We start from the raw sequence: 57671 nt of genomic DNA on the forward strand, positions 1-57671 counted from the left end.
GGAGGGCTGGGCTGCGTGGGCTGGTGGAGGGCTGGGCTGCGTGGGCTGGTGGAGGGCTGGGCTGCGTGGGCTGGTGGAGGGCTGGGCTGCGTGGGCTGGTGGAGGGCTGGGCTGCGTGGGCTGGTGGAGGGCTGGGCTGCGTGGGCTGGTGGAGGGCTGGGCTGCGTGGGCTGGTGGAGGGCTGGGCTGCGTGGGCTGGTGGAGGGCTGGGCTGCGTGGGCTGGTGGAGGGCTGGGCTGCGTGGGCTGGTGGAGGGCTGGGCTGCGTGGGCTGGTGGAGGGCTGGGCTGCGTGGGCTGGTGGAGGGCTGGGCTGCGTGGGAGGGCTCGGGTGGTGGGAAACGTGGTCGAGGAGGTGGTGTTGCTTGGGCAGACTCGGGCCCATGGGCGCTTATCAGCAGGAGCCGGCGGCTGCCGGGGTAGTCGGTGCGGGACCGGGGCGGTGGGGTGTTGTCGCTGCGGTGAGCTGCAATGACGTCTACTCGTTCACCAAGCCGAACCGGGACGAGATCACCCTGATCGCCGGCCTGGGCGTTGAGGGTGACGTTCACGCGGGCGTGACGGTCAAGCACCGGAGCCGGGTGGCCGCGGACCCGACGCAGCCCAACCTGCGCCAGGTGCATCTCATCCACGCCGAACTGCACGACGAGGTGCGCCCGGAGGGCTACGAGGTGCCGGCGGGCGGCCTGGGCGAGAACCTCACCACCGTCGGCCTCGATCTGCTCGGACTGCCGGTCGGAACGATCCTGCGCTTCGGTCCGCCGCCGGCGGGCGAGGCCACTTCCGCAACCACGGGCGAGCCCTCGGACGGATCCGCAGGCCAGGTCGGGCCTTGGGAGGGTGCGACGGGTGGGGTTGGACTCTCAGTGGCCGCGATCGGTGGCGCTGGTTCCCCGGTGGGTGCGGGGGATGACGGCGGCGCCCCGGTGGGTGGGGGTGGGTCTCGCCGGGCGCCCGTCGGGGGTGGCGAGCCGGCCGCGGGCCCGGTGGGTGTGGATGGCGGTGGTTCCCCGGTGGGTGCGGCGGGTGACGGTGGCGCCCGGGTGGGTGGGGTTGGGTCGCCGGTGGGTGTGGAAGGGCGGGGTGGGTTCTCGGAGGGGGCGGCGGGTTGGGTCGGGCCACCCGAGGGGGCGGCGGCTGTCATTACTGCTGCTGCCGCTGCGCGTATCGAGGCGCACATCGCTCCTGTTGTGGCGGTGCTTGCCGCGCGGATTGAGGGCGAGGGGTCTGCCGTGGGTGGGGGCGTTCCGCGGCCGGCGGTGATCATCACGGGGCTGCGTAACCCCTGTCAGCAGATCAACGGCTACCGGAGTGGGCTGCTCAAACACGTGCTCGGCCGCGATGCCGGTGGCAGCCTGGTGCGTAAGGCGGGTGTCATGGCCGTTGTCCTGCACGGCGGTGCTGTGCGGCCGGGGGATCGGATCAGCGTCGAGCTTCCCGGTTCGCCTCATCGGGCGCTCGACCGGGTGTGATCCTGGCGCTCGGTGGCGGCGTGGGACGATAGACGTTGCCGGCGCCTTCGCCGGTAGCCAGCTCGCTTGAGAAGAACGGACGATCGTGCCTGGACCGCTCGACCCCGGCGTGAACATCATCGGAGCGACCGATCCGGGTCGCATCCGCAACTTCTGCATCATTGCGCACATCGACCACGGGAAGTCGACCCTGGCCGACCGCATGTTGCAGATCACCGGCGTGGTCGACCCACGGCAGATGCGCGCTCAGTATCTCGACCGGATGGACATCGAGCGCGAGCGTGGCATCACCATCAAGAGCCAGGCCGTGCGCATGCCGTGGATCGTCCGGGAGGGCGAGCGGGCGGGCGACACCGCGGTCCTCAACATGATCGACACGCCTGGGCACGTCGACTTCACCTATGAGGTCTCCCGCAGCCTCGCCGCCTGTGAGGGCGCGGTCCTGCTCGTCGACGCGGCGCAGGGTATCGAGGCGCAGACGCTCGCCAACCTGTACCTGGCGATGGAGAACGACCTGCACATCATCCCGGTGCTCAACAAGATCGACCTGCCGGCCGCCCAGCCGGAGAAGTACGCCGAGGAGCTCGCCAAGCTGATCGGCTGCGAGCCGTCGGACGTGCTCAGGGTCTCCGGCAAGACCGGCGTCGGGGTGGCGCACCTGCTCGACGAGGTCGTCCGCCAGTTCCAGCCGCCGGTCGGCGACGCCGACGCGCCGGCCCGCGCGATGATCTTCGACTCGGTGTACGACGTCTACCGTGGCGTGGTGACCTATGTCCGGGTCATCGACGGGCGGATCGAGGCTCGGGACCGGATCAAGATGATGTCCACCGGGGCGGTGCACGAGCTGCTGGAGATCGGCGTCGTCTCGCCCGAGATGGAGAAGGCCGGCGCCCTCGGTGTCGGCGAGGTCGGCTACCTCATCACCGGGGTGAAGGACGTTCGCCAGTCCCGGGTCGGCGACACCGTGACCGGCAACAACCGGCCGGCCCAGCAGGCGCTCGGCGGCTACTCCGACCCGAAGCCGATGGTCTACTCGGGGCTGTACCCGATCGACGGCTCCGACTACCCGGCGCTGCGGGACGCGCTCGACAAGCTGCAGCTCAACGACGCCTCGCTGACCTATGAGCCGGAGACCAGCACCGCGCTCGGGTTCGGCTTCCGGTGTGGCTTCCTGGGCCTGCTGCACCTCGAGATCATCGGGGAGCGGCTCGAGCGTGAGTTCAACCTGGACCTGATCTCGACCGCGCCGAACGTGGTCTACCGGGTGTTCACCGAGGACGCCGCAGAGTTCGTCGTCACCAACCCGAGCGAGTTCCCCGAGGGCAAGATCGCCGAGATCCATGAGCCGACGGTGCGGGCGACGGTCCTCGTCCCCAACGAGTTCGTCGGCGCGGTCATGGAGCTCTGCCAGGGCCGCCGGGGCCAGCTGCTGGGCATGGAATACCTGTCCACCGAGCGGGTGGAGCTGCGCTACACGCTGCCGCTGGGCGAGATCATCTTCGACTTCTTCGACCAGCTCAAGAGCAAGACCAAGGGCTACGCGTCGCTTGACTACGAGCCCTCGGGCGAGCAGGCGGCCGAGCTGGTCAAGGTGGACATTCTGCTGCACGGCGAGCCCGTGGACGCGTTCAGCGCGATCGTGCACAAGGACAAGGCCTACAACTACGGCGTCACCATCGCGTCGAAGCTGCAGAAGCTCATTCCGCGGCAGCAGTTCGAGGTGCCGATCCAGGCCGCCATCGGCAGCCGGATCATCGCCCGGGAGACCATCCGTGCCATTCGCAAGGACGTCCTTGCCAAGTGCTACGGCGGTGACATCAGCCGCAAGCGCAAGCTGCTCGAGAAGCAGAAGGAAGGCAAGAAGCGGATGAAGATGGTCGGGCGGGTCGAGGTGCCGCAGGAGGCCTTCATCGCCGCGCTCTCGACCTCCGATTCGGGTGAAAACAAGGGCGGCAAGAAGTAAGGCGGTTTGGTTTCCGGCACGCTCGGGAACTTCGGGGTCAGACGAACGCAACAACTTCTCTACCCCGAGGGGGACCCCCAATGACTGTCACCGGCATCATCACCGCACTCATCATCGGCCTGATCATCGGCGCGCTCGGCCGGCTGGTCGTGCCCGGCAAGCAGAACATCCCGATCTGGCTGACCATGGTCATCGGTGTCGTCGCCGCGCTGCTGGGCACCGTGCTCGCCAACGCCTTCGGCGTCGCCTCGACCGGTGGCATCGACTGGATCGAGCTGGCCTTCCAGGTCGTGCTGGCCGCCATCGGGGTGGCCCTGGTGGTTGGTGCCAGCGGCCGTCGCCGCATCACCCGCTGACCTAGCGACAGACGCCGAAGCCCCGGGCCTCAGGCCCGGGGCTTCGGCGTGTCGGGTGATCGGTCAGTAGCGGAACTTGTGCTGGGCGCTGCGGCGGTTGACCCAGGCCGGCAGCTCGTCCACGTGCTCCAGGTGCGGCACCCGGTCCATCGGGTCCTGCGCGCCCGTGATGTCGCGCATCGTCACCACGTACCCCTGCACCAGGCGGTCTTCGCGCAGGTCGCGGTAGGTCGCCTCGACCAGGATCTGGCGCTGGTCCGGGCGCTGCAGCGCGCAGTAGACCACGCCGTCGCCCTCGTCCCGCAGCGCCCGGCGTACCTGGCCGCGGTCGTCGGGGTGCACCAGGTCGTGCAGGGTCGTGAACGGCGGCAGGTCCGCCACCCCGATCAGCTCGCGCAGCGCCGGGCTCGCGTACCGGATCTGCTGGTCCTCGTCGATGACCAGCATGATGTCGGCGGTGTTGCGGATGACCGCGCGCAGGTACAGGTCGCTGTCGCGGCGGCCGACCGCCTCCACCAGCGAGATCCGGTCCAGGGCCAGCGCGGCCTGCCCGGCCAGCACCTCGCACGCGTCTCGGCTCGCCGTCAGCATGTCCAGGCGGCCGGAGAGCACCAGCGCGCCGCCGTTCGGGCGGGCCACCGCCAGCGGCTCCAGCCACAGCGGGCAGACCAGGGTGCCCTCGGCCGCGCCCTGGTCGTCGGTCCGCTTCTCGTCCAGCCACCAGCTGCGGGGGCGGGGGCCGGACTCGGCCGCCGGCAGGGCCGCGAGGGTGAGCTGGCGGTCGTCGGTCGCGAAGACGATGCGGCGCACGTCGTGCGGCGGCAGCAGCTGGGTGACCGCGGCCCGGACCGCCTCGTCCACCGCCGCCTCGTCGGCGGCCGCGACCAGGGCCGCGCTGGCCTCCCGCAGCACCCGCTCGCGGGTCAGCGCCAGGCCGTTCTGCGAGACCGAATCAGCCAGACGGGTGAAGGTCAACACCAGCGTGAGGCCGCCGACCACGGCGATCGCCACGCCGTCGCGGACCGTGCCGGAGAGGGCCTCGATCAGCAGGACCAGCGGCGGCGCCGCGACGGAGAGGCCGAGCAGCGCGGTCCAGTGGCTCTGCCAGGTGGACGGGCGGGCCGGCGCCGGGCTGGTCAGCCGGGCCATCGACGGGTGCAGCGCCGCGGCGCCCCAGGCCAGGTAGAGCACGACGTAGCCGGCCTCGGTGCCGGCGTTCGGCGCCATCGGGTACGCGATGTCGCTGATCAGCATGCCCAGCGCGCCGACGCCGAGCAGCACCGCCGACCAGTTGAACCAGGCCGCCACGATCAGCCTTACGGCGACGCCGACCAGCAGCAGGCCGCCGATCACGTCGGCCGCCGAGACGCTGCCGAACCGGCCGGTGTCGCCGATCACGAAGACCCACACCACCAGCAGCGACGAGCACGCGAACGCGAGCAGGTCGATCAGCCGTGCCCGGTTCATCAGGATCGCACCGGCCCGGGTCAGGCGCAGCATGGCCAGCGCGACCAGGGCGAACATCACCAGGTAGGAGACGTCCGCGGCCGGGTGGCGGCCGGTGGCGTAGAAGACGTCACCGATGGCCAGCGCGGCGACCGCGGCGGCGAGCAGAAGCCAGGGGCCGACCCGTGCCGGCTTGTGGCGGCGGACTCCGATGACAACGGCGATGACGCTCGTGGCTCCGAGGAGGACCCATTCGATGGCGTGGAGCACGAATAACTAGTACCAGGCCGGTCGCTGTCTGTCCACGTTCATATATACGCAGCGCAATGAAGGTGAGGAGCGAACGATTCCTGCTCACGTCCCTCGATGGCAGCTCAGCTGAAGACCTCGGCCACCACTGTGGCGTTGTCCGCGGTCCGCCCGCCGGTTACCGGCTGCCACGTGCCGTCGCCCGCGTTCCACTCGAGGCTGCCGAAGCGCACCCGCGAGAGGCCGGTGCCGCTGGCGTGCGAGACGAGCCAGTGCGCGTAGCGCCAGCCGATCTTGACGTCCTCGACGGCGACGGAAATGCCGCCGGGCCGCGGCGACTCGATGGAGTCGAGGCCGTTGCCCCAGTCGAGGCGCATGCCGTCCGCCAGCGCCGTGGCCGCGGCGGCGCCGCGCAGGGCGGGCTCGCCGGTGATCGTGCACTCGACCGCGCCGCCCTTGCGGCCGGTCAGCGCCTTGGCGAGCACCGCGGACTCGTCGGCCCACTTCTCGTACGCGTTCGGGTAGGCCGAGCGCTGCACCTTCTGCGCGGCGTCGGTGACCCGCATCTTCTCCCAGCCCTTGACCTTCTTGAGGGAGGCGTAGAACTTGGTCGCGGCGTACCGGGGATCCTGGATCTTCTCCACCGTGCCCCAGCCCTGGCTGGGCCGCTGCTGGAACAGCCCGACCGAGTCCCGGTCACCGCTGTCCAGGTTCTCCAGCTTGGATTCCTGGAAGGCGGTGGCCAGGGCGACCACCACGGCCCGCTCGGGCATCTTGCGCCGGACGCCGACCGCGGCGATCGTCGCGGCGTTCGCCATCTGGACCAGGTCGAGCGTGACCTCGCCGTCGGCGCGCACCGTGCACTCGGGCCCGAGGTGCGGCAGCTGCAGCGATCCGCCGATGGACCGGACGGCGACGACCACCCCGAGGGCGCCGACGAGCGCGAGCAAAGCCACCAGTACAACCGGCTTTCTCTGCACGCGCACTCCCTCCGTCAGGTGACAAGGGTAATCAACGGGCGCTCGTGTCGTGAGTCACCGGTACCCAGGAGGCGGGACGCTTCTCCCGGAAGGCCGCGACGCCTTCGCGCCCCTCGGCCGATCGGAAGTAACCCGCGGAGCGGGCCGACAGGTCGGCCAGGTCGGCGCGGATGGTGTCGGCCGGCGGGCGGCGCAGCAGCTGCTTGGTGCCGGCCAGGGCCAGCGGACCACCACGGACCAGGGCACCGGCGTACGCGGCGACGGCCTCGTCCAGCCGGTCGGCCTCGACCGCGGCGGTGACCAGCCCGATCTCTGCGGCCCGTACGCCGTCGAAGACCTCGCCGGTGAGGTAGAACTCGGCCGCCGCGCGGGGTGCCAGCCGCGGCAGCACGGTGGCGCTGATCACCGCGGGGATCACGCCGAGCCGCACCTCGGAGAAGGCGAACGTCGCGTCCCGGGTACAGACGGCGATGTCGGCGGCGGCGACCAGGCCGAGCCCGCCCGCCCGGGCCGGGCCGGCGATCCGGGCCAGCACCGGCTTGGGGAACTCCCAGATCGCCGCGAGCACGTCCGCGAGCAGCTCAGCCGGGATCTTGCCGGTCTCGCGGGCCTCGGCGGTCTCCTTCAGGTCGGCGCCCGAGCAGAAGACCGGCCCGGTGTGCGAGATCACCACCGCCCGGACCTCGGTGTCGGTGAGCGCGGCGCCGAGAGCGTCGAGCAGCTCGCGCATCAGCAGGGCGGAAAGGGCATTTCGGTTCGCCGGGCTGTCCAGGGTCAAGGTGGCGATCCCGGCATCGGTGGCGGTACGGACCAGCTCCATGCCGGAACCTTAACGGGGTGCGTGCACACTTGACGGATGCCTGGTCCTCCACCCGACGGTGAGCCCGTACCCAGCGACGGCTCCCTGCCCAACAGCGCCCTGCGCGAGGTCGGCCGGCGCGGGTTCGGGGTCTACGTACACGTCCCGTTCTGCGCGAGCCGCTGCGGGTACTGCGACTTCAACACGTACACGGCCAGTGAGCTCGGCGGCGGCGCGAGCCGGGAGGGCTACGCCGACGCGGTGCTGGCCGAGCTGAGGCTGGCCGCGACCGTGACCGGCGCCCGGGTCGACACCGTCTTCGTCGGCGGCGGCACGCCGACCCTGCTCGACGCGGGCGACCTCGGCCGGATCCTCGAGGGCATCGACAAGACCTGGGGGCTGGCCGGCGACGCCGAGATCACCACCGAGGCCAACCCCGAGTCGGTCGACCCGCGCTCGCTGCGGGCGCTGCGCGGCGCCGGCTACACCCGGATCTCGCTGGGCATGCAGTCCGCCGCGCCGGGCGTGCTGGCGATCCTCGACCGCAAGCACACGGCGGGCCGGGCGCCGCAGGCCGCGATCGAGGCCCGCGAGGCCGGCTTCGAGCACGTCAACCTGGACCTGATCTACGGAACGCCGGGTGAGCGGCCGGAGGACTTCGCCGCCTCGCTGGACGCGGCGATCGGGGCGGGGGTCGACCACGTCAGCGCGTACTCGCTGATCGTCGAGGACGGCACCCGGATGGCGGCGAAGATGCGGCGCGGCGAGCTGCCGTACCCGGAGGACGACGTCGCCGCGGACCGCTACCTGGCGGCGGAGGAGGCGCTCGGCGGCGCGGGCTTCTCCTGGTACGAGGTGTCCAACTGGGCGACCTCGCCGCAGGCGCGCTGCCGGCACAACCTGCTCTACTGGACCGGCGGCGACTGGTGGGGGCTCGGGCCGGGCGCGCACAGCCACGTCGGCGGCGTGCGGTGGTGGAACGTCAAGCACCCCACGGCGTACGCGAAAAGGGTCGAAGAGGGTGTCTCGCCCGGGTTGGGGCGCGAGATTCTGACGGACGCCGACCGGCACGTCGAGGACGTGATGCTGCGGGTGCGGCTGAGCGACGGGCTGCCGCTGGCCGGGCTCGACGCGGTCGGGCTGGCCGGCGCCGCGCGGGCCCTCGCGGACGGCCTGCTGGAGCCGGGCGCCTATGCCGGCGGCCAGATCGTGCTGACGCTGCGCGGCCGGCTGCTCGCCGACGCGGTCATCCGCGACCTGCTGCCGTGACGCCGGGCCGGGGCCCGGCGCCACGGGCGGCCACTACTTGATCATCGAGACCGTGAGCGGGTAGTTGTACGGCTCGTTGTTGTTCGCCTTGACGCCGGCGATGATGCCGAAGATCGTGCCGATGGCCCAGGCGGCCGGGCCGATGATGAACCCGACCAGCGCGCAGGTCAGAATCCAGCCGACGATCGCGACGATCGACCAGAGGATCTGGAAGTTCAGCGCCTTGATCGCCTCGGCCCGCACGACCGGGGACTGGTTGCCCCGGGCCAGCAGCGCCACCAGCGGCGCGATCCAGCCCGAGCAGCCGCCGCCGAGGAAGGCGCCGGCCGCGCCGCCGAAGTGGGCGACCAGGATCCAGGTCTTGTCGTCGCCGCCGGGCTGCCCGTAGCCCTGCGGCGGGTAGCCGCCGGGCTGCTGGCCGTAGCCGGGCTGCTGGCCGTAGCCGGGCTGCTGGCCGTAGCCGCCGGGTGCTCCCGAGCCGGGCGGAGGTCCGTAGCCGCCGGGTGCCCCCGAGCCGGGCGGGGGTCCGTAGCCGCCGCCGGAGGTCGGCGGCGGGGTGCCGTAGGTCGGCGGCTGGGGCGAGCCGTACGCCGGGGGCGGCGGCGGGGCCGATCCGGGTGTCGGATCGTTACCCGGATATGGGTTGAATGGCGCGGTGGGGTCCGAGGGGTTCCCCTCACCGGGCGGGCGCGGCGGTTCAGTCATGTCGCACACGGTAGGACCGCAGGTCGAACGTGGCGAGGGCAACATGCCGCGCGAGGGCGGAGAATAGACAGTCGGCTAACCGTCGCGAGCACCGAAGACTGATCATCGCGCGCGGCGTGGCGGCGACGTAGACTGGCACTCGACTTTGACGAGTGCCAAACGGGCGGGGAGGGTTCGGAGTGAGTCTCGACGACCGCAAGCTCGAAGTGCTCCGCGCCATCGTCGAGGACTACGTGTCGACCCAGGAGCCCGTCGGCAGCAAGGCCCTGGTCGAGCGCCACCAGCTCGGCGTCTCCCCGGCGACGGTCCGCAACGACATGGCCGTCCTCGAGGAGGAGGGCTACATCCGGCAGCCGCACACCAGCGCCGGCCGGGTGCCCACCGACGCCGGCTACCGCCTCTTCGTCGACCGGCTGTCCCGGGTCAAGCCGCTGAGCCCGGCCGAGCGGCGCGCGATCGAGCGCTTCCTGGTCGGCGCGGTCGACCTCGACGACGTGGTGCACCGCACGGTCCGCCTGCTCGCCCAGCTCACCCGCCAGGTCGCGGTCGTGCAGTATCCGAGCCTGGCCCGCTCGTCCGTGCGCCACCTCGAGCTGGTGCCGATCTCCACCACCCGGCTGATGCTGGTGATGATCGCCGATACCGGCCGGGTCGAGCAGCGCCTCGTCGAGCTGCCGGCGCCGACGGCGAACGACGACGTGCTGGACATGCGCCGCAAGATCAACGCCAAGCTGAGCGGCGTCAAGCTGTCCGACACCCCGCCGCTGGTCGCCGCCCTGGTCGAGGAGTCGGACCCGGCCATGCGCAACACCATGGCCTGCGTCGCGTCGGTGCTGCTGGAGACGCTGGTCGAGCGCAGTGAGGAACGCCTCGCCCTGGCGGGTACGGCGAACCTGACCCGCGGCGGCGTGCTGGACTTTCAGGGCTCGCTGCGGCCGGTCCTGGAGGCGCTCGAGGAGGAGGTCATCCTCCTCAAACTCATCGGCGAGGTCGAGCCCAGCACCACCCGGGTCCGCATCGGCGATGAGAACGAGATCGACAACCTGCGGGCGGCATCCGTGGTGAGCACGGGTTACGGACCGGGTACGACGATCGTTGGTGGGCTCGGCGTGCTGGGGCCCACCCGGATGGATTACCCCGGCACCATCGCGACCGTGCGTGCCGTGGCACGCTACGTTGGCGACCTGCTGGCACAAAACTGACGCAACCGCGACGAAGGTCTCCAGCGCGAAGCGCGGGGCAGACATGAGGACTCGAAACCCTGTGGCCAAGGACTACTACGGAATTCTCGGCATCGGCCGCGAAGCCACCGACGACGAGATCAAGCGCGCCTACCGCAAGCTGGCCCGTCAATTCCATCCGGACGTCAATCCGGACCCGGAAGCGCACGAGAAGTTCAAGGACATCAACGCGGCGTACGAGGTGCTCTCGGACGACCAGAAGCGTCAGATCGTCGACCTCGGCGGCGACCCGCTGGCACCCGGCGGCGGTTCGGCCGGCCCCGGCGGCCCCGGCGGAGCCGGACCGTTCGTGGGCTTCCAGGACATCATGGACGCCTTCTTCGGCACGGCGGCCGGCGGCGGCTCGCGCGGCCCGCGGCCGCGCACCCGCCCGGGCGCGGACGCCATCCTGCGCCTGGAGCTGGACCTGGTGGAGACGGCCTTCGGCGTCGAGGCGCCGATCACCGTCGACACGGCAGTGCTCTGCACCCAGTGCTCCGGCGCGGGCACGGCGCCCGGCACCCACCTCGCCACCTGCGAGACGTGCGGCGGCCGCGGCGAGGTCCAGTCGGTGCAGCGCACCTTCCTCGGCCAGGTCGTCTCGGCCCGGCCCTGCCAGGTCTGCCAGGGCCACGGCACGGTCATCCCGCAGCCCTGCCCCACCTGCGCCGGCGACGGCCGCATCCGCACCCGCCGCTCCCTGACGGTGAAGATCCCGGCGGGCGTCGAGGACGGCATGCGCATCCGCCTGGCGCAGCAGGGCGAGGTCGGCCCGGGCGGCGGCACGGCAGGCGACCTCTACGTGGAGATCCACGAGCGCCCGCACGACGTCTACTCCCGCAAGGGCGACGACCTGCACTGCCGGGTGACCCTGCCGATGACCGCGGCGGCGCTGGGCACGCGGCTGACCATCAAGACCCTGGACAGCGAGGAGAACATCGAGGTCAAGCCGGGCACCCAGCCGGCGTCGACCCTGCGCATCCGCGGCAAGGGCGTGCCGCACCTGCGCGGGCAGGGCCGCGGCGAGCTCTTCGTGCACCTCGACGTCAAGACGCCGACCAAGCTGACCGCCGACCAGGAGCGGATGCTGCGCGACTTCGCGAAGACCCGGGGCGAGGACATCGCCGAGCTGAGCAAGCAGGGCGGTTTCTTCTCCCGCATGCGGGACGCCTTCAACGGCCACTAGCTGACCGGTGATCTTTGCGCCGGATGTTGGGTAGCGTGTGCTCGTGTCTGCGCCTCTGTTCTTGGTTGACGACCTGCCCGGCGGGAAGCGGTACACCCTGGCCGGGGCCGAGGGGCATCACGCCGCCACCGTGCAGCGGCTGAAGGTCGGTGAGGCGCTGCTGCTCGGCGACGGGCGGGGCGGGACCGCGAACGCCGAGGTCACCGCCGTGGGGCGGGGCAGCATCGACGTAAACGTGCTCGGCCGGGCCTTCCGGGCCGGGGCCGACCCGCGGCTGGTCGTGGTGCAGGGGATCGCCAAGGGCGACCGGGGCGAGCTCGCCGTGCAGGCCATGACCGAGATCGGGGTCGACGAGATCGTGCCCTGGGCCGCCTCGCGGTCGGTCGCGCAATGGCGCGGCGAGCGCGGCGACCGGGCCCGGGAGAAGTGGGTCAACACCGCGCGCGAGGCCGCCAAGCAGGCGCGCCGGCCGTGGCTGCCGGTCGTCTCGGGTACCCCGGACGTCAGCACCAAGCGGGTCTGCGCGCGGCTGCCCGAGGCCGCCGCCGCGTTCGTGCTGCACGAGGAGGCGACGGACCGGCTCACCGCGGCCAAGCTGCCCGACGCCGGGGAGATCGTGCTGATCGTCGGGCCCGAGGGCGGCATCAGCGACCAGGAGCTCGGCGCCTTCGTCGGCGCCGGCGCGCATCCCGTGCGGCTCGGCGACGCGGTGCTGCGGACCTCGACGGCTGGGATGGCCGCACTCGCAGTGCTCTCCGCCCGCCTCGGCCGATGGTGACGCCCGGCTCCGACCGGTGGTGAAGCCGATGGTGACGCGCAAGGAAGGTTAGCCTAAGCTTCGCCGCATGGTCCTCACGCGTACGCCGGCGCCCGCGCGCTCCGAGCCGGCCGCCGCGGCGGGCGCCGGGACCGGGCGAATGCGGCGCAGTGCCGGGCTGCTGGCCTGCCTGGGGGTGCTCGCGCTGGTCTGCCTGGCCAGCATCGCGATCGGCACCCGCAACGTCTCCATCGGCACGGTCTGGGACGCGTTCTTCCACTACGCCGACACCGACGATCAGTCGATCGTGCGGGACCTGCGGGTGCCGCGCACGATCCTGGGCCTGCTCGCCGGTGTCGCCCTCGGACTGTCCGGTGCGGTCATCCAGGCGGTCACCCGAAATCCGCTCGCCGACAGCCAGATCCTCGGCATCAACGCCGGCGCCGGGCTGTTCGTGGTGTTCGCGGTCGGCGTGCTCGGCCTGACCAGCCTGTCGCAGTACATGTGGTTCGGCTTCGCCGGCGTCGCGTTCGCGCTGAGCCTGGTCTACCTGCTCGGGTCCGCCGGGCGGGCCGGTGCCACGCCCATCCGGCTCACGCTCGCCGGCGTCGCGCTCGGCGCGGTCATGGACGGTGCCTCCGAGGGCATCCGGCTGCTGCGCCCGCGCGCCTTCGACTACCTGCGCTTCTGGGACGTCGGCTCGCTCGCCGGGCGGCCGCTGGAGATCGCCACGACGATCCTGCCGTTCGTGCTCGCCGGTACCGTGCTCGCCCTGCTGGTCGCCCGCTCGCTGAACGCGGTCGCGCTCGGCGACGACCTGGCCCGCACGCTCGGCGCCGGAGTCGGGCGCACTCGGTTCCTGGCCACCGTCTCGGTCATGCTGCTGACCGGCGCCGCCGTCGCCGCGGTCGGGCCGATCGGCTTCGTCGGCCTGATGATCCCGCACGTGGTGCGCTGGTTCGTCGGCCCGGACCAGCGCTGGATCTTCATATACACGGTCGTGTGCGGGCCGATCCTGCTGCTGCTCGCCGACATCGTCGGGCGGCTGGTCCTGCGGCCCGGCGAGCTGCGGGTCGGCGTCGTCACCGCGTTCGTGGGCGCGCCCGTGCTCATCTGGCTGGTCCGCCGGTCCCGGGTGAGTGGACTGTGAGCGTCGACTTCGGCCGCCGGGTGCTGGTGCTCCGGCCGCACCGCGGTGTATCGGCCCGGGTGAGCGTGCGGCCCGCGCTCGTCTGCCTGCTGCTGGTGCTGGCCGCGCTCGCGGTGGCCGTGCTGGCGCTGGGTACCGGCGAGTTCACGCTGTCGCCGGGCGAGGTGGTGGGTGCCCTGTCCGGCGAGGGCACCCGGGCGGCGCGGCTCGTCGTCGTCGAGTGGCGGCTGCCGCGGGTGCTGCTCGCGCTGATCATCGGCGCCGCGCTCGGGCTCGCCGGCGCCGTCTTCCAGGCGCTCACCCGCAACCCGCTCGGCAGCCCGGACGTCATCGGGTTCAGCACGGGCGCGTTCACCGGGGTGCTCGTCGCCGCGGTGCTGGTCGGCAACTCCTACTACGTCACGGCGGCCGGTGCGCTGGTCGGCGGCCTGGCCACCGCGATCGTGGTCTACGTGCTCGCGTTCAAGCGCGGCGTGCAGGGCTTCCGGCTGATCATCGTGGGCATCGCGATCAGCGCCATGCTCGCCGCCGCCAACCAGTGGTTCATCATCAAGGCCGACCTGCAGGCGGCGTACGCGGCCACGATCTGGTCGCAGGGCAGCCTCAACGGACTCGGCTGGTCGCAGGTCGTGCCGGTGGTGGCCGGCGTCGGCGTGCTCTGCCTGGCGCTGATCGCGTTCGGGCCCCGGCTGTCGCTGCTGGAGATGGGCGAGGACGCGGCGGCCGCGCTCGGCGTACGGGTGGAGCCGACCCGGCTGGTGTACCTGGTCATCGGGGTCGGCCTGACCGCGGTCGCGACGGCGGCCGCCGGGCCGATCGCCTTCGTCGCGCTGGCCGCGCCGCAGCTGGCGCAGCGGCTCACCCGCACCGGCGGCATCGCGCTGCTGCCGTCGGCGGCGATGGGCGCGTTCCTGCTGATGCTCAGCGACTGGCTCGCCCAGCGCGCGTTCGCGCCGACCCAGCTGCCGGTCGGCGTCGTGACCGTCTCGGTGGGCGGCATCTACTTCGTCTGGCTCCTGGTCCGCCAGGCGCGGCGGTAGGGGGCACGGATGACTCTGGCTGCTGGTACGCCCGGCACGGCGGTAGGGGAGGAACACGGATGAGTCTGGTCGCCCGGGACGTCACCGTCGGGTACGACAAGAAGACGATCAGCGAGCACCTGGACTTCGAGGTGCCCGAGGGCCGGGTCACCGCGATCATCGGGCCCAACGCCTGCGGCAAGTCGACGCTGCTGCGCGCCCTGTCCCGGCTGCTCAAGCCCGGCCGTGGCGAGGTGCTGCTCGACGGCCGGGACATCCACTCCCGGCCGGCCCGGGAGGTAGCGAGGCGGCTGGGGCTGCTGCCGCAGTCGTCGATCGCGCCGGACGGGATCACGGTCGCCGAGCTGGTCGCCCGGGGCCGGTTCCCGCACCAGAAGCTGATCCGGCAGTGGTCGGCCGCCGACGAGGACGCGGTCGTCGCGGCGATGGCCGCCACGGGTGTGACGGAACTCTCCGGAGAGCTGGTCGACACCCTGTCCGGCGGGCAGCGGCAGCGGGTCTGGGTGGCGATGGTGCTCGCCCAGCAGACGCCGATCGTGCTGCTCGACGAGCCGACGACGTTCCTGGACATCGCGCACCAGATCGAGCTGCTCGAGCTCTGCGTCCGGCTCAACCGGGAGCAGGGCACCACGATGGTTGCCGTGCTGCATGACCTCAACCAGGCCGCCCGGTATGCCGATCATCTGGTCGTGATGAAGTCGGGCGCGATCGTGGCGCAGGGCGACCCGCGCGAGGTCATGACGGCCGAGCTGGTGGCGGACGTCTTCGGGCTGGGCTGCCGGATCATCGACGATCCGGAGACGCACACCCCGCTGGTCATCCCGCGATCGTCGGTGTTCCAGCGGGTAGGTTAGGCTGACCTTACTTTCAGGCAGATCGGTGGGGAGACGTCGTGTCCAGCAACCCGTTCGATGACGAGAACGGCACCTTCCACGTCCTCGTGAACGACGAGGAGCAGCACTCGCTGTGGCCGTCCTTCAAGGAGGTCCCGGCGGGCTGGCGCAGCGTCTTCGGACCGGCGCCGCGCCAGGAGGCCGTCGACTACGTCGACGCCAACTGGACCGACCTGCGCCCCAAGTCGCTGCGCGAAAGCATGGCACAGTGAGCTCGGCCACGTGAGCCGCTCCGGCGCGCGCATCCTGCTTCGCAGCACCACCCGCAACGCCCGACGGCTCTGGACCGGCACGGCGCTGATCGCCGTGCACCAGGCCTGCGAGACGTTCGTCCCGATCATGATCGGCGTCATCATCGACCGGGCCGTCACCCCCGGCGACCTCGGCCAGCTGCTGCTCTGGGTGGCCGTGCTCGCCGTGCAGTTCACGCTGCTGACCACGGCGTACCGGTTCGGGGCGCGGCAGCTGATGGCCGCCATCGCCGAGGAGGGGCACCAGCTGCGCCTCGAGGTGTCGGCGAAGATCCTGCATCCGCGCGGGGTGCGTACCGACATGCGGGCCGGTGACCTGCTGACGGTCTCGACCAGCGACGCGGACAACACGTCGTACGTGCTCGACTACATCCCCCGGATCGTCGGCGCGCTCGTGGCGACCGTGATCAGCGCCGTCGCGCTGCTGCTGATCTCGGTGCCGCTCGGCCTGGTGGTGCTGATCGCCACCCCGGTCGTGCTGGTGCTGCTGCAGATCAGCTCGCCGGTGATCACCAGGCGCGTCGCCGACCAGCAGGAGCAGGCCGGGCGGGCCACGTCGCTCGCCACCGACCTGGTCACCGGGCTGCGCCCGCTGCGCGGCCTCGGCGCGCAGGACGCGGCCGCCGATCGCTACCGCGAGGTGAGCCGCCGCTCGCTGCGGGCCACCCTGCGCGCCGCGCGCACCCAGGGCGGCTACCTGGCCGCCTCGACCACCCTGAGCACGCTGCTGGCCTGCGCCATCGCCATCATGGCCGGCTGGTTCGCGCTGACCGGCCGGATCACCGTCGGCCAGCTCATCGCGGTGATCGGCCTGGCCCAGTTCCTGATCGAGCCGTTCGGGACGCTCGCCGTGGTGCCGAGCTGGGTCGGCGAGGCCCGGGCGTCCGCCGACCGGGTCGCCCTGATCACCGACGCCGGCCTGGTGCTGCCCGAGGGCGCCGCGACGCCGGCCGAGCACCCGTGCGACCTGCGCCTGTCCGGGGTGCGGCACGGCCCGCTCGACGGCCTGGACCTGCACGTGCAACCCGGCGAGTTCGTCGGCGTCGTGGCCCGCCGCCCCGGCGACGCGGAGGCGCTGGTCCGGCTGCTCTCGGTGCCGGACGGCTACCAGGGCAGCCTGCTGCTCGGCGGCTCGCCGCTGGAGCAGGTCGAGCGCGCGCACGCCCGCCGGCTGCTGCTGGTCGAGCCGCACCACGCCGACCTGTTCACCGGCACCATCGCCGACAACGTCGACGTGCACGCCGGCGACGAGATCCTGACCGAGGCGCTGAGCGCCGCGGCCGCCGACGAGGTGCTCGCCACCCAGGCGGACGGGCTCGACGCCGTCGTCGCCGAGCGGGGCGCGAGCCTCTCCGGGGGGCAGCGGCAGCGCATCGCGCTCGCCCGCGCGCTGCTCGCCCGCCCGCCGGTGCTGGTGCTGCACGATCCGACCACCGCCGTCGACGCGGTGACCGAGCACGCCATCGCGCAGGGCATCCGCGCGCTGCGGCATGCGCCCGGCTCCGGCTTCTCCACCGTCGTCATCACCAGCAGCCCCGCGCTGCTCGCCGCCACCGACCGGGTCGTCGTGCTCGGCGAGGGCGCCGTCGCGGCCGAGGGCGGGCACGAGACGCTGGGCGCGAGCGACGAGACCTACCGTCAGTTGGTGCTGAGATGAGCCAGATCCTGCCCGTCGCGACCGCGCGGCAGACCCGCGCCTGGCTCTGGGCGGAGCTGCGCGGCCGCCCCGGCGAGGTGATCGGCACGCTGCTGGTCGGCCTCCTCGCGGCCGCGGCCGCGATCCTTCCCGTGTACGCGCTCGGCGTGCTGGTCGACCGGGTGCGCGCCGACGCCGGCTCGTCCGCGATCGTCGAGATCTCGATCGTCATCGGCGTCGCCGCGGTGGTCGGCGGCGGCGCGATCGGGCTGTCCACGTACCTGATCGGCCGGCTCGGGTCCCGGATGCTCGCGGATCTGCGCGAGAGCACCGTCGCGACCGCGCTGCGGCTGCCCGCGCTGGTGCTGGACCGGGCCGGGCGCGGCGACCTGCTGTCGCGGGTCGGCGCCGACATCGCGGCGATCGGCAAGGCCGTCGCCGACGTGCTGCCCAACGTGATCTCGGCCCTGCTGCTCGGCGTGCTGAGCCTGGCGGCGATGACCGGGATCGACTGGCGGCTCGGCCTGGCCGGCGCCGTCGCGGTGCCGTTCTACGTGATCGCGCTGCGCTGGTACCTGCCGCTCTCCGCGCCCAGGTACGCGCAGGAGCGCAAGGCCGTCGCGGAGCGGTCCCAGCTGCTGGTGGAGAGCATGCAGGGGCTGCGGACGGTGCACGCGTACCGGCTCGAGAAGCGGCACCTGGAGGACATCGAGCGGGCGTCGGCCAAGCACCGCGACATCGACGTCGGCGTCTTCACGCTGTTCACCCGCTTCGTGGGCCGGGTCAACCGGGCCGAGTTCTTCGGGCTCTCCGCGCTGCTGGTGGTCGGCTTCCTGCTGGTGCGCGACGGGTCCATCTCGGTCGGCCAGGCCTCGGCGGCCGCCCTGCTCTTCCACCGGCTCTTCAACCCGGTGTCGATGCTGCTCTTCACGTTCGACGAGATCCAGGCGGCCGGCGCGAGCCTGGCCCGCCTGGTCGGGGTCGAGACGATGCCGGTGGAGCGGCGCGAGGCCGGCCGCCGGCCCGCGGACGCCTCGCTGACCCTGGACGGGGTCGGCTTCAGCTACGACGGCCGGACGCCGGTGCTGCGGGGCGTGAGCCTGCGCCTCGAGCCGGGTGAGCGCGTCGCCCTGGTCGGTTCGACCGGGGCCGGCAAGACCACTGTGGCGTCGATCGCCGCGGGCATCCTGCGCCCCGACGAGGGCACGGCCCGGGTCGACGGCGTGCCGGTGCCGGACCTGCCGGCCGGGACCGTCGCCATCATCAGCCAGGAGACGCACGTCTTCGCCGGCCCGCTGGTGGAGGACCTGCGGCTGGCCCGGCCGGGCGCGAGCGTCGCGGAGGTCGCGACGGCGCTGGAGACGGTCGGCGCGCTTGCCTGGGCGCAGGAGCTGCCGGACGGGCTGGACACCCCGGTCGGCGACGGCGGGCACGACCTGACCCCCGCGCAGGCGCAGCAGCTGGCGCTGGCCCGGCTGGTGCTGCTCGACCCGGCGGTCGCCGTACTGGACGAGGCCACCGCGGAGGCCGGCAGCGCGGGCGCCCGGGCGCTGGAGCGGGCGGCGGCGGCCGCGACGCAGGGCCGGACGGTGCTGATCGTGGCGCACCGGCTCACCCAGGCCGCGTCGGCGGACCGGGTCGTCGTCATGGAGCACGGCGTCGTGGTGGAGTCGGGCCCGCACGCCGACCTCGTCGCCGCGGGCGGCCGCTACGCGGAACTCTGGTCGGCCTGGGAGTCGAGAAGCTCCACTCCCGCCTGAAAGACACGCGCGAGAGGCCGGATACCGCATGGGTATCCGGCCTCACGCGTATCCGCATGCCGCCCGGTGAAGAGGTTAGGCTAACCTAATCCCGCGTCGATGACGCGCGCCCTCGGGCGTTCCACATCGGAGGTGCGGGAAAAGATGACGGCAGGGCTGCAGGGTTTCGAGGGGCTTCTCGCGCGGTGGAACAATCACACCCGGCCGGAGACGACCTCGACCGTGGTCGCCGACTTCATCGCACAGGCCGGGCGCACGCCCGACGCGCTGGCGCTGGTCGCCGGCGAGACCCGGCTGACCTACCGCGAGCTCAGCGACCGGGTGCACGGCGTCGCCCGGCACCTGCGCGAGCGGGGCATCGGTGCCGAGGACACGGTCGGCATCGGCATGCCGCGGAGCGCCGAGATGGTCGTCGCGGTCCTCGCCGTCATGGTCGCCGGCGGCGCGTTCGTGCCCGTCGACCCGGCCTGGCCGGACCGGCGCCGCGAGCAGGTGCTGGCCGGTGCCCGCGTGCGCCTCACGCTGACCGAGCAGGACGTCCGGCGGTACGGCGCGCAGCCCGCCGAGGCCGCCGACGGGAACATCGACGGCGGGCGCCTCGCGTACGTCATCTTCACCTCGGGCTCCACCGGCGAGCCCAAGGGCGCGATGATCCGCCACGAGGCCATCGCCGAGCGGCTGCGCTGGCAGGTCGAGCAGATCCTGCACTTCGGACCCGGCGACGCGTCGCTGTTCAAGGCGCCGCTCTCCTTCGACATCAGCGTCAACGAGATCCTGCTGCCGCTGGTCTCCGGCGGGTACGTCGTGGTGGCCGAGCCCGGCGGCGAGCGCGACCCGCAGTACCTGCTGGGCCTCATCGCCACCGAGGGTGTGACCTTCGTCTACCTGGTCTCGTCCATGCTGGACGTGCTGCTGCAGCTTGCCCGCGGCACCCACCTGCTGGACGGCCTCAAGCACGTCTGGTGCGGCGGCGAGGTGCTCACCCCGGAGCTGTTCGACCGGTTCCGCGCCCAGCTCGCCACCACCCTGTACCACGGATACGGCCCCGCCGAGGCGACCATCGGCGTCTCGCACGTGATCTACCGCGACTCGGCCGAGCGGATCGCCACCTCGATCGGCCGGCCCAACCCGCACACCCAGCTCTACGTGCTCGACGACGACCTCAACCCGGTCGGCACCGGCGTCGCCGGCGAGCTGTACGCCGCCGGCTTCCTGCTCGGGCGCGGCTACGTCAACGCGCCGGCGTTGACCGGCGCCCGCTTCGTCGCGAACCCGTTCGGCGAGCCCGGCTCCCGGATGTACCGGACCGGCGACCTGGCCCGCTGGCACGGCGACGGCACCCTGGAGTTCGTCGGCCGCGCCGACAACCAGGTCAAGATCCGCGGCATGCGCCTCGAGCTGGAGGAGGTCGAGGCCGTCGTCGCGACCCACCCCGCGGTCCGCCAGGCCGTCGTGCTCGTGCACGACCGGCACCTGATCGGGTACGCGGTGACGGACCGCGCAACCGCACCGGACGAGCTGCGTGAGTGGTGCGCGGACCGGCTGCCGGAGTACATGGTGCCGTCGGCGGTCGTGCTGCTGGACGCGTTCCCGCTGACCGCCAACGGCAAGGTGGACCGCCGCGCGCTGCCCGCGCCGGTGCTCGCCGGCCAGACCTCCCGCGCGCCCCGGACGCCGGCCGAGGCCGCGCTCTGCGAGGTCTTCGCCGCCGTGCTCGGCCTCGCCGAGGTGGGCGCCGAGGACGACTTCTTCGCGCTGGGCGGCGACAGCATCGTCGCCATCGGCGCCGTGCGCGCCGCGCGCCGGGCCGGCTTCACGCTGCGCGCCCGGGACCTGTTCGCCAACCCGACGCCGGCCGCCCTCGCGCTGGTCGCCGGCGCCGCCGCCGAGCCGCAGGCCGAGGCGGTCGACGCGGTCGGCGCGGTGCCGCCGACGCCGATCGTCGCCTGGCTGGACGAGGTCGGCAACGCCATGGACGGCTTCTTCCAGGCGGTCACGCTGCGCACGCCGGCGGGCCTGACCGTCGAGCGGCTGCACGAGCTGGTCGACGGCCTGCTCGCCGCGCACGACGTGCTCCGGGCGAGCGCCGACGGCGCCGTGCTGAGCATCGCACCGGTCGGCGCGCTCACCGCCGCCGACGTCGTCACCCTGGACGAGGATCTGGACGCGACCGTCGCCCGGCTGAGCACCGAGCGGATGGTGGCGTTCTCGTTCCGGCCCGGTTCCCGGCGGCTGATCGTGGCCGTGCACCACGTCGTCGTCGACGGGGTCTCGCTGCGGGTGCTCGCCGAGGACCTGCGCAACGGCCTGCCGATCGCGCCCGCGCCGACCTCGTACCGCCGGTGGGCCACCGCGCTGTCCGGCGTGGACTTCGCCGCGGACGCGGCCTACTGGGCCGGCGCCGCCGCCGAGCCGGTACGGCCGCTCGGCGGCCGGGCGCTGGACCCCGTGCGGGACACCGTGGCCACCGAGGAGACGCTGACCGTCACGCTGCCGCCGGAGGTCACCGAGCGGCTGCTCGGCGTCGTGCCCGCGGCCGTGCACGGCGGGGTCAACGACGCGCTCGTCGCCGCCCTGGTGCTGGCGATCTCGCCGGACGCGCCGCTGCTGCTCGAGCTCGAGGGGCACGGCCGCGAGGAGGACGCCGTCGACCTCGACCTGTCCCGCACCTTCGGCTGGTTCACCACGCTGTTCCCGGTCCGCCTCGACGTCACCGGCCTGTCCCCGGCGCAGGCGGTGAAGGCGGTCAAGGACCAGCTGCGTGCCGTGCCGCACAACGGCCTGTCCTACGGCGCCCTGCGCTACCTCGCGCCGCGCCCGGACCTCGCCGTGCAGCCGCAGGTGCTCTTCAACTACCTCGGCCGGTTCGGCACCGACACCGGCGCCGACTGGGAGACCGTCGTCGACGACGGCGAGGTGGTCGTCGAGCGGCGCGACCCCCGGATGCCGCTGCCCCGGGCCCTGGAGGTCAACGCCGTCGCGGTCGACGCGGGCCTCTCGGCCACCTTCAGCTGGCCCGCCGGCGTGCTGACCCGCGAGCAGGTGGGCGAGTATGCGCGGCGCTGGGCCGAGCTGCTGACCGGCATCGTCGCCGACCCGGCCGTCGCCGGCCACACGCCGTCCGACTTCCCGCTGGTCGCCCTCGACCAGGCCGACGTCGACGCGCTCGGCGCCCGGGTCGCCGACGTGCTGCCGCTGACGCCGCTGCAGGCCGGCCTCTACTTCCACGCCACCTACGCGCCCGGCGCCGACCCGTACGTCGTGCAGCAGCTCATCGAGCTGGACGGGCCGCTGGACGCCGAGCGGCTGCGGTGGGCCGCGGGCGAGCTGTTCGACCGCCACCCGAACCTGGCCGCCGCGTTCCGGCCGGTCGGCGGTGGCGAGGTCGTCGCCGTCCTCGGCGCCCGCCCGTCGCTGCCCTGGCGCCTGGTGGTCAGCGACGACGTCGAGGCCGTCGCCGCGGCCGAGCGTGCCGAGCCGTTCGACCTGGCCCGTCCGCCGGCCATGCGCTACGCGCTGGTGCGGCTCGCCGCGGACCGGCACGTGCTCGTGCAGACCGTGCACCACATCGTCGCCGACGGCTGGTCGGTGCCGCTGGTCCTCAACGACCTGCTCGCCCTGTACGCGGGCCGCGAGCTGCCGCCGGCGCCGTCCTACCGCGACTTCCTCGCCCATCGCGGCACCGGCGACCCGGAGGCGTTCGCCCGCCTGCTCGACGGCGTCACCGAGCCGACGCTGCTCGCGCCCGGCGCCGCGGCGAGCGCCGCCCGGGTCCGGGCCACCGTCGACGGCGCGGGGGTGCGGGCCGTCGCCCGCGCGTACGGGATCACCGTGAGCAACGTCCTCGCCGCCGCCTGGGGCGTCCTAGTCGGGCGCGTGACCGGCAGCTCTGACGTCGTGTTCGGTCACACGGTCTCCGGCCGCGGCCTGGACTTGCCCGGCGTCGACGCCATCGCCGGTCTGCTCATCAACACGGTGCCGGCCCGGGTCCGCTGGTCCGGCGACGGCACCCTCGCCGACGTGCTGCGCGGCTTCGCCGCGGCGCAGCGCGAGGTGGTCGACCACGAGCAGACCGCGCTCGCCGATGTGCAGCGCCGGATCGGCCTGCCCGAGCTCTTCGACACTCTCGTCGTGATCGAGAACTACCCGGCGGCGTCCGCACCCGCGGACGGTGACCTACGGATCGCCGGGATGAACGTGATCGAGGCGCCGCACTACCCGGTGACGCTGATGGTCAAGCCCGGCGACACCATCGCCGTCGACCTGACCCACCGCCTCGACCCGGCCACCGCCGAGCTGCTGCTGCAGCAGTACCTGCGGGTGCTGGCCGCGTTCGCCGGCGACGCGTCGCGCCCGGTCGCCGCGCTCGACCTGCTCTCGCCGGCGCAGCGGGCCGAGGCGCTCGCGCTCGGCGCCGGCGGGCCCGCTGCGGCCGGCACCGACGTGCCCGCGATGATCGCCGCGGTCGACCCGGCCCGGATCGCGGTGCGCGGCGGCGCGACCGAGCTGACCTACGGCCGGCTGGGCGAGCGGGCCGACGCGGTCGCGGCCGCGCTGCACGCCGCCGGGGTGCGCCGCGGCGACGTCGTCGCGGTCGCCACCCGGCGCACGGCCGAGCTTCCCGTCGCGCTGCTCGGCGTGCTGCGCGCCGGCGCCGCGTACCTGCCGGTGGACCCGGGCTATCCGGCCGCGCGGATCGAGTTCATGCTGGACGACGCCGCGCCCGTCTGCCTGCTGGTCGACGACGCGAGCGCCCGCGCGCTGCCGCCGCACGACGTGCCGGTGGTCCGGATCCGGACCGTCGGCGCGGGCGCGGCGCCCGGCGTCACGGTCGGTCCGCTGGACGCCGCGTCCGTCGTGTACACCTCCGGCTCGACCGGGCGGCCCAAGGCCGTCGTCGGCACCCACGCCGCGCTGGCCAACCGGCTGGCCTGGGCGCGGGACGCCTGGACCGGTGACGTGCGGGTCGCGAAGAGCTCGATGAGCTTCATCGACGGCACCACCGAGCTGCTCGGCGGCCTGGTCGCGGGCGCGACGGTCGTCGTCGCCGACGAGAACGCCGCCGCCGACGGCGCGGCCCTGGCCCGGCTCGTCGCCGACTCCGGCGCCACCCAGCTGCTCGCGGTCCCCAGCCTCGCCGCGGCCCTCGCCGAGACCGCGCCGGACCGGGTACGCGCCCTGCGGCGCTGGATCACCAGCGGCGAGGCCCTGGACGCCGGCACGGTGGCGGCGCTGGCCGCGGCCTCGCCCGGCGCCACGATCGTCAACTCGTACGGCGCCAGCGAGAACACCGGCGACGTCCTCGCCGGCGAGGTGCGTCCCGGCGCGCGGGTAACGCTCGGCCGGGCCGTGCCCGGTGTCCGGGTCTACCTGCTCGACGCCGCCCTCGACCCGGTCGCGCCCGGCGCGGTCGGCGAGATCTACGTCGGCGGCGTGCAGCTCGCCCGCGGCTACCGCGGCCAGGGCGGCGCGACCGCCGCCCGCTTCGTCGCCGACCCGTTCACCCCCGGCGAGCGGCTCTACCGCACCGGCGACCTGGGCCGCTGGGTCGGCGACGCGGTCGAGTTCCTGGGCCGCAACGACGACCAGGTCAAGGTCAACGGTCACCGGGTCGAGCTGGCCGAGGTCGAGGCCGCGCTGCTGCGGCGCCTCGGCGTGCGCGAGGCCGTCGCGGTGGCGCGCAACCGTTCGAGCCTGCACGGGTACGTGGTCGCGGAGGCGGGGGAGGCGCTCGACCCGCAAGCTCTGCTCGCCGCGCTGCGCGAGGAGCTGCCCGCGTACCTGGTGCCGGCGACGGTGACCGTGCTGGACGCCGTACCGCTGCTGCCGAACGGCAAGCGGGACCGGCGCGCCCTGCCGGACCCGGCGGCTGCCGTCGCGGCGCCGCCGCGAACCCCGCGCGAGGCGCTGGTCTGCGCCCGGCTCGCGGCCGTGCTCGGCGCCGAGGCCGTCGGCGTGCACGACGACTTCTTCGCCGTCGGCGGCGACAGCATCTCGGCCATCCGCCTCGTCAACCTGCTCGCACAGGACGGGATCGTGCTCTCCACCCAGGACGTCTTCCGCGCCCGCACCGCCGCCGCCATCGCCGGGGCCTTCGAGCCGGCCGTCGCCGGGCGGCTGCGGCCGACGGTCGAGCTGACCGACGACGAGGTCGACGCCGTGGTCGCGGCCGCGGGGACGCCGGTCGCCGACATCTGGGCGCTGTCCCCGCTCCAGCAGGGCGTCTACTACCAGGCCACCTACTCCGACGGCGCGAACACCTACATCGCGCAGAACGTCTTCGACCTGGACCGCCGGGTCGACGTGCCCGCGATGGAGGCGGCGTTCGCCGCGCTGCTGGAGCGGCACCCGACGCTGCGGGCCGGCTTCACCGGCGACCCCCGGCCGCTGCAGTATATTCCCGCGAGCGTGCCGGCGGTCGTCACCGTCGCCGAGGGCGACGCCGAGCGGATCACCGTCGAGGACCGCGAGCGACCGTTCGACCTCGCGAACCCGCCGCTGATCCGGCTCACCGTCGTGCGCAACCCGGACGGCACCGACCGGCTGCTGCTCACCTGCCACTTCCTGCTCTGGGACGGCTGGTCGCGCGAGCTGGTGCTGCGCGAGCTGTTCGCGCTCTACGACTCGCGCGGCGCCCGCGGCGTGCTGCCCACCGACGGGCCGGGGTTCCCGGACTACCTGGCGTGGATCGCCGAGCAGGACGCCGCCGCGTCCGCCGCCGCCTGGAAGGCCGTCCTCGACGAGCCGACCATCGTGGTGCCCGCCGCCGCCGGGCTCGAGCCGATGCTCTCCGAGCGGATCCTCGCCGCGCTGCCGACCGCGGTCAGCGGCCGGCTGCAGGAGCAGGCGCGCCGGGCCGGTGTCACCCTGAACTCGGTGCTCACCGCCGCGCTCGGGCTGGTGCTCGGCCACCGCACCGGCCGCGGCGACGTCACGTTCGGCACCACCGTCGCGGGCCGGCCCACTGACCTGCCCGGCATCGAGAACGTCATCGGCCTGTTCCTCAACACCGTGCCCGCCCGGGTCGCCGCCGCGCCCGGCACGTCCGTCGCCGAGCTGGCCCGCCGGGCGCAGCAGGACCGGATCGACCTGGCGCCGCACGAGTACCTCGGCCTCGGCGACATCCAGCGCGCGGCCGGGCACGACCAGCTCTTCGACACCCTGTACGTGCTGCAGAACTTCCTCGCCGACAGCACCTTCGACGACCTCGAGGCCGCGCAGGGCATCGTCGACGTCGAGTACACCGACACCACGCACTACCCGCTGACCTGGGTGCTGACCCCGGGCGCGAACCTGCGGATCAAGCTGGAGTACCGGCCCGACGTGGTCACCGCCGCCGAGGCCCGGTCGATGGTGGACTCGCTGGTCGCGGTCCTGCGCTCGCTCGCCGACGGCCTCGACGTGCCCGCCGGCTCGCTGCCGCTCGGCGCCGACGACCGGGCGGACGGACGGGCCGCCGAGATCCCCGACGAGACCATCGCCGAGATGCTGGCGGCGCAGGCCGCGCGGACGCCGAACGCCGTCGCGCTGGTCTTCGGCGACGAGCGGCTGACCTACGCCGAGCTGGACGCGCGGATCGACAGCGTGGCCCGGGGGCTGGTCGCCCGCGGCGCCGGGCCCGAGCGGATCGTCGCGCTGGCGCTGCCGCGCGGCATCGACATGGTCGTCGCGCTCTTCGCCGTGCTGCGCGCCGGCGCCGCGTACCTGCCGCTCGACCTGGACCTGCCCGAGGACCGGCGGCAGACCATGATCGAGGACGCCCGGCCGCTGCTCGTGCTGACCTCGCTGGACGGGCTCGCGCGCGAGGACGGCCCGGTGGCGCACCCGGACTTCGCCGCGGACCGGATGGACCGGCCCGCGTACGTGATCTACACCTCCGGGTCGACCGGGCGGCCCAAGGGCGTCGTCACGCCGTACCGAGGGCTGACGAACATGCAGCTCAACCACCGGGCCGAGATCTTCGACCCGACGGTGGCGCGGGCCCGGGCCGCCGGCGTGGAGCGGCTGCGGATCGCGCACACGGTGAGCTTCTCCTTCGACATGTCCTGGGAGGAGCTGCTCTGGCTCGTCGAGGGCCACGAGGTGCACGTCTGCGACGAGGAGCTGCGGCGGGACGCGACCGCGCTGGTCGCGTACTGCCACTCGCGCGGCATCGACGTCATCAACGTCACCCCGACCTACGCGCACCACCTCTTCGACGAGGGCCTGCTGGACGGGCACCGGATGTGGCTGGTGCTGCTCGGCGGCGAGGCGGTCACCGAGGCGGTCTGGTCGCGGCTGAGCGACCCGGACGGCCCGACCGGCTACAACCTGTACGGCCCCACCGAGTACACGATCAACACCCTCGGCGCCGGCACCGGCGACAGCGGCACCCCGACGGTGGGCAAGCCCATCTTCAACACCCAGGGGTACGTGCTCGACGGCTGGCTGCGGCCCGTTCCGCGCGGCGTCGTCGGCGAGCTGTACATCGCGGGCGCCGGGCTGGCCCGCGGCTACCTGGACCGGCCCGGGCTGACCGCGTCCCGCTTCGTCGCGGGCCCCGGCGGCGGCCGGCTCTACCGCACCGGCGACCTGGTCCGCGAGCGCGCCGACGGCAACCTGGACTTCCTGGGCCGCAGCGACGACCAGGTCAAGATCCGCGGCTACCGGATCGAGCTCGGCGAGGTCGAGGCCGCGGTCGCCGCGGTGCCCGGCGTACGCCAGTCGGCCGTGCTCGCCCGCGACGGCAAGCTGCACGCCTACCTGGTCGGCGACGCCGCGCCGGGCGACGTGCGCGCGGCCCTGATCGAGCGGCTGCCGTCCTACATGGTCCCGTCGCTGTACGCCGTCGTCCCCGCGCTGCCGCTGACCGTGAACGGCAAGCTGGACGCCGCCGCGCTGCCGCCGGCCGAGCCGATCATGTCCGCCGCCCGGGGACCGCGCGACGAGCGGGAGGCGCTGCTCTGCGCCCTCTACGCCGACGTCCTCGGCCTGCCGGGTGTCGGCATCGACGACGACTTCTTCGCCATCGGCGGCGACAGCATCTCGTCCATCGCCGTCGCCGGCCGCGCCCGCAAGGCCGGCCTTCGCGTGACGCCGCGCGACGTGTTCCGCCGCCGCACGGTGCAGGCGCTCGCCGCGGCGCTGCCCGCCGCGACCGTCGAGGTCGGCACCGACACCGGCGTCGGCGACGTGGCGCTCACCCCGATGCTGGCCGAGACGGTGAAGTCCGCGACGCCGCTCGGCAACTTCTACCAGTCGATGGCCTGGCACACCCCGGCGGCGCTGACCCGGGCGCGGCTCGAGGCGATCCTGCAGGCGCTGCTGGACCGGCACGACCTGCTCCGCGCGAGCTTCGACGGCACCCTGCACGTGCCCGCGCCCGGCCTGGCAGCCGCCGGCCTGATCACCGAGGGGCCGATCGACGAGGCGGCCGAGGTGGCCCGGCTCGACCCGGCCCGCGGCATCATGCTGCGCGCCGCCTGGGACGGCCGGACGCTGCTGCTGGTCATCCACCACCTGGTGATCGACGGTGTCTCGTGGCGCATCATCACCGGCGACCTGGCCCGCGGCTGGGCCGACGTCAGCGCCGGCCGCCCGGTCGCGCTGGACGAGGTCGGCGCGTCGTTCCGCACGTTCGCGGCGACGCAGGCGTTCCACGACGAGCAGGCCGCCTTCTGGCGCGCGACGCTGGCCGACCCGGGCCCGGACCTGGGTGACCGGCCCGTCGACCCGGCCGTCGACACCGCCGCGACGGTCCGCTCGATCACCGTCGCCCTGCCCGCCGAGGTCACCGTCCCGCTGCTCTCCAGCGTCCCCGCCGCCATGTACGGCGGCGTCAACGACGTGCTGCTCACCGGCCTCGCGGTCGCCGTCAACCGCTGGCGCGGCGTTTCCGCTCCCGTGCTGGTCAGCCTCGAGGGGCACGGCCGCACCGGCGACCTCGACCTGTCCCGCACGATCGGCTGGTTCACCGCGATCCACCCGGTCCGGCTCGACCCCGGCACCGGCGACATCGCCGCGGCGGCCCGCGCGATCAAAGAACAGCTGCGCGCGGTGCCGGCCGACGGCATCGGGTACGGCCACCTGCGCTGGCTGCGCGATGAGGACCTCGGCCCGGCGCCGCAGATCCTGTTCAACTACCTCGGCCGCTTCGGCGCCGGCGAGCGCGGCGTCGACTGGAGCCCCGCGGCGCCGCTGCGCGAGGGCGTCGACCCGGCCAACCCGGCGATGCCGCTGGAGATCAACGCGCACGCCACCGCCGACGTCTTCACCGCGACGCTCGCCTGGCCGGCCGGCATCCTCGCCGAGGAGCGGGTCATCGCGCTCGGCGAGCACTGGATGGCCGCGCTGCGCGAGCTGGCCGGCGCCGACGTCGGCGGGCACACCCCGTCGGACTTCCCGCTGGTGTCGCTGACCCAGGACGACGTCGACGCGTTCGCCGACGACGCCGACGTGCTGCCCCTGCTGCCGTTGCAGGAGGGCATGTACTTCCACTCCGTCGTCTCCGAGGTGGACACGTACGCGGTGCAGCAGATCGCTGAGCTGACCGGCGAGGTCGACCCGGCCCGGCTGCGGCGCGCGGTCGAGGCGGCGGTGCGCCGCCACGACGCGCTGCGCGCCTCCTTCCGCGAGCTCGGCGACGGCCGGATCGTCCAGGTCATCGCCGCCGACGTGCAGGTGCCGTGGCGCGAGTACCAGGCCGAGACGCCGGAACGGCTGGCGGAGATCGCGGCCGCCGAGCTGGCGCAGCCCTTCGACCTGGCGCACCCGCCCGTGCTGCGCTACGCGCTGGTCTCGCTGAGCGACACCGAGCACCGGCTGATCGAGACGATGCACCACATCCTCGCCGACGGCTGGTCGTACCCGCTGGTCTTCTCCGACGTCGTGGCCGCGTACCACGGCAGGGAGCCGGCGGCACCCGCCGTGACGTTCCGCGACCACATCGAGTCCGTGGTCACCCGCGACCGGGATGCCGCGCGCGCGGCCTGGGCCACCGCCCTGTCCGGCGTCGAGCCGACCGCGCTCTACCCGGACGTCACCACGGTCTCGCACCACGACAGCGCGTTCGCCGTCTTCGAGCGCACCGGCGACCTGGCCGAGGTGGCCCGGACCGCCGGCGTCACGGTCAGCACCCTGGTGCACGGCGCGTGGGGCCTGCTGCTGGGCCGGCTGCTCGGCCGCGACCGGGTGGTGTTCGGCTCGACCGTCTCCGGCCGCGGCGGCGAGCTGCCCGGCGTGGAGTCGATCGTCGGCCTGCTGATCAACACCGTGCCGGTGCCGATGGCCTGGCGGCCCGACGAGCCGCTCGGCGACGTGCTGCGCCGCCTGCAGGAGCAGCAGACCGACGTGCTCGACGTGCAGCAGGTCGGCCTCGCAGAGCTCAACCGGCTGGCCGGGGTCCGGGAGCTGTTCGACTCGATGGTGGTGGTGGAGAACTTCCCGGCCGTCGACGGCGGCGACGCCGAGGGCCTCGGCGTGCGTGGCTTCACCGGTACGGACTCGCCGCACTATCCGGTGTCGCTGGTCGCGTTCCCGGGCGAGCACCTGACGCTGGAGATCAAGTACGACGCGGCGATCGGCGCCGCGGCCGCGCAGCGCCTGGCCGGCCTGGTGCACCGCGTCCTGGACCAGTTCGCCGACGGGCTGGACCGGCCGGTCGCCGCCCTCGACCTCGGCGCGGCCTCGTCCGGCGGCGAGGCCCTCGAGGTACGCGAGACCACGCTGGACCTTCCGTTCACGCACCCGGACGCCGTCGCGGTGACCGCGGGGGAGACCACCCTGACGTACGCGGAGCTGGAGTCGCGTGCCAACCGGCTCGCGCACGAGCTCATCGCCCGCGGCGTGCGTCGCGAGTCGCGCGTCGCCGTGGTCCTGCCGCGCGGCGCCGACCTGATCGTGGCGCTGCTGGCCGTGGTCAAGGCCGGCGGCTGCTACGTGCCGGTCGACACCGGCGCGCCGGCCTCGCGGCAGGAGTACATCCTCGCGGACGCCGACCCGGTCTGCGTCATCGGCGCGGGCGGCATCGCCGTCGACGCACCCGGGCGGCCGGACACCCGCCCGGCCGTCGACCTGAGCCCCGACAACGCCGCGTACGTGATCTACACGTCCGGCTCGACCGGCAAGCCCAAGGGCGTCGTCGTGACGCACCGCGACGTGCTGGCGCTCTTCGCCGCCGCGGAGCGGCTCTTCGACTTCGGCGCGGACGACGTCTGGACGATGTTCCACTCGTACGCGTTCGACTTCTCGGTCTGGGAGCTGTGGGGCCCGCTGCTGTACGGCGGCCGCCTCGTGGTCGTGCCGCACGACGTGGCCCGCGACCCGGTGCGCTTCCGGGCGCTGCTGCGCGCCGAGGGCGTCACCGTGCTCAACCAGACGCCGTCGGCGTTCTACCCGCTGATCGAGGCGGACGCCGAGGAGCCGGACCGGCTGCCGCTGCGCTACGTCGTCTTCGGCGGCGAGGCGCTCGACCTGTCCCGGCTCACCGCCTGGTACGCCCGCAACGAGGCACCCCAGCTGGTCAACATGTACGGCATCACCGAGACCACCGTGCACGTCTCGTTCCGGGCGCTGCGCCCGGACGACGTGACCCGGGCATCCGTCATCGGCGCCGCGCTGCCCGGGCTGACCGTGCACGTGCTCGACGCGTACCTGCGGCCGGTGCCGGAGGGCGTGACCGGCGAGATCTACGTGGCGGGCGACCAGCTCGCCCGCGGCTACCTGGACCGGCCCGCGCTGACCGCGTCCCGGTTCGTGGCCGACCCGTACGGCCCGGGCCGCCTCTACCGCTCCGGCGACCTGGCCCGGTGGGAGGACGGCGAGCTGGTCTACCTGGGCCGCTCCGACCACCAGGTGAAGATCCGCGGGTACCGCATCGAGCTGGGCGAGATCACCTCGGCGCTGCTGTCGCTGGGCGGGGTCTCGGACGCGGCGGTGATCCTGCGGGACCGCCGGCTGGTGGCCTACCTGGTCGCCCGCGCCGGCACCCGGCCGGACACCGACGCGATCCGGGCGCACCTGTCCACGGTGCTGCCGGACTACATGGTCCCGGCGGCGTTCGTGACGCTGCCCGCCCTGCCGCTGACCGTCAACGGCAAGCTCGACCGCGACGCGCTGCCCGAGCCGGTCCGCGAGGCGCCGGCCGCGGTCACCGCCGCCGGCGAACCCGCCGCGGTCACCGCGCTGCGTGAGCTGTTCGCCGAGGTCCTCGGCGTCGGCACGGTCCCGGCCGACGGGGACTTCTTCGCGCTCGGCGGCGACAGCATCGTCGCCATCCAGCTGGTCAACCGGGCCCGCCGGGCCGGCGTCAAGCTGTCGCCGCGCGACGTCTTCCTGCTGCGTACGCCGCAGGCGCTGGCCGGGCCGGACGCGCAGGCCGCGCCGGCCGCCGCGGTGGCCGCGCCCGGCGACGGCGTCGGCGAGGTGGCGCTGCTGCCGATCGTGCACCGGCTGGCCGAGCTGGGCGGCGGCATCAACCGCCTGCACCAGGCGGACCTGCTGCGCACGCCGGCCGGCGCCACCGAGGCCCGCCTGCGGCGGGCGCTGGACGCCGTGGTCGCGCACCACGACGCGCTGCGCCTGCGGCTGAGCCGCCCCGCGCCGATGCTCTGGTCGCAGGAGGTGGCCGCGACCGGCGGGTACACCCTGACCGTCGTCGCCGGCGCCGAACCGGAGGTCATCGCCCGCGCTGCCGAGGCGGCCGTGGCCCGGCTCGACCCCGACGCCGGCGACGTCCTGCAGGCCGTCTTCTTCGACGCCGGCCCCGAGCGGCAGGGCCGCCTGCTGCTGGTCGCGCACCACCTCGTCGTCGACGGGGTGAGCTGGCACATCCTCGCCGAGGACCTGCGCCAGGCATACGAGGGCCGGGCGCTGGAGCCGGTCGGCACGTCGCTGCGCACGTTCGCGCGGCAGCTCACCGAGGAGGCCGGCGCCGCGGCCCGGCTCGCCGAGTTCCCGGCCTGGCAGCGGATCCTCGCGCCCGGCGGCGAGCTCAAGGCTTCCGCGCAGACCTTCGGCCTGACCGTCGGGCAGACCCGGGACCACGAGATCCGGGTACCCGTCGACCCGTCGCTGCTCGGCGGCGACGTCACCGCGAAGCTGCTGGCCGCCCTGCACACCGCGGTCGGACAGTGGCGCGGCGACGACGCGGACCTGTTGGTCGACCTGGAACGGCACGGCCGCGAGCCGATCGGCGACGCCGACCTGTCCCGCACGGTCGGCTGGTTCACCTCCGTCTCGCCGGTACGCCTGCCCGCGCAGAGCACCGACGACGGCCTCGGCTTCGGCCTGCTGCGCTACGTCAACCCGCGCTCGGCCGCCGCCCTGTCCCGGCTCGGCACCCCGCAGGTCCTCTTCAACTACCTGGGCCGGTTCGCGAGCGACGACGCCGACTGGGCGTCGGCCGACGAGGACATCCGGGTCCGGCCCGACGACGACCTCGGCACGCCGTACCTGTTGGAGATCAACGCCTGGGTCCGCGGCGGTGAGCTGCACGCGGTCCTCACCTACGCCGACGAGGGCCTCGGCGCGGGCGCCACCCGGGCGATCGCGGACGGCTGGGCCGCGGCGCTGGCGCCTGGGATGCGGGAATGGCCGCTGTCGCCGCTGCAGGACGGCCTGTTCTTCCAGGCGAAGCTGGCCGGCGACGCCGACGTCTACATCGCGCAGAACGCGTTCGACGTCGACTACCGGCTCGACGTGCCCGCCCTCGAGCGGGCCTTCGCGGCCGTGCTGCGGGCCAACCCGGCGGCCCGGCTCGGCTTCACCGACGAGGGCCGCGACAAGCCGGTGGCGATCCTCGGCACCGAGGTGCCGGCCGTCGTCGAGGTCGTCGACCTCGACGACGAATCGCGGCTCGACGACATCATGACCGCCGACCGGGCCCGCCCGTTCGACCTCGCGCGCCCGCCGCTGGCCCGGCTCACCGTGGTCCGGCTGCCCGGCGGCCGCGACCGGCTGCTCTTCACCTACCACCTGCTGCTCTGGGACGGCTGGTCCCGCGAGCTGGTGCTACGCGACCTGTTCGGCGCGTACGCGGGACGGCCCATCGCGGAGAAGCGCGCGAGCTTCACCGACTACCTGGACTGGCTGGCGCGCCAGGACGGCGAGGCGTCGGCGCGCGCCTGGGCGGCGGCGCTCGGCGAGCCGACCATCCTGTACCCGGCCGCCGCCGGCACCCAGCCGGTCCTCGCCACCAGCCTTGCCCTGCAGCTGACCGAGGCGCAGACGGCCAGGCTCACCGAACAGGCCCGGTCCGCGGGCGTCACCCTCAACACCGTACTGAGCACCGCGCTGGGCATCGTGCTGAGCCACGCGTCCGGGCGCACCGAGGCCGTCTTCGGCACCACCGTCGCCGGGCGCCCCACCGAGCTCGACGGCATCGACGAGGTCGTCGGCGTCTTCCTCAACACCGTCCCGCAGCGGGTCACCCTCGCCGCCGGCGAGCCGGTCGGCGACGCGCTGCGGCGGGTGCAGGCCGAGCGGATCGACCTGATGGCGCACGAATACCTCGGCCTCGGCGACATCCAGCGCGCCGCCGGGCGCGGCCAGCTCTTCGACAACCTGTACGTGCTGCAGAACTTCCTCGACGACGACACGTTCACCGACCTGGAGACCGAGCACGGCATCGTCGGCGTCGAGGCGGTCGACGCGACCCACTACCCGCTGACCTGGGTCGCCACCCCCGGGCGCGAGCTGCGGATCCGGCTGGAGTACCGGTCCGACGTGGTCGACGAGGCGCAGGCGCGGTCCCTGCTCGCCCGGCTCGGCCGGGTGCTGCGGACCCTGGACGTCGCCGCGCCCGTCGCCGCCGTCGCCCTGCCCGTGCCGCCGCCGCAGCTCGGCCATGTGGCGGAGATCCCCGACCTGACCATCGCGGAGATGCTCGCCCGGCAGGCCGCGGACACCCCGGCGGCGGCCGCGCTGACCCACGACGGCGTCACCCTCAGCTACGCCGAGCTGGACGGCCGGGTCAGCGCCGTCGCCCGCGGCCTGCGGGCCCGCGGCGCCGGGCCGGAGAGCATCGTCGCCCTGGCGATGCCGCGCGGCATCGACATGGTCGTGGCGCTCTTCGCCGTGCTGCGCGCCGGCGCCGCCTACCTGCCGCTCGACCTGGACCTGCCGGCCGAGCGCCGGCAGGACATGATCGACGACGCGCGGCCGTTGCTCGTGCTCGAGTCGCTGGCCGGGCTCTACCTCGAGGTCGGCGAGCCGTGGCTGGCCGACTTCGCGCCGGGCACGCCCGGGCGGCTGGACCGGCCGGCGTACGTCATCTACACCTCCGGGTCGACCGGGCGGCCCAAGGGTGTCGTCACGCCGTACCGAGGGCTGACGAACATGCAGCTCAACCACCGCGACGCGATCTTCGGCCCGACCGTCGACGCGGCCGGCGGCCGGATCCTGACCATCGCGCACACGGTGAGCTTCTCCTTCGACATGTCCTGGGAAGAGCTGCTCTGGCTGGTCGAGGGCCACCACGTGCACGTCGCCGACGAGGAGCTGCGGCGCGACGGGCGGGCCCTGGTCGCCTACTGCGCCGCGCACCGGGTCGACGTCGTCAACCTCACCCCGACGTACGCGCAGGCGCTGCTCGACGAGGGCCTGCTCGACGGCGACCACCGACCGTGCCTGGTGCTGCTCGGCGGCGAGGCGGTCTCCGAGAAGCTCTGGGCGGTGCTGCGCGACACCGACGGCGTGGCCGGCTACAACCTGTACGGCCCGACCGAATACACGATCAACACCCTGGGCGGCGGCACGTCCGACAGCCACACCGCGACCGTCGGCCGGCCGATCTGGAACACCACCGGCTACATCCTGGACGGCTGGCTGCGCCCGGTGCCGCCCGGCGTCGCCGGCGAGCTGTACATCGCCGGCGCCGGTCTGGCCCGCGGCTACCTGAACCGGCCGGGCCTGACCGCCTCGCGCTTCGTCGCGGGACCCGGCGGGAGCCGGCTTTACCGCACCGGTGACCTGGTCCGCGAGAGCGCCGACGGCAACCTGGACTTCCTCGGCCGCACCGACGACCAGGTGAAGATCCGCGGCTACCGGATCGAGCTCGGCGAGGTGGAGACCGCCGTCTCCGCGGTGCCCGGCGTCCGGCAGTCCGCGGTGCTCGCCCGCGACGGGGCGTTGCACGCCTACCTGGTCGGTTCCGCGACGCCCGCCGCGGTGAAGGCCGCCGTCGCCGAGCGCCTGCCGTCCTACATGGTCCCCGCGCTGTACGCCGTCGTCGACGTGCTCCCGCTGACCGTCAACGGCAAGCTCGACGCCGCCGCGCTGCCCGCGACCGCGCCCGTCGCCACCGAGTCCCGGCCGCCCGCCGACGACCGGGAACGGCGGCTCTGCGAGCTCTTCGCGGAGGTGCTCGACCTGCCCTCGTTCGGCGTCGAGGACGACTTCTTCGACGCGGGCGGGCACTCGCTGACCGCGCTGCGGCTGCTCGGCCGGGTCCGGGCCGAGCTCGGCGGTGAGCTGTCGCTGCGGGCGCTGTTCGACGCCCGTACCCCCGAACGCCTGGCCCGGGCCGCCGGCGGCCCGGCGCGGGCCGCCCTCGCCGCCCGGCCGCGGCCCGAGGTCCTGCCGCTCTCCCCGGCGCAGGAGCGGCTCTGGCTGCTCGACCAGCTCGACCCCGGATCCAGCGCCTACAACTACCCGCTGCTGGTCCGCCTCGGCGGCCGGATCGACGTGCCGGCGCTCTCGCTGGCCCTCGCGGACGTGGTCGGCCGGCACGAGGTGCTGCGCACGCTGATCATCGCCGGTGCGCAGCACATCGCCGCCGCGCCGGCCTCGATCCCGGTGCTGCGCGACGTCACCGTCGACGACCTCGTCGGGCGCCCGTTCGACCTCTCCGCCGACCTGCCGATCCGGGCCGCGGTCATCGAGGAGGCCGAGGGCACGGTGCTCGCGCTGGTGCTGCACCACATCGCGATGGACGAGTGGTCCGACGGGCCGCTGCTGCGCGACCTGAGCACCGCCTACCTGGCCCGCGCGCAGGGCCGGGCGCCGGAGTACACCCCGCTGACCGTCCAGTACGCCGACTACGCGCTCTCCCTCGCCGACGACCCCGCCGACCTGGACCACTGGCGGTCGGCCCTGTCCGGGCTGCCCGACGAGATCACCCTGCCCGCCGACGGCCCGCGCGCCGCCGGGCGCAAACGGGCCGGGCTGGTCGGCGCCGCGCTGCCGGCCGGGCTGATCGACTCGCTGCGGGAGATCGCCCGGCGCGAGTCCGCCAGCCTCTTCATGGCCCTGCACGCCGCGCTCGCCGTGCTGCTCTGCCGGCACGGCGCCGGCACCGACGTGCCGATCGGCAGCCCGACCTCGGGGCGCGGCGACGCCGCGCTGGACGACCTGGTCGGCTTCTTCGTCAACACGGTCGTGCTGCGCACCGACCTCGCCGGCGACCCGACCTTCGCCGAGCTGCTGCGCCGGGTGCGCGCCGCGGACCTGGCCGCGTTCGAGCACGCCGGCGTGCCGTTCCAGCAGGTGGTCGAGCTGGTCAACCCACCGCGGGTGCCGGGCCGCAACCCGCTGTTCCAGGCGATGATCGGCTACTTCCACCGGCCCGCGGACGGCGGCCCGGTGCTCGGGCTGCCGGTCCTAGCCGCGCCGGAGTTCGCCGCCGACCCGAAGGTCGACCTGAACGTCACGTTCGTCGACGGCGGCGCCGACGGGGTCGAGGTGACCTGCGAGTACGACGCCGGCCGGTTCGAGCCGGAGACCGCGCGGCGGCTGCTGGACCGGCTCACCCTGCTGCTCGAGGCGTTCGCCGCGGACCCGGGCGTGCGCGTCAGCGAGGCGGACCTGCTCACCGACGCGGACCGGCGCGACCTGGCCGCGCTGTCGGCCGCTCCCGCGTCACCGGCCGCCGCTCCCTGGTTCGCGGCGCTCTCGCGGCACCAGGGCGAGGCGCTCGTCGCGGACGGCGTCGCGTGGAGCTACGCCGAGCTGGACCGCGCCTCCGATGCGGTCGCCGCCAAGCTCGCCGGGCTGGGTATCGGCGCCGAGAGCATCGTCGGCATCAGCCTGCCGCGCTCGGCCGAGCTGGTCGTCGCCGTGCTCGGCGTGGCCAAGGCGGGCGCCGCCTACCTGCCGCTCGACCCTGCGTTCCCGCCCGCCCGGCTCGCCTTCATGATCGAGGACGCGCGACCAGCGGCGATCATCGACTCGTCGTTCCTCAAGGGAATTCCGGCCGCCGCCGCGCCCGCCGTGGCGACCCGGCCCGGGCAGGCCGCGTACGTCATCTACACCTCCGGCTCGACCGGACGGCCCAAGGGCGTCGTCGTCACCGAACGGGACCTGCGGACGTTCCTGGCCGCCGTACCGTTGAAGCCGGACGACCGGCTGCTCGCGGTCACCACGCTGTCGTTCGACATCTCCGTGCTGGAGCTGATGGGCCCGCTGCTGGCCGGTGGCACGGTCGTGCTCGCCTCGCCCACGCAGGTCGGCGACCCGCTGTTGCTGGCCGCCCTGCTGCGCGAGCAGCGGATCACCGCGATGCAGGCGACCCCGGCGCTCTGGGCGGCCCTGCTGGAATCCTCCGACGTGGACCTCTCCGCCACCCGGGCGCTGGTCGGCGGCGAGGCGCTGCCGGCGTCGCTGGCGACCGCGCTCCGCGACCGCGCCGCGTCGGTGACGAACCTGTACGGCCCCACCGAGGTCACCGTCTGGGCCACGGCCGACGAGGTCGGCCCGGGCTGGGACGGCACCATCGGCCGGCCGCTGCCCGGCACCACCGCGCACGTGCTCGACGAGCGGCTCCGCCCGGTGCCACCCGGCGTGGTCGGCGAGCTGTACCTCGGCGGCGACCAGGTCACCCGCGGCTACCTGGGCCGCCCGGCGCTCACCGCGTCCCGCTTCGTCGCCGCGCCCGACGGCCGTCGGCTCTACCGCACCGGCGACCTGGTCACGTTCCGCGCGGGCCGGCTGCGCTACCTCGGCCGCACCGACCACCAGGTCAAGGTGCGTGGCTTCCGCATCGAACTCGGCGAGATCGAGGCCGTCGCCCTCGCACACCCGGACGTCACCCGCGCCGTCGTGGTGGCCCGCGGCGACCGCCTGGTCGCGTACCTGACCACGACCGACGGCGCCGTGCCGGCCGGCCTGTGGGAGGACGCGCTGCCGGGCTACATGGTCCCGGCCGTGTGCCACGTGCTCGACGCGCTGCCGCTCACCCCGAACGGCAAGGTCGACCGGGCCGCGCTGCCGGACATCGCCGTCACCGCCACCGGTACGCGCCCGCGCTCGCGCACCGAGGCGGCCGTCGCGGCACTGGTCAGCGAGGTCCTCGGCGTCGAATCGGTCGGCGTGCACGACGACTTCTTCGCGCTCGGCGGCCACTCGCTGCTGCTGGTCCGGCTGGCCACCGCGCTACGCCGCGAACTCGGCGCCGACGTGCCCGTCGCCCGCCTGTTCACCGCACCGACGGTCGCGGGCGTGGCCCGGCTGCTCGCCGACGACGCACCCGCCGGCGACGCGCTGGCGCCGGTCCTGGTGCTGCACCCCGGCGGCGCGGAGCCGCCGCTGTTCTGCCTGGCACCGGCGAGCGGGCTGAGCTGGCAGTTCGCCGGGCTCAAGCGGTACCTGCCCGAGTCGGTTCCGCTGATCGGACTCCAGTCACCGCTGCTGTCCGGCGCCGAGCTGCCCTCGACGATGTCAGCGCTGGCCGAGGCACACGCGGACCGGGTGGTCGCCGCCTGGCCGGCCGGGCCGGTGCGGCTGCTCGGGTGGTCGTTCGGCGGGGCACTGGCGCTGTGCGTGGCGGCGGTCCTGCGGGCGCGCGGGCGGTCGGTGAGCTTCGTCGGGATGCTGGACGCCCGGCGCGACGCGGTGCAGGTACCGTCCACGGTGGCGGCGCTGCTCACCGAGATGGGGTACGCGGTCACCGACCCCGGCCTGACCATCGCCGACGCGGTCGGGTTCCTGCGGGCGGCGGGCGGGAGCGTGGCCGCGCTGACCGACGAGCAGATCGCCCTGGTGCTGGAGAACTACCTGGCCGCCGACCGCCTGCTGGCGGGTGCCGAGTACCCGGCCTACGACGGCGAGATCTTCTTCGTCGAGGCGACCGTCGCGGAGCAGGGCTTCGAGGGACCGGCGGCGCCGGCCTGGCGACCGCTGGTCGGGGGTGTCGAGGTGCACGAGTTGCCGGTCGGCCACTCGGAGCTGCTCGACCCGGCCACCCTGGAACGGCTCGGCCCGCTGCTGGCGAGCACGCTGGCGTCCGGCTCGTAGCCCGGTCCAGTGTGGAGCGGGTCGCGTGCTTCTGCGGCCGCGACCCGCTTTCCGGCCGACCCCGCGATTGATAAGTGACGGCGAGGGACACCCAGCCTGTGGCCGCAAACCCGGCCGGACCTTGCCCCCGGCGGGGATCTTCGCCTCGTTCGCCGACCAGTTCGAGCGGGTCTGGCAAACCACCGTCTCGAACCCCGGCGGACAGCCGCGATGACCGGCCGCCGTGACTACTACCGCGATCCCGCCGTACCCACGGCCAAAACAGCCTCGTGCCCGGCGGCTCCGCAGTGGTCGTCGACGAACACGGCCGGGTGCTGCTGCAACGCCGCGCGGACTCCGGCAACTGGGCGCTGCCGGGCGGCACGATGGACCGCCCGTATCTCAGATAGCTGCCGGGCGGGTGGGGCGCTTGCGCGCCGGTCCCGGGTTCGGTGGTCTTCATCCGAATGGGTGGTTGCCGGATGGGTGAGTTGCGGGACTCTGGTAGACCGGCGGTGACGTTGGGCGAGGAGTTGATCACCTGTGGTTGATCTTGGGGTTATGGCGCAGGACGTTGTGCCGTATGTGACGGCGGCTGCGGCGGTGTACGGCGGTGCGGTCGTGCAGAAGGTCGCCGACGCGGCCGGTGATGCGGGCGCGGATGCCACGGTGAGTCTGGGGCGGCGGTTGCTGCGGCGGTTGTTCGCCTCACGCCGTGGGGATCAGGTGCGGGCTGCGGTGGTTGAGGTCGGTGAGCAGCCGGATGACGAGGCGTCGGTGGCGGTGTTGCGGGCGCAGGTGCTCAAGGCGTTGTCGCAGGAGCCGGCGCTGGTCGAGGAGTTGTCGCGGATGCTGGGGCAGGCCGGCGCCGGCGGGGATCGCTACACGGTGACGGTCTCGGGTGGACAGGGCGTTCAGGTCGGCTCGGGCAACACTCAGACGAACACGTTCACGTCGCCGCCCTCCGCGTGAGCGTCGACCAGCCCTGGCCGCACGCCGAGACCCGGGTCACCAACAGCCAGGGATTTCAGGTCGGATCGGGTAACACGCAGACCAACATCGGCGTGGACGCTGTTAGCCTTCCGCCGCCGCAGGCGGTCGGTGCCGGTGCGGTGGTGCACAACCTGCCGCAGGCGTCGGCGGTGTTCGTCGGCCGTGACCTGACGGTGCTCGCCGAGCGGCTCGGCGGTGGTGGCGCGGGGGTGGTGGTGGGTCAGGCGGCCGTGCACGGGCTCGGCGGGATCGGCAAGAGCGAGCTGGTCAACCACTATGCGCGGGAGCACCTGTCGCGGTATTCGCTGGTGTGGTGGATCACCGCCGACAGCGCCGAGGGCGTGGGTTTAGGTTTGGCGGCGCTGACCGGCCGGCTGCATCCGGCGGCGAAGCTGGCCGACGCGCAGACGTGGGCGGTGGGCTGGCTGCAGGCGAATGCCGGGTGGCTGCTGGTGTTGGACAACGTCGAGGACGTCAACGACATCACCGAGCTGCTGGGCGCGATCGGCGAGCGTGGTCAGGTGCTGGTGACCACTCGCCGCGATCTCGGGGCGGCTCGGTGGGCCAGGTCCGGGTTGACTCCGTTGCGATTGGAGGTGCTGACCCGGCCGGCCGGCGTGGATCTGCTGGTCCGGCTGACCGGCTGCGCCGATGACGCCGGTGGCGCGGAACGGCTCGCCGCTGAGCTGGGGGATCTGCCGCTGGCGTTGGAGCAGGCCGCGGCCTACATCAGCCAGCACGACGGGATGAGTTTCGACGGCTACCGGAAGCTGTTGTCCGACGAGTTCGGCCGGGTGGCCGCGGACGCCGGGCAAGGCGGGACGACCGACCGGAATGTCGCTGCGGTGTGGACGGTCACCGTGACCGCGATCGCACGGACGAGCCGGTTTGCCCTCGACGTGTTGGACGTGTTGGCGTGGCTGGCCCCAGAGGGGCTACCCGCCGAAGTGCTTTTGCCGCTCGCGGACAACCCGGCCGACGTCGACGACGCGCTGGCACTGCTGGCTTCCTACAACATGATTCGCCGTGCGGCAGGGACCGTTGGTGTCCATCGACTCGTGCAGGCCGTCACCCGCAACACCCAAGTGGTGGCCGACACCGCCGAGGCCGTGCAGGAACAGGCCGTGCAGTTGCTCGTCGCCGCGATCCCTGACGATCCGATCAACAATGTGCAGGGGTGGCCGCGGTGGAATGCCCTGCTACCCCACATCGGCGCCCTGGCCGGCAACCTTTCCACCAATCACCAATTCGTCGCCATGCTGGATATCCAGGACCGGGCGGCGACCTACCTGCAGTTTCAAGGTCAGACCAACGCGGCGATCGCCGAATTCGAGAAGGTGCTGGCCGATACGCGGCGGGTGCTGAGTGAGGATCATCCGGACACACTGGCGTCGCGGCACAATCTCGCCTTTGCCTACAAGGCGGCTGGCCGGCTGCGCGAGGCGATCGACGAGTACGAGAAGATGCTGGCCGATCGCCGGCGGGTGCAGGGTGCGGATCATCCGGACACGCTGTTGGCGCGGAACAATCTCGCCGCCGCCTACCGGGCGGTGGGCCGGGTGGGGGAGGCGATCGACGAGTACGAGACGGTGCTGGTCGATTTGCGGCGGGTGCAGGGTGCGGATCATCCGGACACGCTGATGGCGCGGAACAATCTCGCCGCCGCCTACCAGGACGCCGGCCGGGTGGGAGAGGCGATCGGCGACTACGAGAGCGTGTTGGCCGACTTGCGGCGGGTGTTGGGTGAGGATCACCCGTACACGCTGATGGGGCGGAACAATCTCGCCGGCGCCTACCGGGACGCCGGCCGGGTGGGGGAGGCGATCGGCGACTACGAGAGCGTGTTGGCCGATTCGCGGCGGGTGTTGGGTGAGGATCATCCGTCCACGCTGATGGGGCGGAACAATCTCGTCGGCGCCTACCATGGCGCCGGCCGGATAGGGGAGGCGATCGACGAGTGTCAGAAACTGCTGGCCGACGCGCGGCGAGTGTTAGGGCCAGAACATCAGCTCACCCGGGTCGTCGCTGCCAATCTTGAAATCTGTAGGCGCTCGGAGTGACGATCGCGGCGAACGAGTAACGACGGCGACCGGTCTCGGTCAGAGCAGGGCGAGGTCGAACATGTTCCGGGCTACCGGTGTCGGTGTGCCTAGCCCGGCGGGCAGGATCGGGTAGCGGGACAGGTTTCCCGTGATCGTGTCGATGGCCAGTAGGTCCCGGGTGCCGTCGCGGTCGAAGTCGCCCGCGCCGGTCAGCTGGGTGAGCGTGCCGGCGTTCGGATGGATCTCCCGGTAGGTCTCCAGGGTCCGGTCGTGTCCGGAGTAGAGGCGGAGCGCCCCGGTCTCCCGCACGCGCGCCACCAGGTCGCCGATGCGGTCGCCATCCGTGTCGCCGACGCCGGTGATCTCGTCCATGGCGCGCCAGTCGGTGGTGCCCATGGCGGTCGGCGTGCCGAGGCCGGTTCCGGTGCCGGGGTGCAGGAGCAGCTGGCCGGTGTCCGGCTGCACGGCGACCAGGTCGGCGCGGCCGTCGCCGGTCAGGTCTCCGGCCATGGTGATCTCCTGCGGGGCGGCCCAGTCCGTGTCGATCTGCGTCCGGGTGCCGTACCCCGTGCCGGTGCCGGGGTAGAGCCACAGCGAGCCGGTGTCTCGTTCGCGGGCGATCAGGTCCTCGCGGCCGTCGCCGGTGAAGTCGCCGAGGCGGGTCGCCGCGTCCATCGCCTGCCAGCCGGTGTCGATCCGCCGGGCGGTCACGGACGTGCCGTTGCCCTGCCACACGGTGAGGTTGCCGGTGGCGTCCACGGACAGTACGTCGGACCAGCCGTTGCCGGTGACGTCGCCGGACGGGGTTTTCGGCAGCGGCGCGAAGTCGAGGTAGTTGCTGTCGATGTTGATGGTGGCCCCGCCGTGCGTCTCCTTGTGCGGGCCGCGGTACTGCTTCATCCGGCGGCTTCCGGGCCAGTGGTCGGCCGGGACGGCGGGGTCGGTCAGCGTGGCCACCTTGTCCCAGCGGGCCAGGTCGACGTAGTCGGGCGAGACGAAGCCGGCGGTGCCGCGGGCCTTGACCAGGGCGGAGATGGTCGTCGCGGCGTCGCCGTACACGCCGGAGAGGTAGGCCAGGTCGTGCAGGCGTGCGGTCCAGGCGCTGAGGAAGGTCAGCACCGCCTGCCGGCACGTCGCGTTCCCGGAGTATTTCTCCATGTCGTAGATGAGCACGCTGTCGCGGCCCAGGCCGAGCGCCTTGGCCTTGGCGACGGCGTCCGACGCGGCGGCGGTGCCCTCGGCGGCGGCCTTGGCCGGCGTGATCTTGTGTTTGGCCTTGGTGGTCGTGCACGGGGCCTGTGGGCCGACGTAGATCGGGATCATCGTCCAGCCCGCGGCCTTGCGGGCCACGACCCAGGACGCGGTGAGGTTGGGCTGCTTGCAGCCGCGGCCGATGCCGCCGAAATAGATCACCAGGGCCCGGTAGGGCGACTTCGCCCAGGCCTTCATCTGTGCCGCCGACGGCGCTGTGCAGGCGTCGAACGCCTTGCCGCGGAAGGTGCCCGGTGACGCGCCCCGCGCCGCGGCGGCCCGCGTCGCCGCCGCCGAGACCACCGCCGCCACGTGCCCGCCGGACGGGCGGGTCTCGGCGGCGGCGATCCCGGCGACCGAGCCGGCCACGAGGGTGGTCACGACGGCGGCCGCAGCAGTCAGAGCCCGCCGCGCCGTCGCGGATCGTCGTCGGGGGAGGTCTGGTGTCGGCACCCGGGGAGGGTACCAACGCCGGTCGATGGAGGTGGGCCCGGCGCGACCGGATCAGGCGGGGTCCGGGATCAGGGCGTCGCCGAACAGGCTGTGCAGGCCCCAGGTGGCGAGGCTGATCAGCAGCCCACTCAGGAACGCGAGGCCGATGCCGACGTACCACCGGTACGGCTTCTCGCGGGGTTCGGCCCCCGGCGACCACGGTCGTTCCCGGGCCAGCCACACGAGCAGGCCCAGGCCGAGCGGCACACCCGTGAGCACCCAGAACCAGAACCACCGGGTGCCGATGACCGGTCCCGGCGCCGAGACGAGCGCCCAGAGGACGAGCAGGCCCCCGCCGATCGCGAGCCCGGCCATGATCGTCTTGGTCGGTGGCTCGGCGGGCGCTTCCCGGTCCTGGTAGGCCTGCACCGCGAGGCCGAGGGCCTGTGCCTGCGGTCCGGAGTACTCCGGACCGTTCTCCGCGGCGGCCGGCGGGTAGCTGGTCGCGCCGTCGTCCAGGACGGTGTAGTGGGTCCGGCCGTCGCCGGTGTGCCACAGGAAGATCGGGCCGGCGCTGCCGGATGACCGGAGACGCACGTCGACGGGGAGGACAGATCCGCCGACGTGCTCCCAGTCGTCGCCCCACTCGTACGACGTGACGTGCCCGGCCGCCAGATCGGCGCGGGCCTGCGCGGCGCTCGCCTCCCGGGGCGCCGCCCACCAGGCCAGTCCGGCCCACACGGCCCACACGGCGACCAGCAGGATCCGCAGCACCCGCCACCACGAGACCCTGGGCCGCTCGCCCACCTGCCGCACCACCGCGTCACCCGTCATGGCGACCATGATCACAGGTGGGCGCACGCGGAGGAGGGGCGGCCGGGGCCGCCCCTCCTCGTTCTCGCGGATTACCTCAGGCGGCGTTCGACAGGTCGGTGACCGCGGTCGCCTTGTCGCCGTCGGTGGCGTTCTTCAGCTGCGGCACCAGGATCTCCAGCGCGTAGAGCAGCGCGTTCGGGCCGCTGTAGGCCAGCGCGCCGCCCAGCGGGGTGGAGAACGACGTGTAGAGGGTGCGGTCCTCGGTGGTCACCTTGAGGCGGCTGAACGCGGGGGAGGCCAGCATGTCCTTCTTCGTCGCGCCGTTGACGAACAGCACGTCGCGGTCGAGCAGGTCGAGGCGCTCCTCGCTGACGTCCTCGGACTCGGTCTGCGCGGCGAAGCCGAGCGCGTCGAACAGCGCGCGGCGCGGGTCCTTGGCCGGGATCAGCCAGTGCTGGCCCTTCTCCGGGCCGAAGTCGACGACGAGGGTCTTGCCGGCGAACTGCGGGTTCGCGCTCTTCGCCTCGGTGATCTTCGCGTTGACCTTGTCGACCAGCGCCTGCGCCTCGGCGGACTTGCCGAGCGCCTTGCCGGTGGTCAGGGTCTGCACGTCCCACGGGGTCTGCTCGTCGGCGTACGCCGAGGACTGGATGACCGTCGGGGCGATCTGCGACAGCTTCTCGTACGTCTCCTTGTTGATCGTCTCGTAGATCGCCAGGATCAGGTCCGGCTGCTGCTTGATGATCGCCTCGAAGTTGAGCTCCGCGGAGAACGTGGTCAGCTGCTTGCCGCCGAGCGCGTCCTTGACCCACGGGTAGGTCGGGTACTCGGTGAACCACTCGCGGGTGCTCACCGGCACGACGCCGAGCGCCAGCACCGGGTCCTGGTCGTTCCAGCCGACGGTGACGACGCGCTGCGGCTGCTTCTCGATCGTGGTGGAGCCGAACTTGTGCTCGATGCTGACCGGGAACGCGGCCGTGGCGGAACCGGCCGTCGTGGGGGTGGTGGGCTCGTCCTTGTCGGACGAGCAGGCGGTGATGGTGGTGGCGGCAAGAAGGCCGGCGGCGACGACGGTCAGCGCGCGGCGCCACCCGCCAAGGCGTCGGTTCATTTATGTGGCTCCTCGATCGGGGGTCCGTTGGCTCGGTCTGAAGGTTAGGTTAGGCTACCTTTGCTTCCGCGACGGCTCCAGGGCCCTATTCTTTTCGCGGTAACCCATCTACGGAGGACGACACATGCAGCGGACCCTGCTCGGCGGCAAGATCCATCGGGCCACCGTGACCCAGGCTGACCTGCACTACGTTGGCTCGATCACCATCGACAAGAACCTGATGGACGCGGCCGACCTCGTCGAGGGCGAGCAGGTACAGGTCGTCGACATCGACAACGGCGCCCGGCTGGTGACGTACGTCATCGAGGGTGAGGCGGGCTCCGGCGTGATCGGCATCAACGGCGCGGCGGCCCGGCTGGTCTCGGTCGGCGACCTGATCATCATCATGTCGTTCAAGCAGGTCGACGAGCGCGAGCGGGCCGACTATGTGCCCCGCGTCGCACACGTGAACGAGCGGAACGAACTGATCGAGATCGGCTCGGACCCCTCGGCGCCGGTGCCGGGCGCGGACGACCAGATCTCGGGCAAGGTCCTGGTGCACTGAAGTCCGCAGGTAAAAGGCCGCGACCCGGAGGTCGCGGCCTTTCGCGTCAGAGGTCCGGGTGGCTGGTGAGGTAGCCGCCCATGGTCCGGAAGTACTCCTGCGCCGGCAGCTCGACGCCCTCGTCGGTGCGCACCGAGCGGATCAGCAGCGCCTTGCTGCGCCCGCGCCGGGCCTCGGCGCCCGCCACGATCGCCACGCCGTCGCCCTCGCGGAAGAAGATGCGCCCGGGGGTGCCGCCGTACACCGCCTGCGAGACGGCCGCGGTGATGATCTCCAGGCGCCGTCCCTTGTGGAAGCAGAAGGCCTGCGGGTACGGCGCCGACTGCGCCCGGACCAGCCGCTCGAGCTCCTCGGCGGTCCAGGTCCAGTCGATCCGGATGTCCTCCTCCGAGCGCTTGTGGAAGAAGCTCGCCTTGCTGCGGTCCTGCGGGACGAACTCGCGCCCGCCGCGGGCGATCTCGGCGAGGCCGTCGACGGTGATCGGCCCGAACAGCTCGAGGGTCTTGTCGAACAGGTCGGTCGTGGTGTCGGACGGGCCGACCGGGACGGCGCGCTGGAGCACGATCGGCCCCGCGTCCAGCGTGTCGTCCATCATGTGCGCGGTGACGCCGACCTCGGGCTCGTCGTTGAGCAGGGCCCAGATCAAGGGCGAGAATCCCGCGTACGCGGGAAGCAGCGCGTCATGCACGTTGAGCGTGCCGAACGCGGGCAGGTTGAAGATGCGCGGCGGGATCCAGGTGCGCCAGTTGGTGGCGACGATGACGTCCGGCGCGACCTGCTTGAGGGTCTCGTAGAGCTCGTCGTCGTCCGGGCGCTCGCGCAGCAGGACGGGCACGCCGTTGGCCTGCGCCAGGTCGGCGACCGAGTCGGACCAGACCTTCTCGTAGGCGCCCTCGCCGGCCGGATGGGTCACCACCATGACCACATCGTGCTCCGAGTCCAGTAGGGCCTGCAGGGTGCGGTGCCCCCAGGTCTGGAAACCGAACATGACGACGCGCATGGATCACTCCCTAACTCGACACTGCAGACGCTTAGGTTAGGCTAACCGAAATCCGGGGCCAGATCGGCCCCGCCGCTGAGGGGACGGACATGTCTGAACCTGAACTCGATGTCGTGGGGATCGGCTTCGGCCCGTCCAATCTGGCCATGGCCATCGCCGTGTCCGAGCACAACGGCGCGGGGGGTCCGGATGGGCAGGTGACGGCGCGGTTCCTGGAGCGCCAGGCCGGCTTCGGCTGGCACCGGGGCATGCTGCTCGACGACGCCACCATGCAGGTCTCCTTCCTCAAGGACCTGGTGACGCTGCGGAACCCGACCAGCGAGTTCAGCTTCCTGCGCTACCTGCACAGCCAGGGCCGGCTGATCGATTTCATCAACCACAAGAACCTGTTCCCGCTGCGGGTGGAGTTCCACGACTACTTCGCCTGGGCGGCGGAGCAGGTCGCCGATCAGGTCACCTACGACGCCGAGGTGCTCTCGGTGACGCCCGTGACCGATGCGGCCGGTGACGTGGTGGCGGCCGACGTGCTGTCCCGCCAGGGCGGCGAGCTGAGCACGCACCGGGCCCGGAACCTGGTGGTCGGCACGGGCCTGCGCCCGCGGCTGCCGGAGGGCGTCACGGCGTCCGACCGCGTCTGGCACACCAGCGACCTGCTGCACAACCTGCCGAAGCTCAAGGGCACGGATCCGCGCCGCATCGTCGTGGTCGGCGCCGGACAGAGCGCGGCGGAGGCCGTGGCGACCATGCACCGGGAGTTCCCCACGGCGGAGGTCTGCGCGGTCTTCTCCCGGTACGGCTACTCGCCGGCGGACGACAGCTCGTTCGCCAACCGGATCTTCGACCCGGCCGCGGTCGACGACTTCTACCTCGCGCCCGAGGACGTCAAGCGGCAGCTGATGGGCTACCACGCCAACACGAACTACTCCGTGGTGGACATCGACCTGATCGACGACCTGTACCGGCGCGCGTACCAGGAGAAGGTCCTCGGCAAGCAGCGCCTGCGCATGCTGAACGTGTCCCGGATGACCCACGTGACCGACGGCCCGGACCGGGTGGTGGCGAGCATCCGGTCGCTGGTGACCGGCGAGACGACGAGCCTGGCGGCCGACGTCGTGGTCTGCGCGACCGGTTACCACCAGGCCGACCCGTACGCGATCCTGGGCGAGCTGGGCGACCTGTGCGGACGCGACGACCAGGGCCGGCCGCGGGTGGAGCGGGACTACCGCGCGGTGGCCGACCCCCGGCTGCGGGTCGGCGTCTACCTGCAGGGCGGCACGGAGCACACGCACGGCATCACGTCGGCGTTGCTGTCGAACACGGCGATCCGGGTCGGCGAGATCCTGGACTCCGTTGTGGCCCGGAAGGCGGCACCGGCGCTGATCGGGGTTTGATCTCGGCAGGGGTATTGACGGGGTTCGACGACATATAGATCATTGACGGCGAAGAGTGACGGACTATCATCAACGAGTGATATATATAACTGTCTGTGATTGTCTCTGAGGGGTCTGGTAAGACTTACTTCCACAGTCGACTCGTCCGATTAGTCAGTTCGCACCGTGATCGTTGTCTTGCTGCGCGTGGGGGCGCACACTTTCGACCGCGCGTCCGCCCCCTCCCCCCGACGCGAAGGACCCATATGACGCACCCTCGCCAGACCCCGCCGCAACCGCACGTCCGGAAGCGCAGCCCGCTTCCCTGGATCATCTTCGCCGTTCTGCTGGTGGCCGCCGGCATCGTCTTCGTGCCCAAGCTGCTCGACGACAGCGGCAACAAGCAGACGCCGGTCGCCGCCGGCGAGCAGGACCCCTTCCTCGTGGCCATCGCCAAATGCGACCCGGTCAAGAGGGCAACCAAGATCGTCGACCGCAACCGCAAACTGGAAGTGGACGGCGCCGGGACGGATCGCCCGGACGGCCTCAACAAGGCCGATTTGAACTGCATCCTGACGTCCCTGCAGGTACCTGGCGCGCTGATCTCGCGGATGAACGCGACGGTCGCCGCCGACGGGCAGCTGCAGGGCGAGTGGCCGGGCTTCACGGTCGCCTGGACCAACGACCCGGAGGGCCTCGACCTGGTCGTGACCCGGGACTGACGCCGGAACGCATCGGATGGGCCACGACCGGCGGACGGTCGTGGCCCATCGGCGTGTCTACAGCTCCAGCGTCGCGGTCAGTCTCGGGTCGTCGAGCGCGTGCGCCGCGGTCACCGCGTACGTGCCCGGCACCGTGTGCCAGCCGGAGTCCCAGACCTGCCAGGTCCGCGGCGGCAGCGGGATCCGCACGGTCACCGTCTCCTCGGGATGGGCCGACACCGCCTCGAAGCCGGCCAGCCACTTGGCCGGGCGCTCGGGCACCACCCCGGCCGGGCCGACGCCGACCGGCGGCGGGCCCTGCGGCTCCGCGTACACCTGGACGATCTCGGTGCCGAAGCGGGCGCCGGTGTTCGTCAGCGTCACCAGCGCCTCGGTCGCCGACACCGCGAGCATCTCGTACTCCCAGGTCGTGTAGCCGAGGCCGTGGCCGAACGCGTACAGGGGCGTGTTGCCCGAGCGCTGCCAGGCCCGGTAGCCGATGAACACGCCCTCGTCGTAGGAGACCGCGCCGTCCCGGGGCGCCACCGCGGGGACCGGGCAGTCGTGCTCGCGGCGCGGCCACGTCGTCGGCAGGCGCCCGCCCGGCTCGAGAACGCCGAGCAGCACGTCGGCGAGCGCCGCGCCCGCCTCCTGGCCCGGGAACCAGGTCAGCAGCACCGCGGCGACGTCGTCCTCCCACGGCAGCAGCACCGGCGAGCCGGCGTTCACCACCACGATCGTGCGGGGGTTCACCGCCGCCACCCGGGCCACCAGCTCGTCCTGGTTGCCCGGCAGCGCGAGCGAGACGCGGTCGAAGCCCTCGGACTCGACCTGCTCGGTGGTGCCCACCACGACGACCGCCACGTCGGCCTCGGCCGCCAGCTCCACCGCCTCGGCGATCATGCTCTCCGCGGAGACGCCCGGGCCGCGGTGGCCCAGCGTCGCGCTGACCGTGTGCGCCAGGCCCGGCTCGATCGTCTGCCGCAGCACGATCTCGACCGGCTCGTCCGCCTTCAGCGACACGACCTCCCGGTGCTCGCGCGGCGACAACAGCAGGTCGCCCCGGGTGGCGCCGGGCGGGTGCAGGGCGCCGATCTGGCGGTGCTCGCCGCCGACCCACAGGTCGAAGGCGCCGAAGCCGGACACCGCGAACGTGTGCTCGCCGCCGTCCTCCGGCGTGAACGTGGTGCGCAGCTCCACGCCGGTCACCCGGGCCGGGTCGGTACCGCCGGGCAGGTCGCCGATCCAGCGCACGGCGGTGGTCTCGACGCCGAACCGGTAGCCGGCGCCGGTCAGCTCGACCGAGGCGGCCAGCGGCAGCGCCGGCAGGAACGGTCGCGGGTCGGTGCCGATCGCGTACTCGACGTCCACTCCGGACAGTGCCCGGCCGAGGCCGTCCAGCGGCGAGATCACGTACGGCGGGGTCACCTGGGCGCTGCCGCCGCCGAGCACCCGCGCGTCCGTGGCCAGCGCGCCGATCACCGCCACCTTCGTCAGCGCCACCGCCTCCAGCGGCAGCGTGAAGTGCTCGTTGCGGGCCAGCACGAAGGAGCGGGCCGCGATCTCGTGCGCCACGGCGGCGCCGTCCAGGTCCGCCGGCGGCGTCGGCACGGCCGGGGGAGTGCCCTCGAGCAGGCCGACGCGGGCGGCCAGCCGCAGCACCCGGCGTACCTTGTCGTCCACGACCTCCTCGGGCACCTCGCCGGCGCGCACGGCCGCGACCAGCCGGTCACCCCACGGGTTCTCCAGGGCCGGCATGGCGACATCGAGGCCGCCGAGCGCCGCGCCGACGGTCGACCGGGCGGCCCGCCAGTCGGAGACCACGACGCCGTCAAAGCCCCACTCGCCCTTGAGCACCTCCGACTGCAGCCGCCCGTTCGAGGCCATCGACAGCCCGTTCACCCCGTTGTACGCGCTCATCACGCCCCAGCCGCCCGCCGCGACGATCCGCTCGAACGGCGCGAGGTAGACCTCCCGCAGCGCCCGCTCGTCGATGCGCACGTCGACGGTCATCCGGTCGGTCTCGAAGTCGTTGCCCACCAGGTGCTTGACCGTCGTGCCGACGCCGTGCTCCTGAACGCCCTCCACGAAGCCCGCCCCGATCTCGCCGGTGAGCAGCGGATCCTCCGAGTAGCACTCGAAGTGCCGCCCGCCGAACGGGGTGCGCTGGAGGTTGACCGTCGGGCCGAGCAGCACATGCACGCCCTTGCGCCGGGACTCCTGGCCGAGCAGCCGCCCGGCCCGCCGGGCCAGCTCGGTGTCCCAGGTGGCGGCGAGCGCGGTCGGGCTGGGCAGCGCGATCGACGGGTCCTGCGGCGCCCAGCCGGTGCCGCGCACGCCGATCGGGCCGTCGGACATCACCAGCGAGCGCAGCCCGATCCGCGGTATCGCGGGCAGGGACCAGAAGTCCTGTCCGCCCAGCAGCGACACCTTCTCCTCGAGGGTCAACCGGGCCAGCAGGTCGTCCATGGAAGCGCTCCCATCAATCGGCTCCGGTGATCTTACGTGCGCAGGTACGAGGCGCCGTTCAGGTCGATGATCGTTCCCGACGCCCACTCCGCCTCGCTCGACGCCAGCCAGTGCACCGCGCTCGCGATCTCCGCCGGCCGGGCCACCCGGTTGAACGGGCTCTGCGCCCGGACCGCCTCGCCCCGCTCCGACTTGAGGTGCTCGTTCGTCATGTCCGTCTCGACGAAACCGGGCGCGACACAGGCCACCCCGATCCCGTACGGCGCCAGCGCCACCGCCAGCGACTGCGCCATCGAGTTCAGCGCCGCCTTGCTGGCGCCGTACGCGGGCTGGCCCGGCTCGCCCCGGAACGCGCCCCGCGACGAGACGTTGACGATCCGGCCGCCGCGCTCGCGCATGTGCTGCGCCGCCGCCCACGCCGCGTTCGCCGCGCCGAACAGGTTGACGTCGAACGTGTCGCGCCAGGTCGCCTGCCACTCGTCGTAGCCGCCGCCGAAGACCGGGTGCGGTCGCTCCATCGGCCCGAAGACGCCCGCGTTGTTGACCAGCACGTCCAGCCCGCCGAGCCGCGCGGCCGCGTCGTCGACCATGGCGCGTACCGCGGCGGGGTCCGCCAGGTCGGCCTGGACCACGACGTGGCCCGCGCCGGGCAGCTCGGCCGCCAGCTGCTCGGCCAGCCCGGCGGAGTCGCGGTGGTGCACTGCCACGCGGTCGCCGTCCGCGGCGAAGCGGGCGGCGATCGCCCGCCCGATGCCGCGGGAGGAACCGGTCACGAGGATCGCCCGTCCTGTCATCAGCTCACTCTAGGATCTTCCGGGTGGACAACGACTGCCTGTTCTGCCGCATCGTCGCCGGAGAAATCCCGGCGACCGTCGTGCACGAGACCGACACCACGCTCGCCTTCCGCGACATCGACCCGAAGGCGCCGGTGCACGTCCTGGTGATCCCCAAGGCGCATCACGGTGACGTCGCCGCCGTCGCCAACGCCGATCCGCGGGCCGCCGCCGACGTGCTGGCCGCGGCCGCCGCGGTGGCCGAGGCCGAGGGCCTGCTCGCCGACGGCTTCCGGCTGATCTTCAACAGCGGCGCCAACGGCGGCCAGGAGGTCTTCCACGTGCACGCACACGTGCTCGGCGGCCGGCCGCTGGGCCCGATGGTGTCCCGGTGACGCCACAGCAGCGCCTGGAGCGCGCGGTGCGCCGGGTACAGGCCGAGGCCCGGGTGCCGGCGCTCTCGGTCGCGCTGCACCGGCCCGACCGCGGCGTCTGGACCTGCACCGTCGGCAACTCGGGCAACCCCGGACACCCGCTGGACGCGGAGAGCCGGTTCCGGATCGGCTCGGTCACCAAGACGTTCACCGCCGTACTGGTCATGCAGGCCCGCGACGACGGCCTGCTGGACCTGGACGACCCGGTCTCCGCGCACCTGGACGTGCCCGCGCACGGCGGCGCGACCATCCGCCGGCTGCTGTCGCACACCGCGGGCCTGCAGCGCGAGCCGCACGGCGACGTCTGGGACCTGCTGGTCGCGCCGGACGACGCCGGACTGCTCGCCGACCTGGCGCTGGCCGAGCGGGTGCTGCCCAACAACCGCCGCTACCACTACTCCAACCTGGCCCTGGCCGTGCTGGGGCAGCTGGTGGCCCGGCTGCGCGGCGGCACCTGGGCCGGCGTGCTGCGCGAGCGCGTCCTCGAACCGCTCGGCCTGTCCGCCACCACGGTCGAGCCGACCGGCGCCGCCGTCGTCGGCTACCTGGTCGACCGGTACTCCGACGCGGCCCGGCCCGAGCCGCAGCTGGACCTCGGCGGCGCCGGGCCCGCGGCGCAGCTCTGGAGCACCGCCGGCGACATGGCCCGCTGGGCCGCGTTCCTGACCGGCCCGGAGACCGTCGACCCGGGCGCGCGGGTGCTCGCGCCCGAGACGGTCGCCGAGATGTACTGGCCGCAGACCACCACCGACGAGACGCTCTGGGCCGCCGGCTTCGGCCTCGGGCTGATCCTGATGCCGCAGGGCAACCGGGTGATGCACATCGGGCACGACGGCGCCATGCCCGGCTTCCTGGCCGGCGTGTACGGCCGCCGGGGCGGCGAGGGCAACCCGGGCGCGCTCGGCGCGGCGGTGCTCGCCTCGTCCGGAACGGCCGTGGAGATCAACGAGCTGGTGCACGAGCTGCTCGGGCTCGCGGTCGAGGCCGACCCCGCCGAGATCCGGCCCTGGTCGCCCGGCCGGGCCGCGCCCGAGGCGTACCGGTCGGTGCTCGGGCCGTGGTGGGGCGAGGGCTTCCAGCACTTCTTCAGCTGGCATGACGGCGCCCTGCAGTCCCGCGCCGCCGACGCCCCGGCGGACCGGCCGCCGTCGATCTTCCGGCCGCTGCCCGACCAGCCGGACCTGCTCCGCACGGTCTCCGGGCGCGAGGCCGGCGAGCTGCTGCGGCTGACCCGCGACGCCGACGGAACGGTGGTCCGGATGCACTGGGCGACCTACCGGTTCACCCGGGCGCAGGAGGGGTTCGACGGCGTTGTCGTCTCCACGGGCTGACCCGGGCGTCTACCGGCGGCGGACCCGCCGATAATGGCCTCGGCGTCGAAGGCGCCGACCGGATACGATGGCACGATCCTCAGGCGGGCCGCCGATCATCGGCGGGGACGAGAAAGAGAGCAGGTGGCGTAGGCCTCACGGCCGCCCTATGACCGGCACCGATTCCAGCAACGCCGCCGCTCGGGTGCAGACCAGGATCTCGGTCTCCGACCCCAAGATCATGGTGAATCTGCTCGGCGCCAAGGACGAGATTCTGCGGCTGATCGAGCGCATCCTCGCCAGCGACGTGCACGTCCGCGGCAACGAGATCACCATCACCGGCGCGCCCGCCGACAACGCTACCGCGGAGCGCCTCTTCTCCGAGCTGATCGAGCTGACCGAGAAGGGCGAGACGCTGAGCGTCGACGCCGTCCGCCGCACCGTCGCGATGCTCGAGCAGAACACCGCCGAGCGCCCCGCCGAGGTGCTCACCCTCAACATCCTCTCCCGGCGCGGCAAGACCATCCGCCCCAAGACGCTGGGTCAGAAGCGCTACGTCGACGCCATCGACGAGAACACGATCGTGTTCGGCATCGGGCCGGCCGGCACGGGCAAGACCTACCTGGCCATGGCCAAGGCCGTGCAGGCCCTGACCGCCAAGCAGGTCAGCCGGATCATCCTCACCCGCCCGGCCGTCGAGGCCGGCGAGCGGCTCGGCTTTCTGCCCGGCACGCTCAACGAGAAGATCGACCCGTACCTGCGGCCGCTCTACGACGCCCTGCACGACATGCTCGACCCCGAGTCGATCCCGCGCCTGATGCAGGCCGGCACGATCGAGGTGGCCCCCTTGGCCTACATGCGGGGTCGGACGTTGAACGACGCGTTCATCATTCTCGACGAGGCGCAGAACACGACGCCCGAGCAGATGAAGATGTTCCTGACCCGGCTGGGCTTCGGTGCGAAGATCGTGGTGACCGGTGACGTCACGCAGGTCGACCTGCCCGGGGGCACGAGCAGCGGGCTCCGGGTCGTCCGGGAGATCCTGCGCGACGTCGAGGACGTGCACTTCGCGGAGCTGTCCAGCTCCGACGTGGTCCGGCACCGGCTGGTCGCCGAGATCGTCGACGCGTACGCCCGGTTCGACGCCGAGCAGGAACAGCAGGCCACGCAGTCCGTCCATGCCGTGCAGGGGCGCGCCGCCAGCGGCGGACGCCCGAATCGCCGGCGCTGATAAGGGGTAAAGCACTACATGTCCATCGAGATCGCCAACGAGTCGGGAGTCGACGTCGACACCGACGCGATCCTGGCGGTGGCCCGGCACGCGCTCGAGGAGATGGGGGTCAACCCCCTCGCCGAGCTTTCCATCCTGCTGGTCGACATCGACTACATGGCCGAGTTGAACCTGCGGTGGATGGGCAGCGACGGCCCGACCGACGTGCTCGCGTTCCCGATGGACGAGGGCAGCGTCGACCACGGGCCCGGCGAGTCCGGCACCGGGGAGCCGGCGCTGCTCGGCGACATCGTGCTCGCGCCCGAGGTCGCGGCGAAGCAGGCCGCCGCGGCGGAGCACTCCGCCGCGGACGAGCTGCACCTGCTCACCGTGCACGGGGTGCTGCACCTGCTCGGCTACGACCATGCCGAGCCCGAGGAGGAGCGCGAGATGTTCGCGCTGCAGGCCCGGCTGCTGCAGAGCTGGCGCTCCGGACGGCGGGCCGGCTGATCCCCGTGGAGCCGTCGTTACTCGCGGCGGGCCACACCGCCGGCCTGCCTGACCTGCAACTGATCATCTACGCGGTGGTCCTGGTCCTCCTCGCCGGCCTGGCGTCGATGACCGACGCCGCGCTGGCCACCGTCTCGCCGGCGCGCGCCGCGGAGATGGAGCGCGAGGGCCGGCGCGGTGCCGCCGCGCTGACGGCGGTGGCCGGCGACGTGGTGCGCCACCTCAACCTGTTGCTGCTGCTCCGGCTGCTCTGCGAGCTGACCGCGACCACCCTGGTGGCGCTGGTCGCGGTGGACAGCTGGGGCGTCGGCTGGCGCGCCGCCCTGGTCACGGCCGGCGCGATGACGCTGGTCAGCTTCGTCGTGGTCGGCGTCGCGCCGCGCACGCTC

General features: G+C 73.2%; 35 protein-coding genes (1 of these 35 running past the window's edge). 25 read left to right on the forward strand and 10 right to left on the reverse strand.

Features of this window, described 5'->3' with window-relative positions:
* Positions 1–381: 381 nt before the first annotated feature.
* From ACIBSW_RS12640 to ACIBSW_RS12650, 3 genes are all read left to right on the forward strand, one after another.
* Positions 382–1470, forward strand: a complete 1089-nt coding sequence (locus tag ACIBSW_RS12640; RefSeq protein WP_354720656.1) for a transcription elongation factor — start codon at positions 382–384, stop codon at positions 1468–1470.
* Positions 1471–1555: 85 nt separating this feature from the next.
* Positions 1556–3433 carry a translation elongation factor 4 gene (lepA, locus tag ACIBSW_RS12645; protein WP_354720654.1) on the forward strand — a complete coding sequence of 626 codons (1878 nt, stop codon included), beginning with the start codon at positions 1556–1558 and terminating at the stop codon, positions 3431–3433.
* An 80-nt stretch (positions 3434–3513) separates the two neighbouring features.
* The gene (locus tag ACIBSW_RS12650) at positions 3514–3789 is read left to right on the forward strand and encodes a GlsB/YeaQ/YmgE family stress response membrane protein (protein WP_354720652.1); all 276 of its coding nucleotides are present in this window, start codon (positions 3514–3516) and stop codon (positions 3787–3789) included.
* A 63-nt stretch (positions 3790–3852) separates the two neighbouring features.
* Here the strand turns inward: ACIBSW_RS12650 and ACIBSW_RS12655 are convergent, their stop codons facing one another.
* The 3 genes from ACIBSW_RS12655 to ACIBSW_RS12665 all read right to left on the reverse strand — a co-directional run bounded on the left by ACIBSW_RS12655 (position 3853) and on the right by ACIBSW_RS12665 (position 7284).
* Positions 3853–5505: a PAS domain S-box protein gene (locus tag ACIBSW_RS12655; protein ID WP_354720650.1), complete on the reverse strand. Its 1653-nt coding sequence runs from the start codon at positions 5503–5505 to the stop codon at positions 3853–3855.
* Positions 5506–5609: 104 nt separating this feature from the next.
* Positions 5610–6470, reverse strand: a complete 861-nt coding sequence (locus ACIBSW_RS12660; protein WP_354720648.1) for a hypothetical protein — start codon at positions 6468–6470, stop codon at positions 5610–5612.
* 25 nt (positions 6471–6495) lie between these two features.
* On the reverse strand, positions 6496–7284 hold the full coding sequence (locus tag ACIBSW_RS12665) for an enoyl-CoA hydratase-related protein (RefSeq protein ID WP_354720646.1): 789 nt from the start codon (positions 7282–7284) through the stop codon (positions 6496–6498).
* Positions 7285–7320: 36 nt separating this feature from the next.
* Between ACIBSW_RS12665 and hemW the strand changes: the two genes are divergently transcribed.
* Entirely contained in the window at positions 7321–8532 is a 1212-nt protein-coding gene (gene hemW, locus ACIBSW_RS12670) for a radical SAM family heme chaperone HemW (RefSeq protein ID WP_354720644.1), read from the forward strand.
* Between the two features lie 33 nt (positions 8533–8565).
* Here hemW and ACIBSW_RS12675 read toward each other — a convergent pair whose 3' ends face one another.
* Positions 8566–9237, reverse strand: a complete 672-nt coding sequence (locus tag ACIBSW_RS12675) for a DUF4870 domain-containing protein (RefSeq protein ID WP_354720642.1) — start codon at positions 9235–9237, stop codon at positions 8566–8568.
* A gap of 179 nt (positions 9238–9416) precedes the next feature.
* Between ACIBSW_RS12675 and hrcA the strand changes: the two genes are divergently transcribed.
* The 13 genes from hrcA (at position 9417) to ACIBSW_RS12740 (ending at position 43369) form a co-directional block, all read left to right on the forward strand.
* Positions 9417–10439, forward strand: coding sequence for a heat-inducible transcriptional repressor HrcA (gene hrcA, locus ACIBSW_RS12680; RefSeq protein WP_354720641.1), 1023 nt, complete (start codon positions 9417–9419; stop codon positions 10437–10439).
* Between the two features lie 61 nt (positions 10440–10500).
* Positions 10501–11643 carry a molecular chaperone DnaJ gene (gene dnaJ, locus ACIBSW_RS12685; protein ID WP_354720663.1) on the forward strand — a complete coding sequence of 381 codons (1143 nt, stop codon included), beginning with the start codon at positions 10501–10503 and terminating at the stop codon, positions 11641–11643.
* 43 nt (positions 11644–11686) lie between these two features.
* Positions 11687–12421: a 16S rRNA (uracil(1498)-N(3))-methyltransferase gene (locus tag ACIBSW_RS12690; protein ID WP_354720639.1), complete on the forward strand. Its 735-nt coding sequence runs from the start codon at positions 11687–11689 to the stop codon at positions 12419–12421.
* A gap of 67 nt (positions 12422–12488) precedes the next feature.
* A complete protein-coding gene (locus tag ACIBSW_RS12695; protein ID WP_354720637.1) occupies positions 12489–13550 on the forward strand; it encodes an iron chelate uptake ABC transporter family permease subunit in 1062 nt (353 codons plus the stop codon).
* Positions 13547–14590, forward strand: a complete 1044-nt coding sequence (locus ACIBSW_RS12700) for an iron chelate uptake ABC transporter family permease subunit (protein ID WP_354720635.1) — start codon at positions 13547–13549, stop codon at positions 14588–14590. The genes ACIBSW_RS12695 and ACIBSW_RS12700 overlap by 4 nt, the downstream gene beginning before the upstream one ends.
* A gap of 59 nt (positions 14591–14649) precedes the next feature.
* On the forward strand, positions 14650–15444 hold the full coding sequence (locus tag ACIBSW_RS12705; RefSeq protein WP_354720633.1) for an ABC transporter ATP-binding protein: 795 nt from the start codon (positions 14650–14652) through the stop codon (positions 15442–15444).
* A gap of 38 nt (positions 15445–15482) precedes the next feature.
* On the forward strand, positions 15483–15695 hold the full coding sequence (locus ACIBSW_RS12710; RefSeq protein ID WP_184996903.1) for an MbtH family protein: 213 nt from the start codon (positions 15483–15485) through the stop codon (positions 15693–15695).
* Between the two features lie 10 nt (positions 15696–15705).
* The gene (locus ACIBSW_RS12715; protein WP_354720631.1) at positions 15706–17391 is read left to right on the forward strand and encodes an ABC transporter ATP-binding protein; all 1686 of its coding nucleotides are present in this window, start codon (positions 15706–15708) and stop codon (positions 17389–17391) included.
* Entirely contained in the window at positions 17388–19130 is a 1743-nt protein-coding gene (locus tag ACIBSW_RS12720) for an ABC transporter ATP-binding protein (RefSeq protein ID WP_354720629.1), read from the forward strand. Before ACIBSW_RS12715 ends, ACIBSW_RS12720 begins: the two co-directional genes overlap by 4 nt.
* A 144-nt stretch (positions 19131–19274) precedes the next feature.
* Complete coding sequence (locus tag ACIBSW_RS12725) at positions 19275–40337, forward strand: amino acid adenylation domain-containing protein (RefSeq protein WP_354720627.1); 21063 nt, start codon at positions 19275–19277, stop codon at positions 40335–40337.
* Positions 40338–40606: 269 nt separating this feature from the next.
* Entirely contained in the window at positions 40607–40726 is a 120-nt protein-coding gene (locus ACIBSW_RS12730) for an NUDIX domain-containing protein (RefSeq protein ID WP_404799322.1), read from the forward strand.
* A gap of 151 nt (positions 40727–40877) precedes the next feature.
* Positions 40878–41288: a hypothetical protein gene (locus tag ACIBSW_RS12735; RefSeq protein ID WP_354720625.1), complete on the forward strand. Its 411-nt coding sequence runs from the start codon at positions 40878–40880 to the stop codon at positions 41286–41288.
* Positions 41285–43369: a tetratricopeptide repeat protein gene (locus ACIBSW_RS12740; RefSeq protein WP_354720623.1), complete on the forward strand. Its 2085-nt coding sequence runs from the start codon at positions 41285–41287 to the stop codon at positions 43367–43369. Before ACIBSW_RS12735 ends, ACIBSW_RS12740 begins: the two co-directional genes overlap by 4 nt.
* Positions 43370–43408: 39 nt before the next feature.
* Here the strand turns inward: ACIBSW_RS12740 and ACIBSW_RS12745 are convergent, their stop codons facing one another.
* From ACIBSW_RS12745 to ACIBSW_RS12755, 3 genes are all read right to left on the reverse strand, one after another.
* Positions 43409–44983 (reverse strand): glycoside hydrolase domain-containing protein, encoded by a 1575-nt coding sequence (locus tag ACIBSW_RS12745; protein ID WP_354720621.1) that lies wholly within the window; start codon positions 44981–44983, stop codon positions 43409–43411.
* A 123-nt stretch (positions 44984–45106) separates the two neighbouring features.
* Complete coding sequence (locus ACIBSW_RS12750) at positions 45107–45868, reverse strand: hypothetical protein (RefSeq protein ID WP_354720619.1); 762 nt, start codon at positions 45866–45868, stop codon at positions 45107–45109.
* A gap of 76 nt (positions 45869–45944) precedes the next feature.
* Complete coding sequence (locus tag ACIBSW_RS12755) at positions 45945–46961, reverse strand: ABC transporter substrate-binding protein (protein WP_354720617.1); 1017 nt, start codon at positions 46959–46961, stop codon at positions 45945–45947.
* Between the two features lie 124 nt (positions 46962–47085).
* On the opposite strand from ACIBSW_RS12755, the gene panD reads away from it, so the two are divergent.
* Positions 47086–47505, forward strand: coding sequence for an aspartate 1-decarboxylase (panD, locus tag ACIBSW_RS12760; RefSeq protein WP_354720615.1), 420 nt, complete (start codon positions 47086–47088; stop codon positions 47503–47505).
* A 46-nt stretch (positions 47506–47551) separates the two neighbouring features.
* On the opposite strand, the gene ACIBSW_RS12765 is transcribed toward panD, so the two are convergent.
* Complete coding sequence (locus ACIBSW_RS12765) at positions 47552–48505, reverse strand: methionyl-tRNA formyltransferase (protein ID WP_354720613.1); 954 nt, start codon at positions 48503–48505, stop codon at positions 47552–47554.
* Positions 48506–48594: 89 nt separating this feature from the next.
* Between ACIBSW_RS12765 and ACIBSW_RS12770 the strand changes: the two genes are divergently transcribed.
* On the forward strand, positions 48595–49896 hold the full coding sequence (locus ACIBSW_RS12770; RefSeq protein WP_354720611.1) for a lysine N(6)-hydroxylase/L-ornithine N(5)-oxygenase family protein: 1302 nt from the start codon (positions 48595–48597) through the stop codon (positions 49894–49896).
* Positions 49897–50141: 245 nt separating this feature from the next.
* Entirely contained in the window at positions 50142–50597 is a 456-nt protein-coding gene (locus ACIBSW_RS12775) for a hypothetical protein (RefSeq protein ID WP_354720609.1), read from the forward strand.
* A 57-nt stretch (positions 50598–50654) separates the two neighbouring features.
* Here the strand turns inward: ACIBSW_RS12775 and ACIBSW_RS12780 are convergent, their stop codons facing one another.
* Positions 50655–53045, reverse strand: a complete 2391-nt coding sequence (locus ACIBSW_RS12780; RefSeq protein ID WP_354720607.1) for a glycoside hydrolase family 3 C-terminal domain-containing protein — start codon at positions 53043–53045, stop codon at positions 50655–50657.
* Positions 53046–53077: 32 nt separating this feature from the next.
* On the reverse strand, positions 53078–53839 hold the full coding sequence (locus ACIBSW_RS12785) for an SDR family oxidoreductase (protein ID WP_354720605.1): 762 nt from the start codon (positions 53837–53839) through the stop codon (positions 53078–53080).
* 23 nt (positions 53840–53862) lie between these two features.
* Here ACIBSW_RS12785 and ACIBSW_RS12790 point away from each other — a divergent pair, with 23 nt between their 5' ends.
* The 5 genes from ACIBSW_RS12790 to ACIBSW_RS12810 form a co-directional block, all read left to right on the forward strand.
* Positions 53863–54213 carry a histidine triad nucleotide-binding protein gene (locus ACIBSW_RS12790; protein ID WP_354720603.1) on the forward strand — a complete coding sequence of 117 codons (351 nt, stop codon included), beginning with the start codon at positions 53863–53865 and terminating at the stop codon, positions 54211–54213.
* Complete coding sequence (locus ACIBSW_RS12795) at positions 54210–55583, forward strand: serine hydrolase domain-containing protein (protein ID WP_354720601.1); 1374 nt, start codon at positions 54210–54212, stop codon at positions 55581–55583. Before ACIBSW_RS12790 ends, ACIBSW_RS12795 begins: the two co-directional genes overlap by 4 nt.
* 148 nt (positions 55584–55731) lie before the next feature.
* Entirely contained in the window at positions 55732–56793 is a 1062-nt protein-coding gene (locus ACIBSW_RS12800; RefSeq protein ID WP_354720599.1) for a PhoH family protein, read from the forward strand.
* An 18-nt stretch (positions 56794–56811) separates the two neighbouring features.
* Positions 56812–57282, forward strand: coding sequence for an rRNA maturation RNase YbeY (ybeY, locus tag ACIBSW_RS12805; RefSeq protein ID WP_354720597.1), 471 nt, complete (start codon positions 56812–56814; stop codon positions 57280–57282).
* Positions 57283–57287: 5 nt separating this feature from the next.
* Positions 57288–57671 carry the start of a hemolysin family protein gene (locus ACIBSW_RS12810; protein WP_354720595.1) on the forward strand. The gene runs 978 nt beyond the window's last position, so 384 of the gene's 1362 nt are visible here — the first part of the coding sequence; the start codon lies at positions 57288–57290; its stop codon lies off the right edge, out of view.

The organism is Actinoplanes sp. NPDC049668, from assembly GCF_044465445.1.
Taxonomy (GTDB): domain Bacteria; phylum Actinomycetota; class Actinomycetes; order Mycobacteriales; family Micromonosporaceae; genus Actinoplanes.

Coding starts and splice junctions, on each gene's coding strand:
- ACIBSW_RS12735 (WP_354720625.1), top strand. CDS start 40,878: ATGGCGCAGGACGTTGTGCCGTATGTGACGGCGGCTGCGGCGGTGTAC.
- ACIBSW_RS12725 (WP_354720627.1), top strand. CDS start 19,275: ATGACGGCAGGGCTGCAGGGTTTCGAGGGGCTTCTCGCGCGGTGGAAC.
- ACIBSW_RS12650 (WP_354720652.1), top strand. CDS start 3,514: ATGACTGTCACCGGCATCATCACCGCACTCATCATCGGCCTGATCATC.
- ACIBSW_RS12770 (WP_354720611.1), top strand. CDS start 48,595: ATGTCTGAACCTGAACTCGATGTCGTGGGGATCGGCTTCGGCCCGTCC.
- ACIBSW_RS12705 (WP_354720633.1), top strand. CDS start 14,650: ATGAGTCTGGTCGCCCGGGACGTCACCGTCGGGTACGACAAGAAGACG.
- ACIBSW_RS12675 (WP_354720642.1), bottom strand. CDS start 9,237: ATGACTGAACCGCCGCGCCCGCCCGGTGAGGGGAACCCCTCGGACCCC.
- ACIBSW_RS12780 (WP_354720607.1), bottom strand. CDS start 53,045: ATGGACGACCTGCTGGCCCGGTTGACCCTCGAGGAGAAGGTGTCGCTG.
- ACIBSW_RS12665 (WP_354720646.1), bottom strand. CDS start 7,284: ATGGAGCTGGTCCGTACCGCCACCGATGCCGGGATCGCCACCTTGACC.
- panD (WP_354720615.1), top strand. CDS start 47,086: ATGCAGCGGACCCTGCTCGGCGGCAAGATCCATCGGGCCACCGTGACC.
- ACIBSW_RS12775 (WP_354720609.1), top strand. CDS start 50,142: ATGACGCACCCTCGCCAGACCCCGCCGCAACCGCACGTCCGGAAGCGC.
- ybeY (WP_354720597.1), top strand. CDS start 56,812: ATGTCCATCGAGATCGCCAACGAGTCGGGAGTCGACGTCGACACCGAC.
- hemW (WP_354720644.1), top strand. CDS start 7,321: ATGCCTGGTCCTCCACCCGACGGTGAGCCCGTACCCAGCGACGGCTCC.
- ACIBSW_RS12695 (WP_354720637.1), top strand. CDS start 12,489: ATGGTCCTCACGCGTACGCCGGCGCCCGCGCGCTCCGAGCCGGCCGCC.
- ACIBSW_RS12800 (WP_354720599.1), top strand. CDS start 55,732: ATGACCGGCACCGATTCCAGCAACGCCGCCGCTCGGGTGCAGACCAGG.
- ACIBSW_RS12785 (WP_354720605.1), bottom strand. CDS start 53,839: ATGACAGGACGGGCGATCCTCGTGACCGGTTCCTCCCGCGGCATCGGG.
- ACIBSW_RS12755 (WP_354720617.1), bottom strand. CDS start 46,961: ATGAACCGACGCCTTGGCGGGTGGCGCCGCGCGCTGACCGTCGTCGCC.
- ACIBSW_RS12750 (WP_354720619.1), bottom strand. CDS start 45,868: ATGACGGGTGACGCGGTGGTGCGGCAGGTGGGCGAGCGGCCCAGGGTC.
- ACIBSW_RS12720 (WP_354720629.1), top strand. CDS start 17,388: ATGAGCCAGATCCTGCCCGTCGCGACCGCGCGGCAGACCCGCGCCTGG.
- ACIBSW_RS12765 (WP_354720613.1), bottom strand. CDS start 48,505: ATGCGCGTCGTCATGTTCGGTTTCCAGACCTGGGGGCACCGCACCCTG.
- ACIBSW_RS12640 (WP_354720656.1), top strand. CDS start 382: ATGGGCGCTTATCAGCAGGAGCCGGCGGCTGCCGGGGTAGTCGGTGCG.